Below are 56,338 nucleotides of genomic sequence, written 5' to 3'. Positions count from 1 at the left end.
CAGGTCGGCAAGATGCGCGTACCGCTGGGCGTGATCGGGATCATTTACGAGTCCCGGCCCAACGTGACCATCGACGCCGCCAGCCTTTGCCTGAAATCCGGCAACGCGACCATCCTGCGCGGCGGTTCCGAGGCGATTCATTCCAACCGGGCGATTGCCGCGTGCATTCAGCGCGGTCTGGCCGAGGCCGAGTTGCCAGCAGCCGTGGTGCAAGTTGTCGAAACCACCGACCGCGCCGCCGTTGGCGCGATGATCACCATGCCCGAGTACGTCGATGTGATCGTGCCGCGCGGTGGCCGTGGCCTGATCGAACGTATCAGCCGTGATGCCCGCGTGCCGGTGATCAAGCATCTGGACGGCATCTGCCACGTTTATGTCAGTGAGCACGCCGACCTCCCGAAGGCCCAGCGTATCGCCTTCAATGCCAAGACTTACCGTTATGGCATCTGCGGTGCGATGGAGACCTTGCTGGTCGATCAAACGGTTGCGAAGGATTTCCTGCCGTCGATGGCAGCCCAGTTCCGCGAAAAAGGCGTCGAGCTGCGTGGTTGCGAGCGCACCCGGGCAATCATCGAAGCCGTCGCGGCCAGCGAAGACGACTGGAACACCGAGTATCTGGCGCCGATCCTGTCGATCCGCGTGGTCGACGGTCTGGATCAGGCTATTGAGCACATCAACCATTACGGCTCCCACCACACCGACTCGATCGTCAGCGAAAACCTCGCCGACACCCGCCGGTTCGTAGCGGAAGTCGACTCGGCGTCGGTGATGATCAACACCCCGACCTGCTTCGCCGATGGATTTGAATACGGATTGGGTGCCGAGATCGGCATTTCTACTGATAAGCTGCACGCCCGCGGCCCGGTGGGCCTCGAAGGACTGACCTGCGAGAAGTACATCGTGGTCGGTGATGGCCAGTTGCGCGGCCAGGCGACGGTCTGACTTGACCGACCTCGACCTGACAGCGCCGCAGCCCGGCAGCGAGTCCCGCCCACGACGCATTGGCATCCTGGGCGGAACGTTCGACCCGGTGCACATCGGCCATTTGCGCGGAGGCCTGGAAGTGGCCGAAGCGCTGGCACTGGATGAACTGCGCCTGACGCCCAGCGCGCGACCGCCACACCGCGATACGCCGCAGGTGTCGGCGCAGGATCGGTTGGCGATGGTTGAGTGCGCGGTGGCCGGAGTGCCGCCGCTGGTGGTAGACGCCCGCGAATTGCAGCGGGACAAACCGTCTTACACTATTGATACCCTGGAGTTGATGCGTGCCGAAATGGCCGCCGAGACCCAGGTTTTTCTGCTTTTGGGCTGGGACGCATTTTGCGGCCTGCCCACTTGGCACCGCTGGGAAGAGTTGCTCCAGCATTGCCACATCCTGGTGCTACAGCGCCCGGACGCCGACAGCGAACCGCCGGATGCCTTGCGCAACCTGCTGGCAGCGCGTTCGGTGAGCGACCCGCTGGCCCTGAAAGGGCCGAGCGGACAGATTGCATTCGTCTGGCAGACACCGCTCGCGGTCTCCGCCACCCAGATCCGTCAACTGCTGGCCAGCGGTAAGTCGGTACGTTTCCTGGTGCCCGACGCGGTCCTGGCCTACATCGATGCGCACGGTCTGTACCGTGCGTCGAATTGAACAAGGCGTGCTCAAGTAACACGATCTACGTGTGACGAGGCGCCGAATACATGAGCAAAACGAGTTTTATATGACTGACAACGTAAAGAAAGTTAAGCGCAAAGGCACATTCAAAAGCGCTCCGCTGCCAGAAGTGGCCAGCTCCAACGAGCCGCTGAAGGGCGACGAGCTGGTCAAGGTTGCCGTTGCAGCCCTGGAAGACGTCAAGGCGCAAGACATCCAGATCATCGATGTGCGCGAGAAGCAGAGCATCACCGACTACATGATCATCGCCACTGGTACGTCCAACCGTCAGATCGGCGCGATGCTCGACAAGGTTCGCGAAGCCGTCAAAGCCCAAGGCGTCAAGCCACTGGGTGAAGAAGGCAAGGGCGACAGCGACTGGGTGCTGCTGGATATGGACGATGTCATCGTGCACATGATGACCGCCTCGGCTCGCCAGTTCTATGACCTGGAACGCCTGTGGGCCGGTGCCGAGCAAAGCCGTTCGGCCAGCGCTGCCCACCACAGCCCGGAAAACACCCACGAGCATTTCACCAAGCTCAACAAAGACCAGCTGTAAGGGATTGCTGTGCGACTGCGACTGATCGCCGTCGGTTCACGCATGCCCAAATGGGTGGAAGAAGGCTGGCATGAATATGCCAAGCGTCTTCCGTCCGAGCTGGCGCTGGAACTGGTGGAAATACCGCTCAATACCCGTGGCAAGAATGCCGACGTGGCCCGTTTCATCCGCCAGGAAGGCGAAGCCATGCTGGCCAAGGTCGGGCCGAACGAGCGGATCGTCACGCTGGAAGTCCACGGCAAACCCTGGAGCACCGAGCAACTGGCGGTCGAACTCGACCGCTGGCGCCTGGATTCACGCACGGTCAATTTCATGGTCGGTGGCCCGGAAGGGCTGGCGCCGGAAGTCTGTGCCCGCGCTGATCAGCGTTGGTCGTTGTCACCGTTGACGCTGCCGCACCCGCTGGTGCGGATTCTGATCGGCGAACAGTTGTACCGTGCCTGGACCGTGCTGTCCGGTCACCCTTACCACAAGTAAGCCTGCCCACATGTCTCAGCCGATCCGCATCAAGGACCACGAAAAGGACGCACGCCTGGTGCGTAGCCGCGTCGTGTTCGGGGCCATTGTGATCGTGATGCTGATTGGCGTGCTGATCGCGCGGCTGTATTTCCTGCAGGTGATCCAGTACGAGTATCACTCGACCCTGTCGGAAAACAACCGCGTACATGTGCAGCCGATTCCGCCGACGCGCGGGCTGATTTTCGACCGCAACGGCGTAGTGGTGGCGGACAACCGTCCCAGCTTCAGCCTGAGCATGACCCGTGAGCGCTCCGGCGACTGGCAGCAAGTGCTCGACGTCATCGTCGAAGTGCTGGAGCTGACGCCCGAAGACCGGGTGATCTTCGAGAAGCGCATGCGTCAGGGGCGCCGGCCGTTCGAGCCAGTGCCGATCCTGTTCGAGCTGACCGAAGAGCAGATCGCTCGTATCGCGGTGAACCAGTTCCGTCTACCGGGTGTTGAAGTGGTCGCGCAACTGGTTCGCCACTACCCGCAGGGCGCGCACTTTGCGCACTCGGTGGGTTATATGGGACGGATCAACGAGAAAGAGCTGAAAACCCTCGATCCGGTCAACTACAGCGGCACCCACCACATCGGCAAAACCGGTATTGAACGTTTCTACGAACCGGAACTGCACGGGCAGGTGGGTTACGAAGAAGTCGAGACCAATGCCCGTGGCCGCGTCTTGCGCGTGCTCAAGCGAACCGATCCGATTCCCGGCAAGGACATCGTCCTGAGCCTGGACATCAAGTTGCAGGAAGCTGCCGAAGCCGCGCTTGGCGGGCGCCGTGGCGCGGTGGTTGCGCTCGATCCAAAGACCGGCGAAGTGCTGGCGATGGTCAGTCAGCCGAGCTTCGATCCGAACCTTTTTGTCACCGGGATCAGCTTCAAGGCCTACGCCGAGTTGCGTGACTCCATTGACCGGCCACTGTTTAACCGCGTGTTGCGCGGTCTGTACCCACCGGGTTCGACGATCAAACCGGCGGTGGCGATTGCCGGTCTCGATTCGGGCGTGGTGACGGCGTCCAGCCGGGTGTTCGACCCGGGCTACTACATGCTGCCCAACTACGACCACAAATACCGCAACTGGAACCGCACCGGTGACGGCTTCGTCGACCTCGACACGGCGATCATGCGTTCCAACGACACCTACTTCTATGATCTGGCGCACAAGCTCGGCATTGATCGGTTGTCGGCTTACATGAACAAGTTCGGCATCGGCCAGAAGGTCTCGCTGGACATGTTCGAAGAATCCCCGGGCCTGATGCCGTCCCGTGAATGGAAACGAGCGACCCGCAAGCAGGCCTGGTTCCCGGGCGAAACCCTCATCCTCGGGATCGGCCAGGGCTACATGCAGTCGACCCCGCTGCAGCTGGCTCAGGCCACGGCGCTGGTGGCGAACAAAGGCGTGTGGAACCGACCGCACCTGGCCAAATCGCTGGAAGGGGTGAAGCCGGTGGACGAAAACCCGATGCCGAACATCATTCTGCGTGATCCGTCGGACTGGACCAAGGTCAACCACGGCATGCAACAGGTCATGCATGGCGCCCGGGGTACCGCGCGAAAAGCGGCCATCGGCGCGCAATACCGGATCGCCGGCAAGTCGGGTACTGCCCAGGTGGTGGCGATCAAACAGGGCGAGAAGTACGACCGTTCCAAGGTTCAGGAGCGCCATCGCGACCACGCCTTGTTCGTCGGTTTCGCCCCGGCCGATGATCCGCGCATTGTCGTGTCTGTCATGGTCGAGAACGGTGAGTCTGGTTCCGGCGTCGCCGCCCCGGTAGTTCGTCAGGTGATGGACGCCTGGCTGCTCGATCAGGACGGACGTTTGAAGGCCGAATACGCCAGCCCAATCAGTGCGGAGGCTACGGCCCGTGATGAATAATTTTGATCGCATGCTCTCCAGCGAGGATGTGATGCGTCGCCGCGCGACGCTGCTACAAAGACTGCATATCGATGGCCCGTTGCTGATCCTGCTGCTGATCCTCGCCGCCGGCAGCCTGTTCGTGTTGTATTCGGCCAGCGGCAAGAGCTGGGATTTGTTGGCCAAACAGGCCACTTCGTTCGGCATCGGTCTGGTGTCGATGATCGTCATCGCCCAGTTCGAACCGCGCTTCATGGCCCGTTGGGTGCCGCTTGGCTACGTGATCGGCGTGGTGTTGCTGTTGGTGGTGGACATCATGGGCCACAACGCGATGGGCGCCACACGCTGGATCAACATTCCCGGGGTGATCCGCTTCCAGCCTTCCGAATTCATGAAGATCCTGATGCCGGCGACCATCGCCTGGTATCTGTCCAAACGCACCTTGCCGCCACAGCTCAAGCACGTTGGCATCAGCCTGATGCTGATCGGTGTGCCGTTTGTTCTGATCGTGCGCCAGCCGGACCTCGGCACCTCGCTGCTGATTCTGGCCGGCGGAGCGTTCGTACTGTTCATGGGCGGGCTGCGCTGGCGCTGGATCCTCAGCGTGCTGGCCGCTGCAATCCCGGTGTCGGTGGCGATGTGGTTTTTCATCATGCACGACTACCAGAAGCAACGGATCCTGACGTTCCTCGACCCGGAAAGCGATCCGCTCGGTACAGGCTGGAACATCATTCAGTCGAAAGCTGCGATCGGTTCCGGGGGCGTCTTCGGCAAGGGCTGGCTGCTCGGCACCCAGTCGCATCTGGACTTCCTGCCGGAAAGCCACACCGACTTCATCATTGCGGTATTGGGTGAAGAGTTCGGGCTGGTCGGCATCTGCGCGCTGCTTTTGATCTATCTGCTGTTGATTGGCCGGGGGCTGGTGATTACCGCTCAGGCGCAAACGCTGTTCGGCAAATTGCTCGCCGGGGCGTTGACCATGACGTTTTTTGTTTACGTTTTCGTCAACATCGGTATGGTCAGTGGCCTGTTGCCGGTCGTAGGGGTGCCGTTGCCGTTCATTAGCTACGGAGGAACTTCGCTGGTGACGCTGCTGTCAGCGTTTGGGGTTTTGATGTCGATCCATACCCATCGCAAGTGGATCGCACAGGTTTGAATAAGGTGAAGAGTTCAATGCAAGTAATGCGTGGCTGGGCGACTCGATGCGCGCCATGGGTTGGCCTGGTAGGCCTCCTGGGCAGCGTGCAGGAAGCGCTGGCCGGCGAATACGAAGGCTCGCCTCAGGTGGCCGAATTCGTCGGTGAAATGACCCGCGACTACGGTTTCGCCGGTGAGCAACTGATGGGTGTGTTCCGCGAGGCAGCGCGCAAACAGGCGATTCTCGACGCCATTTCCAGACCCGCCGAACGGGTCAAGCAGTGGAAAGAGTACCGCCCGATGTTCATCACCGACGCGCGTATCGCCCGCGGTGTGGACTTCTGGCGCCAGCACGAGGCGACGCTGGCCCGTGCCGAGCAGGAATACGGCGTGCCGGCACAAGTTATCGTGTCGATCATCGGCGTTGAGACCTTTTTCGGGCGTAATACCGGTAATTACCGGGTGATCGATGCCTTGTCCACCCTCGGTTTCGACTATCCTCCCCGTGCCGAATTTTTCCGCAAGGAACTGCGTGAGTTCCTGCTGCTGGCGCGCGAAGAGCAGGTCGATCCGTTGACCCTCAAAGGTTCCTACGCGGGGGCCATGGGCCTGCCGCAATTCATGCCGAGCAGCTTTCGCGCCTATGCGGTGGATTTCGACGGTGACGGCCACATCAATATCTGGAACAACCCGGATGATGCGATCGGCAGCGTCGCGAGTTATTTCAAGCGCCACGGCTGGGTTGCCGGCGAGCCTGTGGTCAGCCGCGCCGATGTGCGCGGCGAGCAGGTCGATGAAGGCCTGACCACCGGCATCGAACCGACAAAGACCGTCGGGGAGTTGCGAGTGCTGGGCTGGTCGAGTCATGATGCGCTGCGCGATGACATGCCGGTCACTGCATTTCGCCTCGAAGGCGACAACGGCCCTGAATACTGGATGGGCCTGAAGAATTTCTACGCGATCACGCGTTATAACCGCAGCGTGATGTACGCCATGGCCGTACATCAACTGTCTGAACAGCTGGTACAAGCACGGGGCGTCAAGTAATGCGGGCATTGCCTATCAATAAACCCCTGAAGCTGGTGGCATTCACTGCGTTGGCGGTGCTGGTCGCCAGTTGTTCGACCAGCCGTACCCCGACTCAAAAAGCACCGTCTACCGCTGTGCGCGCACAGCCGGGGCTGGACATCAACCGCGCCCACAAAGATGGCGCGCCGTGGTGGGACGTCGATGTCTCGCGCATTCCTGATGCCACGCCGACCCTGCATACCGGCGCGTACAAGGCCAACCCTTACACGGTGCTGGGCAAGACCTACTTCCCGTTGCAGGAATCCAAGACGTACGTCGCTTCCGGCACCGCGTCCTGGTACGGCACCAAGTTCCACGGTCAGAACACCGCCAACGGCGAGGTCTATGACCTGTACGGCATGAGTGCCGCCCACAAGACATTGCCACTGCCAAGTTACGTTCGGGTGACCAACCTGGACAATAACCGAACGGTGATCCTGCGCGTTAACGACCGTGGGCCGTTCTACTCTGATCGCATCATTGACTTGTCCTATGCCGCCGCGAAGAAACTCGGTTACGCCGAAACCGGTACTGCGCGGGTCAAGGTCGAAGGCATCGATCCACAGCAATGGTGGGCCGCCAAGGGCCGTCCGGCGCCTTTGATGCTCAACGAGCCGCAAGTCGCGCAGAATAGCGCCCCGGTGATCACGGCTTCGGCCGGCACCGTCGAGCAATGGACTCCGCCGCCGCAGCAACACGCCGCGGCTGTTGTGCCAGTTCAGCTCGACGCAAAAAAAAACGCTTCTGCAACAGCGTCTGGCCAGTATCTGCAGGTGGGCGCGTTCGCCAACCCGGACGCTGCAGAACTCCTGAGGTCGAAGCTCAGCGGGATGGTGAGCGCTCCGGTGTTCATCAGCTCGATCGTGCGCAATCAGCAGACCCTGCACCGGGTACGCCTGGGGCCGATCGGCTCGCCGGGTGAAATTGCCCAGGTCCAGAACAGCGTGCGCCTGGCCAACCTTGGTTCGCCAAGTGTGGTCACCGAGTAAGTAATACGTAGGACTTGATTGACGATTCACCAGCGATTGGGGGGTGAATCAGGTTGTTGGCTCGTCGAAGAACAAAAGCCCGGCAAGGGTGACTGGAGTGAGCAACTGAACACGCGATAACCCGTTAGAAGGTTATTTGATTAGTTTTTGCCCTTGGGCAAGTTTCCATTAGCGATTTCGAGAGACGGATGAACATCACCACCTTTGCCAAACGCCTGTGTCTGCTAGTCCCGCTGCTCCTCTCGCCAGCCGCCTTCGCGGCCGAGATGATGCCATCGCCACCACAACTGGCCGCCAAGGCTTACGTGCTCATGGACGCCAGCAGCGGCAACGTGCTGGTCGAGAACAACGGTGACCAGCGTCTGCCGCCGGCCAGCCTGACCAAACTGATGACCGCGTACATCGCTACGCTGGAAATCCGTCGTGGCCAGATCGGTGAAAACGATCCGGTGACTGTCAGCGAAAACGCCTGGCGTACCGGCGGTTCGCGGATGTTCATCAAAGTCGGCTCGCAGGTGACTGTCAGCGACCTGCTGCACGGCATCATCATCCAGTCCGGCAACGACGCCAGCGTGGCGCTGTCCGAGCACATCGCCGGCAGCGAAGACGCGTTCGCCGACCTGATGAACAAGACTGTCACCGATCTGGGCATGACCAACTCCCACTTCATGAACCCGACCGGTCTGCCGAACCCGGAGCACTATTCGTCGGCGCACGACATGGCGATCCTGGCTCGCGCGATCATCCACGAAGACCCGGCTCACTACGCGATCTACTCGCAGAAAGAGTTCTTCTGGAACGGCATCAAACAGCCTAACCGCAACCTGTTGCTGTGGCGCGACAAGACCGTCGACGGTCTGAAAACCGGTCACACCGACGAAGCCGGCTACTGCATGGTGTCCTCGGCTGTACGTGATGGCCAGCGTCTGATCGCCGTCGTGTTCGGTACCAACAGCGAAGTGGCTCGTGCCGCTGAAACCCAGAAGCTGCTGACCTACGGTTTCCGCTTCTTCGAAACCCAGACCTTCTATCAGAAGGGCACCGAACTGGCTCAGGCCCCGGTGTGGAAAGGCACCACCAATCAAGTCAAGGCCGGCCTGGCTCAAGACTTGACCATGACTCTGCCGAAAGGCCAGCTGAAGAAGCTCGCTGCCAGCATGACCATGAACCCGCAACTGACCGCGCCAATCGCCAAGGGCGACGTGATCGGTAAAGTCGAAGTCAAACTGGAAGACAAGGTGGTGCACAGCGCCGACCTGATCGCTCTGGATGGCGTCGAGGAGGGTGGTATCTTCCGCCGCATGTGGGATAGCATCCGTCTATTCTTCTACGGCTTGTTCAACTGATTTGTGTTGACCTGCATGGCCTCGCCCCGATCCGGTGCGGGGCCATGCGCGTTACCACGGCTTAAGAGGCCGTTACGCCATGACCGATACCGAAGTAAAGGCGCCAAAGATCGAATTCCCTGCCACTGACTACCCGGTTAAGGTGATCAGCGACACGGGTGTTGGCAACAAAGACAAGATTATCGACATCGTCAAAAAGCACGCGACCATAAATGATGAGCGCATCGACGAGCGTCAAAGCACCAACGGCAAGTACACCACCATCCAGCTGCACATCATCGCCACCGGTCAAGACCAGCTGTACGACATCAACAGCGAGCTGCGGGCTACCGGTTTCGTGCACATGGTGTTGTGATGCCGGGCACGCTGGGCTTTCGTGAGCTCGGCCAGATGGCTTACGAGCCGGTCTGGCATGCCATGCAGCGTTTTACCAACGAACGCGGCAGCGATGCCGCCGACGAAATCTGGCTCGTCGAACACCCGCCGGTGTTCACTCAGGGCCAGGCCGGCAAGGCCGAACACTTGTTGCTGCCGGGAGATATCCCGGTGGTGCAGGTCGATCGCGGCGGCCAGGTGACCTACCATGGCCCCGGGCAACTGGTGGCTTATCTGTTGCTGGATGTACGCAAGCTGGGTTTCGGCGTGCGTGATCTGGTCAGCCGCATGGAGCTTTGCCTGATCGAACTGCTGGTCAGCTACGGCGTGACCGCCGCGGCCAAGCCAGATGCTCCCGGCGTGTACGTCGATGGAGCGAAAATCGCTTCTCTGGGTTTGCGGATTCGCCACGGTTGTTCCTTTCATGGCCTGGCCCTGAACGTGGATATGAACCTGGAACCGTTTCGACGGATTAATCCCTGCGGCTACGCCGGGCTGGCGATGACCCAGCTGAGCGACCATGCAGGATCGATTGAATTTGCCGAGGTAAGTGCCCGGCTGCGCGCGCAGCTCGTCAAACACCTCGACTATGCTGAGCAGACGACCCTGACGGGCGGAATCGACTGATATGACTACTGATGCAGTGCAAACCATGATCCCGACGCTCGACGTGACCGAGCGCCCGGCCCCGCGTCCCAAGGTTGAAGCCGGCGTCAAGCTGCGCGGCGCCGAGAAGGTTGCACGCATCCCGGTAAAGATCATTCCGACCACCGAGCTGCCGAAGAAGCCTGACTGGATTCGTGTACGCATCCCGGTTTCGCCGGAAGTTGACCGTATCAAGAGCCTGCTGCGCAAACACAAACTGCACAGCGTCTGCGAAGAAGCCTCCTGCCCGAACCTGGGCGAGTGCTTCTCCGGTGGCACCGCGACCTTCATGATCATGGGTGACATCTGCACCCGTCGCTGCCCGTTCTGTGACGTTGGCCACGGTCGTCCGAAACCACTGGACGTCAACGAACCGGAAAGCCTGGCCATCGCCATCGCCGACCTCAAGCTCAAGTACGTGGTGATCACCTCGGTTGACCGCGACGACCTGCGTGACGGCGGTGCCCAGCACTTTGCCGACTGCATCCGCGAAATCCGCAAATTGTCGCCGAATGTGCAATTGGAAACCCTGGTCCCGGACTACCGTGGCCGCATGGACGTCGCCCTGGAAATCACCGCGGCCGAGCCGCCGGATGTGTTCAACCACAACCTCGAAACAGTGCCGCGCCTGTATAAGGCTGCGCGTCCGGGTTCGGACTACCAGTGGTCGCTGACCCTGCTGCAACGCTTCAAGCAGATGATGCCGCACATTCCGACCAAGTCCGGCCTGATGCTGGGTCTGGGCGAGACCGACGAAGAAGTCATCGAAGTCATGAAGCGCATGCGCGAACACGACATCGACATGCTGACGCTGGGCCAGTACCTGCAACCATCGCGCAGCCACTTGCCTGTGCAGCGTTTCGTGCACCCGGACACCTTCGCCTGGTTCGCCGAGGAAGGTTACAAGATGGGCTTCAAGAACGTTGCGTCCGGTCCTTTGGTGCGTTCTTCGTACCACGCCGACGAGCAGGCGAAGCTGGTCAAGGCTGAGCTGCTGGGTTCCTGATTTCTGCGCTGAACTGAAAAATGCCCGCCGAGGCTTCAACGCCCGGCGGGCATTTTTTTGCCTGTCCTACAACACGCAGCCACTTTTCCTGCGAGCCGTGGAGGAGCAAAGCCTCTTCTGTTTATCGCGGTTCCTGACTACTGTGTGCCCATGACTTTATACGCGGAGACTCATGGATGACTGTTCGACCGACCCACACACTTTGTCCTTATCGTGCCGTGCCAGCGCTGCCGTCCGAGGGACTGATCGGCGTTATCGCACCCGCCGGCCCCGGCGTCCTCGACACCGACAAGGCTGTGCAGTGGATGCGCGCCCGGGGTTATGGACTGCGTGTGTTTCCCGGAGTCTATGAAAAAGACGGCTATCTGGCCGGCAGTGATGACGTGCGGCTTAACGATCTGCATGCCGCGTTCGCCGATCCCGAGGTCGACGCGATCATCTGCTTGCGCGGTGGCTACGGTACACCGCGACTGCTGGATCGGATCGACTTCGATCTGTTGAGTCGCAATGCCAAGCCGTTTGTCGGCTACAGCGACATCACCGCGTTGCATCTGGCCATCAGTCGTTACGCGGGTTTCGTCACCTTTCACGGGCCGTTGCTCAATGCCGACCTGTTGGGTGACAAGGAGCCGCCGACCGTCACTTCATTCTTTGCCATGCTGCGCGGTCAACTGAAAGCGGGCAGTGTGCTCAGCCATCCCGTGGCCTATCCGTTGACCACGGTCGAGCCGGGTATTGCCCACGGGCGCTTGCTCGGCGGCAATCTGGCGATGATCGCAGCGACGTTGGGTACGCCTTACGAAATCGACGTCGAAGGGGTCATTCTGCTGATCGAGGACATCAACGAGCCGTTGTATCGCATTGACCGCTTGCTGACCCAGATGCGTCTGGCCGGCATGTTGGCCAAGTTGCGCGGGGTGTTGGTCGGGGATATCGCGGGAGTTGATGTCGAGGCGTTGAATCGCTTGCTCAAACAGACTTTCGCGCCGTTGCGGATTCCGGTGCTGTCAGGATGGCGCAGTGGGCATTGTGATCCGAACCTGACGTTACCATTGGGGGCGTTGGTTCGCCTGGATGCGGGGAAGAAGGAGTTGATGCTGGAGCAGGATGTGGTGGTTCGACGGTAGTCCGGGTGATGCAAAAAAGATCGCAGCCTGCGGTAGCTTCTACAGAAATCGGTGTAGGAGCTGCCGCAGGCTGCGATCTTTTGATTCTGCTTTACTGCGTACGCAGGCTCTCGAGCAGCTTGTGCGTCGGATATCCGTCCGCGGGCCAGCCAAACGACTGCTGAGCACTGCGGATCGCCTTGCGCGTATTCGCGCCGATAATCCCGTCCGCCGCGCCGGCATCGTAGTTGCGGGCACTCAGCAAGGTTTGCAATTCGATCCGCTCGGTGCGGCTCAGCGGCAAGTCATCTTTCGGCCAGGTGCCATTGATCAGACCACCGCCATCGAAGCGCTCGGACAACAAACTCACGGCCAAGGCGTACGACGAAGAGTTGTTGTACTTGAGGATCGCCCGGAAGTTGTCAAGGATCAGGAAGGCCGGGCCACGATAACCGGCCGGCAGCAACAGGGCGGCGGACAGCTGTTCGGAACCTGCGGGTACCTGACCGCCATTGGGCAGGGTCACACCCAACTGACGCCATTCGGCGACGCTTTTACGAATCGCACCGTCCGCCAGCGTGTAGTTGAAGCTGCTCGGCAGTTGCACCTCGAAACCCCAAGGCTGGCCGCGCTGCCAGCCAGAGCTTTGCAGGTAGTGCGCAGTCGAGGCCAGGGCGTCGGCCGGGCTGCCCCAGATGTCGCGGCGACCGTCACCGTCGAAATCCACAGCGTGGGTGTTGTAGGTGGTCGGAATGAACTGGGTCTGGCCCATCGCGCCGGCCCAGGAACCGAGCATCTTCTCGGGTGTGATATCGCCTTGTTGCAGAATTTGTAGCGCGGCGATCAATTGCGCGTGTGCAAAGCCCGGACGGCGGCCTTCGTAGGCGAGGGTGGCCAGCGAGTTGATCACCGATTTGCTGCCCTGGAATTGACCGAAGTTACTTTCCATACCCCACACCGACACCAGTGCCTGACGATCAACGCCATAACGCTGTTCGATGCTTTGCAGAATGTCGGCGTACTGGTTGATCAGCGCCTGGCCTTTGCGTACTCGCAGCGGCGATAGCGCGCCATCGAGGTATTCCCAGACCGGGCGGGAGAACTCTGGCTGGCTGCGATCGGCACGAATCACGCTGGCGTCGAAGCTGACGTTGGCAAACGCACGATCAAACAGATCGGCGCGGATCCCGGCGGCGAGCGCATCCTTGCGAAAACCCGCCTGCCATTCGGCAAAGGACTGGGTCGGTTGAAGGTCGAGAGGGTCGGCGGACGGCACTACCGGCGGAATGATCGCTGGGGCCGTGGCGACAGGGGCCGCTTGAAGAGGTTGCGCGTCGGCGGCGGTAGGTTTTTCCGCACAGGCAACAAGCAGGATGAAACTTGTGGCAGCAACCAATTGGCGAACAGGCCAACGATGGGAAAGACAAAAGGGCATGCACAGGTCCAGAGGATACTAATCAGGTGCAGACCTTAACATGCCTGCGGAATGAAGCGGTTATCGCTCAGGCATATGGACGAGGTCTATTCAGCCGGCTAATCACCATATGCCCTGAATTAGCGCGGCGCAACTGTCATTTCTATCAGCTATTCAGCAGTGTTTTTCCTCGATTCAATAGCGATGCCGGCAGGATTGTGGTGGTTTGAATTTCTCGATCGCTGCCTCTTGAAGCAAGTTTTCGAGGAATCTCATATGAAAGGCAAAGCGCTTTTAATGCTGTTTCTTTTGCTGGCAGGGTGCTCTGTAAAAGACCCTTCGCAGGAGCCTGTTCAAACTCAGTTGGGCATACAGACTGCTGCAGCGTTAGCCACCAGCGGCCCGGAAGTAGCCAGCGAATTGTCGGCGCGTTACAGGGATACCACCACTCTTCGATGTGATGGGTTGGACTCCAGACCCGCCTTTCTTTGCAGTGGAATTTTGCTGCGTGCAACGGCTACTGCGGCCGGCTTCGATGTCTGGGATCCGAGCCCCACCGCTGAAAGGGTGGGAGGCACCTCATTTTCGTTTGTCCGTTCAGACTACAAAATGAAAAGACTGGCCATGGGGTACACCAAAGGACTGATTTTCTATCCTGTTCTGAAAACACCGTCAGGGAAGCTCAAGATTGAAGTTCTGTGCTTCTTTCCAGTGGACGGGGATTCTGATCATCGTAGTGATCGTGGTTGTGGCGGGATTTCCGGCTATCCCTCAACCGTTGCCTGCGCTGCCCAAGGCATCAATACCCCTGAAAAATGGGCAGAGAATTACAACAAGCATGCTGCTTCTAATCACAACAGGGCAGGTGTATGCAGTTTTGATGTCAGAGATTCGGCTAATACGCTGGCGGCCCCCAATTTTGTAAAGGGAATGCAGGCAGGACGTCTGGTGACGCCAAGAGCTTTTGACATACCCAATGACGTGAAAATGACGACATGGGCAAAGGGGCAAGCGAAAGTCTTGCCAATTGAGGCGTTCTTTTATGTGATTGTCGGAAACACATCGGGCTTGGCGGAAGTCCAGAGGGATCAGCTCCGGTTCAAAGAGCTCACTGGTGAAACGCGGCCTATTATCAAAGTAACAATGCCGACAACGCTGGCCGATAAAGTGACGTTTGTGTTTCAGGCGCAGGATCAGGCGGTGAATTGATCATCCGTTTCAGGCAGCCAGAAAGTAAGAAGCCTCCCAGTTGTCAGACTGGAAGGCTTCGCGGCGGTAGCTGCCTTTACCCTTGGTTGGTCGTTCCTGGCGACTGCGGAACAGGGGTTGGGCGATGATGGATTTGGCCTTGTTCGGGCCATGTTTCGATGGCTTTTTGCTCATGAGGGTTCTCTTGGGTGAGTGGGTTTTGCGGGGGAAATAATCTGCCGATGTCGGGCGTCTGTCTATAGGGCAAATGCAGGTCGTTTTGTAGGAAAACAAGATCAAAAGATCGCAGCCTTCGGCGGCTCCTACAAGGATTGGTGTAGATACCGTCTTGCCCCTCATCGGGCAAGGGCAATTTTCGGGTCAAATGGTTGGCCCGATTTAAGAACGGCGTAGACAAAATGTAGGAGTTTGCGCATCGCTGCACAGATGATTTGCTTGGGGGCCTTGCCGTTGGCCTTCAAGCGGTCCTTCATGGCGATGATTGCCTTGTTGTGCTTCAGTGCAACCAACCCAGGCATGTATAGACCCGCCCGAACGCGAGCCGATCCGATCCTCGAAATCACTGTTCTGCCTTTGAATTTTCCCGAGTCCTGCAGCTTTGGGTTCAACCCGGCGGCAGCGACCAGCTTGCGAGGGTCGTCATATTTACGCAGGTCGCCCAACTCGGCCAGCAGCCGCTCAAGGGTTTTCTGGCCGATACCGTCGATGGTCACGATCAAGTCGCGCATTTGGCGCATGTCTGGATCATCGTCGATGTGTTTTTTGATTGCTTTGTGAGTTTCAACGATCTCTTTCTCGATGTGACGCAGCACAGAGTTGATCGAGTCTTTGACCTTTTCGTCGGACACATCCAGGCGATTGAGCTCCATTTGCTCCATTTCCTGAAGGTCATCCAAGCGACGTACCATCGCCTTTAGCTGACGATATTTCAGCGGCTCTGGAGCCCAAAGCTGAAGCTTTTCAGCCTTTTCCCGAGCAAAGTCAGCGATCAATTTGGCGTCGCTTTTGTCGGTTTTTATCCGGCGCAGCTCGCTGTCGGCGTAAGCGTGGGTCGTAGCCGGATTGACGACGCAGACCCGGTAACCCTTGTTGTAGACGAACTCGGCAAGTTCCAGGTGATAAACGCTGGTGGCTTCCATCACGATCAGGGCTGTAGGCTCGACCTGCTTGTTCAACCAGGCGTCAAACTCTTTGAAACCTTTTGAGTCGTTAGCCAGTTTGGCTTTGGTTTTGTGCTTGCCGTTTGGCAGGTGAGTAGCGATATCAAAGGTGTTTTTAGCGACATCGACGCCGACGAAATTGGACATGACCGTTTCTCCATTAATCCGTTTTCGATCATCACTGCACTCTGTCCAACCTTGCGAATGCGGGCTCTCGCCAGAGACGGGCCCAAGATACCGTTCGAACTATACGAGTGAGTGTGGAGGGCTGGAGCACGATCTACATCACAGGCAAAAAGCCTAAGGAGCTGCACGGCTTCCAAGTCCCTCCCTCGATGATCAGTCGAGAACTATCGCTCCTGACGGAGCGATAGTCGAGATACAAGGAGCTGCCCAAGGCTGCGATCTCTTGATCTTATTCGGCAGGCAATGACAAACGTTGGCCAGCCATCAACAGTGCCAACCGACTCAGACTCATCCACGGTGATCCGGCCGCCTGGCCCTTGATCTGTGCATCGATGCGCTGGGCCTCCAGCAACAACTGCGCCCAGCGTTGCGCCGAGTAGCGTTGCAGGGCTTTGCTCATCAACGGTTTGCGCTTGTCCCAGACTGGCGGTTTGGACTGGCTGAAGGCCTTGTCCAGCGGCGTGCCCTGGCTGTACTGCAGCGAGATATTGGCCAGCAGGCGCAACTCCCGCGCCAGCGCCCAGAGAATCACCGGCGGTTCGACACCTTCACCGCGCAGCCCTTCGAGCATGCGCAGGGCGTGAGCCGGTTCGCCGTTGAGCACGGCATCGGTCAGGCCAAACACATCGAAGCGCGCACTGTCCGCCACAGCGGCCTGCACGGTTTCGACGGTGATCTGGCCGCCTTCGGCCATCAGTTTGAGCTTTTCGATTTCCTGCGCGGCGGCGAGCAGGTTGCCCTCGACACGCGCGGCAATCAGTTCGACGGCGTCCTGGCTGGCCGACAACCCGGCCTGAGACAAGCGCTGACGAATCCAGCTTGGCAGTTGATTGGCATCCACCGGCCAGATCTGGATGAACTGGGTTTGCTGGCCTTCAACCAGTGCCTTGCCCCACTTGGTCTTCTGCGCGCTGCCGTCGAGCTTGGGCAGGCTGATCAGCAGGACGGTGTCTTCGGCAGGACGTGAGCAGTACTCGATGAAGGCGGCAGCACCCTTGTCACCGGGTTTTCCCGACGGAAGACGCAGTTCCAGCAGGCGCTTTTCAGCAAACAACGACATGCTCGCGCCGGCCTGCAACAACGTGCCCCAATCGAAACTGGCGTCGGCGGCGAAGACCTGGCGTTCGTCGAAACCTTGCTGGCGGGCAGCAAGGCGGATGGCATCGGCGGCTTCCTGACATAGCAGAGGGTCATCGCCGCTGATGATGTAGACCGGCGCAAGGGCGCCTTGCAGGTGTTTGCCGAGTTGAGCGGGAGCGAGCTTCATAAGAGCAATCGAACGGGGCGCCTGAGCGCCCCGAACGTCTTACTGCTGCGGAACTTCGAGCGGCGACTGACGCGGGGTTTCCGCTTCAGCCTTTTGCGCCGCTTCCAGCGCGTCGGCTTCTGCCTTGGCGCGGTTATTGGCAGCCTGTTGCAGTTGCTCCAGTTGACCCGGGGTCAGCTGTTGCAGACGCAGCATCATGCGCTGAACCAGCTCGCGACGAATATCGCGACGGGCGTCGTTGGCTTCCTGATCGGAGCCGACGAGGTTGTTGCCGTCGTGGATAAACACTTTCTGCACTTCAAGCTTGTCGCTCAGCAGCGAAAGGTTTTTGTCGCCACGGATGTCGTAGCTCAAGACGGTGTTGACCTGATACTCGCCCGTACGACCGGCACCGGCATAGCTGAGGATGCGCTGGCTTTCCTGTTCGTCAGCCAGGTATAGCTTGTAAGGCGCGCCGCTGTAAATCTTGACGCCGCTGGATTCCAGTACCTGACGCAGTTGGGTGACGGTCTCGCCGTAGGCGTTACGCGCACTCAGGTCGAGTTCCTTGATGGTCAGTTCGGTGGTGCCAGTGCCGCGCAGCTGGAAACCGCAGGCGCTCAACAGGACGGCGAGGCCCATCACCAGCAGATTGCGTTTGATCATTGTGTTGCTCCCCTTGAAACCATGTGGGCCGTTCATGCGGCCCGAAAGGTTTTACTGGGCGCCAGGCACACCTGACGCCCGATCCAATTAGCTGGCGACGATATTGACCAGTTTCCCGGGCACTACGATCACTTTACGAATAGTCAGGCCATCGACGAACCGCAGCACGTTTTCGTTGGCACGAGCAGCGGCTTCGACTTCTTCGCGAGTCGCGCTGGCCGGCATTTCGATCTGACCGCGCAGCTTGCCGTTGACCTGGATGACCAGGGTCAGGCTGTCCTGCACCAGCGCAGTCTCGTCCACTGCTGGCCAGCCAGCGTCGATCACCGGATCGGCGTGGCCCAGTCGGTTCCACAGCTCATGGCTGATGTGCGGTGTGATCGGCGCCAGCAGCAACGTCACGGCTTCCAGACCTTCCTGCACCAGTGCGCGATCCTGTTCGGTGCCTTGCGCGGCTTTTTCCAGCACGTTCATCAGCGTCATCACCTGAGCGATGGCGGTGTTGAATTTGTGGTTCTGGCCGACGTCGTGGCTGGCCTGCTTGATGGCCAGGTGGATCGCACGGCGAACGGCTTTCTGCTCGTCGTTCAGGCCCGCAACATCCAGTTTGCCCGGCAGGCCCTGAGATACGTGGGCCTGCGCCAGACGCCAGACACGCTTGAGGAAACGGTGCGAACCCTCGACGCCGGAGTCGGACCATTCCGCGCTCATATCAGGTGGCGAGGCGAACATCATGAACAGGCGGCAGGTGTCGGCACCGAACTGGTCGATCATCGACTGTGGGTCAACGCCGTTGTTCTTCGACTTGGCCATCTTCTCGGTGCCGCCGATTTCCACCGGCAGACCGTCGGCAATCAGCTTGGCGCTGATGACTTTGGCCTTGCTGTCACGTTCCAGTTCGACGTCCGCCGGGTTGAACCAGGTGTAGGCACCGTTGGCTTCGCGACGATAGTAAGTCTCGGCGATTACCATGCCCTGGGTCAGCAGATTCTTGAACGGCTCGTTGGAGCTCACCAGACCTTCGTCGCGCATCAGCTTGTGGAAGAAGCGCGCGTAGAGCAGGTGCAGGATCGCGTGTTCGATACCGCCAATGTACTGATCAACCGGCAGCCAGTGGTCGGCCGCGGATTTTTCCACCAGGCCACCTTCAAAGTGCGGCGAGGCGTAGCGGGCGTAGTACCACGAGGACTCGACGAAGGTGTCCATGGTGTCGGTTTCACGCTTGGCAGGCTGGCCGCATTTCGGGCAGTTGCACTCGTAAAACTCGGGCATGCGTGCCAGCGGCGAACCGGCGCCGTCCGGCACCACGTCTTCCGGCAATACGACTGGCAATTGGTCTTCCGGCACCGGCACGTCACCGCACGCATCGCAGTGGATGATCGGGATCGGGCAGCCCCAGTAGCGCTGACGGCTGATGCCCCAGTCGCGCAGGCGGAACTGAGTGCGCGAAGCGCCCAGTTCTTTCTTGATCAGTGCGACTTCGATGGCGTCGAACGCGCCGGCGAAGTCCAGACCGTCGAACTCAGCGGAGTTGATCAGCGTGCCGTGCTCGCCGTAGGCGTCTTGCCACGGGGCCGGGTTGGTGTCGCCGGAGCTGGTACGCACCACCGATTTCACCGGCAGGTTGTACTTGTGGGCGAATTCGAAGTCGCGCTCGTCGTGAGCCGGCACAGCCATTACTGCGCCATCGCCGTAATGCATCAATACATAGTTGGCGACCCATACCGGGAGTTTTTCACCGGTCAGCGGGTGCTCGACGAACAGGCCGGTCGGCAGGCCTTTTTTCTCTTGAGTGGCGACGTCGGCTTCGGCAACGCTGCCGCCCTTGCATTCAGCGATGAACGCTTGCAGCTCAGGGTTGTTCTGCGCAGCCTGGGTGGCCAGCGGGTGTTCGGCGGCCACGGCGACGTAGGTCGCGCCCATCAGCGTGTCCGGACGGGTAGTGAAGACTTTCAGGGTGCCGGCTTCGCCGATGGAATCGACGTTGTACGGGAACTGCACTTCCATGCCGCGGGATTTGCCGATCCAGTTGCGCTGCATGGTCTTGACCTGTTCAGGCCAGCCAGTCAGTTCGTCGAGGCTCTCCAGCAGCTCATCCGCGTAAGCGGTGATCTTGAAGTAGTACATCGGGATTTCGCGCTTTTCGATCAGCGCGCCGGAACGCCAGCCGCGACCGTCGATTACCTGTTCGTTGGCCAGAACGGTCTGATCGATCGGGTCCCAGTTCACGGTGCCGTTTTTACGGTAGATCACGCCTTTTTCGAACAGGCGAGTGAACAGCCATTGTTCCCAGCGGTAGTAATCCGGCTTGCAGGTGGTGACTTCGCGCGACCAGTCCACCGCCAGGCCCAGGCTGCGCAGCTGGGTTTTCATGTAGGCGATGTTTTCGTAGGTCCACTTGGCCGGCGCGACGTTGTTTTTCATCGCGGCGTTTTCTGCCGGCATGCCGAAGGCGTCCCAACCCATCGGTTGCAGAACGTTCTTGCCTTGCATGCGCTGATAGCGGGAGATCACGTCGCCGATGGTGTAGTTGCGCACGTGCCCCATGTGTAGTTTGCCGCTGGGGTAAGGGAACATCGACAGGCAGTAGAAAGTCTCCTTGCCTGGCTGTTCACTGACTTCAAAGGACTTTTGCTCGTCCCAGAACGACTGGGCGGCGGCTTCGATTTCACGGGGCTGATATTGTTCGTGCATGGCTACTTTTGTACTGGATATGGGTGGCCTAATCCTCTTCAACGCGGCATCGGGATGGCCCGGACGAGCTGGAAGTGGAATGACAGGAAGCGCCGTAGCATACATGACCGCGCTTGGCCTAGGGAAACCCTGATTACAGCTGTTTGGCCCGGTAAATACGTGGCGAGGGCCGTTGGTCGCGGCGTGTAGCCGGTTTGTGCAGCGAAGCTAAGCTCTAACTGGGGAGTGAGTCTTATCTTCAATGAGGTGAGGGATGGTGGAGCAACAGCAAAGAAACGTCACGAAACCTGAGTTGTACGAACGGTTGATGGATCGTCTGGGGATGGCCCTGGATGCTGCAAAAACCGCTGATCGGCTGCGCGATGAGCGCCCCTTGGAACTGGAATTGCGTGGCTTGAGCCCCGCCGAGTTCAAACTGGTCAAGGCCTATCTGGATCGCAGTGAACGTGAAACGCACGGATGCTTGTCGCAGGCAGTGAAGCAGCTCGATGCAGCACATTCGGCCAAGGTCATCTGGCTCAAGGACAAGGCGCCCCGCAAAGACACCGTCAAGGTGCGTGCTTTGCAGGCCAAGTAAGCGCATGGCAGGTCAAGAAACGGATCTTTTTCAACAGGATCCCACCCTATCGGTTGTCGCGTTGGTTTAACCCACTTAGGCTTCGGGCATCTTTGGAGATGCCCGATGCCTTTTCGTTACTTCATCAAACAACTTTTGCTGCCGCCCGGCATTCTTTTACTACTGTTGCTGGCTGCCTGGTGGCTGCGACGCTCACGGCCGCGCCTCGCTGGATTGTGTTTTGCCATTGGTTTTGGAGGGCTCTGGCTGATGAGTCTGCCGGTGGTCGTGCAGTGGGGCGCCAAGGCCCTTGAGCGCGAGCCGCCGCTGGCTCGCGAAGAGTGGGCGACGCTCGCGCAACGGGCCGATGCGATTGTAGTGCTGGGTTCCGGGCGTGAGCGCGGTGATCTGGCTTGGGGCGAGGATCAGCCGACCGGCGTGGGGCTGGAGCGTCAGCGCTATGCGGCACGGCTGGCCAAGGCGTCGGGATTGCCGATTCTGACCAGTGGCGGCTTGCATTACGGCACGCCGCCGACCGAGGCGAAATTGATGGCTGACTCGTTACTGGATGACTTCGGCGTGACTGTGCGCTGGCAAGAGGGTGAGAGCCGTACCACATGGGAAAACGCCAAATTCAGTGCTGATATGTTGTTGCCGCAGGGGATCAAGCGCGTGGTCGTGGTGACACAGGCCTGGCATATGCCGCGCTCGGTCTGGAGTTTCGAGAAGGCGGGATTTGAAGTGGTGCCGGCGCCAGTCGGGTTTCTCGGCACCGATAACGCCAGGCCATTTGGTGGCTGGCTGCCGGAGTTCAAGTCGATCTGGCAGAGCGGGCAGTTGCTCAATGAAGCGGTGGGGCAGGTGGGGTATTCATTGTTTTACCGCTGATCCCCCAGCCCACTGGATATTGGGTTTTTGTGGCGAGGGGATTTATCCCCGATCGATGGCGAAGCCATCGCAAAACCTGTGTGCGCGATGTATCAGACACACCGCTGTTGCAGGTCGGGGCGGCTTCGCCACCCATCGGGGATAAATCCCCTCGCCACAATGGGGCGAATCTCACAATTGGGTTGGATCTGAAAATTGTGTGATCAGACCGTTTTTGACATCCGCCCCGCCATCAATGCCCAGCCAAACAGCAGCAAGCAGACAATGATCAACGGCCACGAACGCCATTGCAGATACGGCGTCAGGTTATGCATTGGCACCACTTCGCCGTACAAAATGCCTTGCTCGAACTGCGGAATCTGCTCGGTGATCTGCCCAAACGGGTTGATCAAACCGGTCACGCCATTGTTGGTCGCGCGGATCATCCAGCGACCCGCCTCAAGGGCGCGCATTTGCGCCATCTGCAAGTGTTGCAGTGGGCCGATCGAGGTGCCGAACCAAGTGTCGTTACTGATCGTCAGTAGCAGATCACTACGCGCCGACAGACTGGCGGCGAACTCCGGATAGACCACTTCGTAGCAAATGAACGGTGCGATCTGATACCCCTTGGCTTGCAACAGAGGTTGGTCCGCCGGGCCACGGGCAAAGTCGGACATCGGCAGGTCGAAGAACGCGATCAGTCCACGCAGGATGTCCTGCAATGGCACGTATTCACCGAACGGCACGAGTTTTTGCTTCAAGTAAGTGCCATCACCTTCGCCAACCACGGTAATACCGTTGTAGAAGCGTCTCTCGTGATGCACCGTTTGGCGAATGGGTACACCGGTAATCAAGGCCGATTTACGCTCGGCGGCGAAGGTCCCCATCATGCTCAGGTAACCCTCGGCGGATTCCTTGAGCACCGGGACGGCGGTTTCCGGCCAGATCAGCAGATCCACTGGTTTGGAGCGCAAACTCAGATCGCGGTACAACGCCAACTGTGCGTTAAGTTCTGCCGGATCCCATTTCATGCTTTGTGCGACGTTGCCTTGAATCGCCGCAACGGTCAGCGGCGCGCCGGACGGACTGGTCCAGGCGTGACCCTTGAGCGCAATGCCCGCCACCCACGGCCCGACCAGCAACAGCAGGCCAACGGCAACAAAAGCCTTGCGACCGGTTTGCAGCAGGCGCGGCGCGTTGTAGATCAGCGCGCCAGTCAGCGCCAGAACGAACGACACCAGCCACATGCCACCGACCGGCGCCAGACCGGACAGCGGCCCATCGAGCTGACTGTATCCGGAATACAGCCACGGAAAACCGGTAAGGAACCAGCCGCGAAACGCCTCCTGACCCACCCACAACGCAGCGAATGCCAGCGCATCGGCCAGCGGCGCTTCGTTGCGACGCAACCAGCGCGCCCAAATCCAGGCGGGCAGGGCGAAGAAGAACGCAATCGCTGCGGTAAACAGCAGCATCAGGAAACCGGCCAGCAACACCGAAGCGCCGCCGAAGTGGTGGATGCTGTAGTAGATCCAACTGGTGCCAGCGCCGAACAGGCCGAAACCGAAGCACCAGCCACGGCCCAGCGCCTGACGCGGGCTCAGCTCGCGCAACCCGGCATAGAACAGGCCGACCGCCAGCAAGGCCAGCGGCCAGATATCGAACGGTGCCAGAGCGAGGGTGGTGATTGCACCGGCCGCCACGGCCAGCAGGTTACCGGGCCAGCCGGGGCGGGTTGTCCAGCGCATTTCTATCCTTAATGATTACCGAGCGATTGGCGAAAGTCGCAGCAAGTGAATCCGACGGCTGTCGGCGTTCAGAATGCGGAAACGATAGGCGCCGATTTCAGTGATTTCGTTACGTTTTGGCAAGTGCCCGAACGCGCTCATCACCAGGCCGCCGACGGTGTCGAATTCATCATCGGAGAACTCGCTGTCGAAGAACTCGTTGAAGTTCTCGATCGGCGTCAGGGCCTTGATCAGGAAGTCACCGCTGGGCAGCGGCTTGATGTAGCTGTCTTCTTCGACGTCGTGCTCGTCTTCGATGTCGCCGACGATTTGTTCCAGCACGTCTTCGATGGTCACCAGACCCGCCACGCCGCCGTATTCGTCAATGACGATGGCCATGTGGTTGTGGTTGGCGCGGAATTCACGCAGCAACACGTTCAGACGCTTGGACTCCGGCACGAACGTGGCCGGGCGCAGCAGGTCCTTGATGTTGAAGCTGTCGCCGTTCTCCTTGAGGATCAGCGGCAGCAGATCCTTGGCCAGCAGCACGCCCATCACGTCGTCATGGCTTTCGCCGATGACCGGGTAGCGCGAGTGGGCCGAGTCGACCACGGCGGGGAGGAATTCACGGGGTGTCTGGGTCGCCTTGATGCTGATCATCTGCGAGCGCGGCACCATGATGTCGCGTACTTGCAGGTCAGCTACCTGAATGGCGCCTTCGACGATGGCCAGCGCTTCGCTGTCCAGCAGCTTGTTTTGATGTGCATCGCGCAGCAGCTCAAGCAGCTCCTGACGGTTCTTCGGCTCGTGGGCAAAAGCCTGGGTCAGTTTACCCAGCCAAGACTTCTGCCCGTTGCTCGATCGATCTTCGCTCATAGCGATTACTCTGAATCCTTTGTTGTAACGATAGGGGATGGTTCGGTTTCGTCGTCCGCGTACGGATCGGGATAGCCCAGTTCAGCAAGCAACTCGCGTTCCAGTGCTTCCATTTCTTCGGCTTCTTCGTCATCTATATGGTCGTAACCGAGCAGATGCAAGCAGCCGTGAATGACCAGATGTGCCCAGTGGGCCTTTAGTTCCTTGCCTTGTTCGGCAGCTTCGCGCTCGACCACGGCCACGCAGATCACCAGATCGCCCAGCAGCGGGATATCAAGAAACTCGTCGGGCACTTCGGCGGGGAACGACAGGACGTTGGTCGCGTAGTCCTTGTGGCGCCAGGTGTGATTGAGTTCGCGGCCTTCTTCCTCGTCGACCAGACGAATGGTCATTTCCGAGTCAGCGGTGCGCTGGCGCAGGGCCAGTTCGCACCACAGGCGGAAATCGGCCTCACTCGGCGCGCTCGCTTCAGTCGCGATTTGCAGGTCTAGCTCAAGCATTTCGCGAGGTTTCCTTGGGTGCTTCGTCACGGTTTTCGAAGCGCTCGTAGGCTTCGACGATCCGCTGTACCAAAGGATGGCGCACGACGTCTTTAGGCTGGAAGTGAGTGAAGCTGATGCCCGGTACGTCTTTCAGCACCTCGATAACGTGGTGCAGACCGGACTTGGTGCCTTTCGGCAAGTCGACCTGAGTAATGTCGCCGGTGATGACCGCAGTTGAGCCGAAGCCGATCCGGGTCAGGAACATCTTCATCTGTTCGACGGTGGTGTTCTGGCTTTCGTCGAGGATGATGAAGCTGTTGTTCAGTGTACGGCCACGCATGTAAGCCAGCGGTGCAACTTCGATCACCTGACGCTCGATCAGCTTGGCCACGTATTCGAAGCCGAGCATCTCGTAGAGCGCGTCGTAGAGCGGGCGCAGGTACGGGTCGATCTTCTGCGACAGGTCGCCGGGCAGGAAGCCGAGTTTTTCGCCCGCCTCAACTGCCGGACGCACCAGCAGGATGCGGCGGATTTGCTCGCGCTCCAGTGCATCAACCGCGCAGGCCACGGCCAAGTAGGTCTTGCCGGTACCGGCCGGGCCGATGCCAAAGTTGATGTCGTTGCCGAGGATTTCCTTCACATAGCGCAGTTGATTCAAGCCGCGTGGGCGAATCATGCCTTTCTTGGTGCGCAGGGCGACGGAGGCTTCGGCGGGGGCGTGGTTGTCCAGTTCTACGACGGCCGATTCCTGGAGGAACAGGTGCACCATGTCAGGCGACAGCTCGGTACCCTTGGTTTCCCGGTACAGGCGGCGCAGCAGGTTTTCCGCAGAAGTGGTGTGCTTGGGGTCGCCGATCAGTTCGAACTGGTTTCCGCGGTTGCGGATCTCGATCGTCAGGCGCTGTTCGATCAAGCGCAAATGCTCGTCGAATTGCCCGCACAGATTGGCGAAGCGGCGAGCCTCAAAGGGCTCGAGGATAAAACGATGTGGTTCTATGGGTGCGTTCAAGGTCGTATTTAGCCGCCCTGGGGCAATTAAGATGAAATCAAGGATAACGCCAGAGGCGTGGGTGCGAAAGCTCTTAAATATCGCAACGCGATTCCCGGGTCTGGCGCTGTCCCTGTGGGCGCGAGCAGGCTCGCTCCTACAGGGGCAATGCAGTGTTACTGAATCAGCGAACCACGCAGCGAATGCGGTTGCGCCGCGTCGATATGCACGTCGGCGAACTGGCCGATCAAGGTTGGATTGTCGCAGCGGAAGTTGACGATACGATTATTCTCGGTGCGCCCTTGCAGCTCGCCCGGGTCCTTCTTCGAATAATCGGTCACCAGAATCCGCTGGATCGAACCGACCATTTGTCGGCTGATCTCGAAACCTTGCTGATTCAAGCGGTGTTGCAGCGCGTTCAGCCGTTCCTTTTTCAGCTCTTCCGGGGTGTCATCCGCCAGATCAGCGGCCGGTGTGCCCGGGCGCTGGCTGTAGACGAACGAGTAGGAAAAGTCGAAACCAACGTCGGCAATCAGCTTCATGGTCTGTTCGAAATCTTTCTCGGTTTCGCCGGGGAAACCGACGATGAAATCCGAGCTGATGCAGATCCCCGGTACCGCCGCGCGCAGTTTGCGCAGCTTGGATTTGTACTCCAGCGCCGTGTGGTTACGCTTCATCGCCGCCAGAATCCGGTCCGAACCCGATTGCACCGGCAAATGCAGGTGTTTGACCAGTTCCGGCACGTCGGCGTGGGCCTGGATCAGGCTGTCGGAGAACTCCAGCGGGTGCGAGGTGGTGTAGCGAATGCGGTCGATGCCATCGACGGCGGCGACCACGCGGATCAGCTCGGCGAGATCCGCCAGGCGACCATCATGGGTGGTGCCGCGATAGCCGTTGACGTTCTGCCCCAGCAAGGTCACTTCACGCACGCCGTTTTCGGCAAGGTGGATGATCTCGGCGATCACGTCGTCGAACGGCCGGCTGACTTCTTCGCCACGGGTGTAGGGCACCACGCAGAACGTGCAGTACTTGCTGCAGCCTTCCATCACCGACACGTAAGCGCTCGGGCCGTCGATACGCGGCTCGGGCAAGTGGTCGAATTTTTCGATTTCCGGGAACGAGACGTCGACTTGCGGCAGCTTGGTGCTGCGTGCGGCGTCGATCATCTCCGGCAGGCGGTGCAGCGTTTGCGGGCCGAAAACGACGTCGACATACGGGGCGCGATCGCGGATCGCCGCGCCTTCCTGGCTGGCTACGCAACCGCCGACGGCGATCACCATCTCCGGGTTGGCCAGCTTCAGTTCGCGCCAACGGCCGAGCTGCGAGTACACCCGATCCTGGGCGCGCTCGCGGATCGAGCAGGTGTTGAGCAGAATCACGTCGGCGTCTTCCGCGCGAGCGGTGACTTCCAGGGCCTGATGTTCGCCCAGCAGATCGACCATGCGCGAGCTGTCGTACTCGTTCATCTGGCAACCGTGGGTTTCGATGTAAAGCTTCTTGGCCATGGATTTTGGTCGTCACGTGATTCAAAGAACCGCGCATTATAGGGAACATGCCCTCAGGTTCCTACCGCTGTGCGTCCAGTGGCTATGCTATAGTTCGCGCCCTCATTTTTATCCCCGATGTTGTCCGCCCGCCATGACCAAACGCGAAGCTCCAATCTACAAGGTGATTTTTCTCAACCAGGGCCAGGTGTTCGAAATGTACGCCAAGCAGATCTATCAAAGTGATCTGTGGGGCTTTCTGGAAGTGGAAGAGTTCGTCTTTGGCGAGCGCACGCAAGTGGTCGTCGATCCGAGCGAAGAAAAGCTCAAGGCGCAGTTTGAAGGCGTGGTGCGCAGCTTTGTGCCGATGCATTCGATCGTGCGTATCGACGAAGTCGAGCGTCTGGGCACGCCGAAAATCAGCGAAGCCCGCGGCGCGGTCGGCAATGTGATGCCGTTTCCGATGCCGATGCCTGAGAAGTAAGGCTCAACACCGCGTCGCCTCATTCGCGAGCTTGCTCGCGAATAGAGAAGTCAGAACAAAGCAGCAATCAGGGCAGTGGTGAGAAAGGCGTGCGCCCATCGGCGCTCTGCAGTTCCATCAGGTATTTACGGAAAATTTGCCCGAGCACCTGCGTAGCGGTTTCGAGATCTTCGCGGGACATTTTTTCGGAGACTTCGTCGGCCGTGTCCAGTGCCTCTTCGGCGCCGTTGACCGCCGCCATCTTCAGCACGATGTACGCCTGAATATTGTTGGCCTGTACGCCTTCACCGTGGAAGAACATGGTGCCGAGCTTGAATTGCGCCTGAGCGTGGCCTTGCAACGAGGCTTTTTCGAAATAGCTCAGGGCTTGATTGAGGTCGCGCGGCGCATTCTTGCCGTCGTAGTAGAACTCACCCAACTCGTATTGCGCTTGCGCATCCCCTTCGTCCGCCGCTTTCTGGCAGGCGGCCAGTGCCTGCGTGACGTCTTGCGGCTGAGTATTGAGGGTGCAACGACCCATCGCCGGGATCAACAACGAGTTGCCGCCTGCTTGTGCATGCGCGAGCAGGGGCTGAAGGAGCAACAGGCAGCCCAAGGCAAGGGTGCGGCCGGTGCGGTTCATGGGAATCGACTTACCTCTGAAGGGCACGCGGACCCATCGAGGGATCCAATAAGCGCGCATTATGAAATAAGCAGGGCCAACCTTACAAAGTCTTTACTCGTTTTTCTGCTGCGCGGGGAATATATCGCCCACTTTACGGGTGAATTCTGGCAGGTGCGTCGGAAAAACCGGGTGGATGTAGGTGAAAGCTGACGTCGGCGATAGCCAACGTCAGCGGTGCGGCTATTACTTCAATGCAGCGAAGGCGCGTTCGGCAGCGTCCAGGGTCAGTTTCAACTCGGCTTCGCCATGTGCGATCGAGGTGAAACCGGCTTCGAATGCGCTCGGCGCCAGGTACACGCCACCTTCCAGCATCAGGTGGAAGAAGCGACCGAAAAGCGCTGCGTCGCTGGCCATCACGTCTTCAAAAGTGACGATGTCGTCAGCGCCGCTGAAGTACAGGCCGAACATGCCGCCTGCCTGCGTGGTCACGAATGGAATCCCCGCGGCATCGGCGCGCTGTTGCAGACCGTCGAGCAGGCGTGTGGTGTAGTCGGTTAGTTCGTCGTGGAAACCCGGACGGCTGATCAGGCGCAGAGTGGTCAGGCCGGCGGCCATGGCCAACGGGTTACCCGACAAGGTGCCCGCCTGATACACCGGGCCCAGCGGCGCGATGCGCTCCATGATTTCACGCTTGCCACCGAAGCAGCCGACCGGCATGCCGCCGCCAATGATCTTGCCGAACGTGGTCAGGTCCGGGGTCACGCCGTAGTAGGCCTGGGCGCCGCCGAGGGCGACGCGGAAACCGGTCATCACTTCGTCGAAAATCAGCACCACGCCGTGCTTGTCGCAGAGTGTGCGCAGGCCTTCAAGGAAACCCGGTGCCGGCGGTACGCAGTTCATGTTGCCGGCCACTGGCTCGACGATGATGCAGGCGACGTCCCGGCCGACTTCGGCGAGCATTGTTTCCACCGCGTCGATGTTGTTGAACGGCAGGGTCAGGGTGTGTTTGGCAAACGCCGCTGGCACGCCAGCCGAACTCGGTACGCCTTGGGTCAGTGCGCCGGAACCGGCCTTGACCAGCAGGCTGTCGGAGTGGCCGTGGTAGCAGCCTTCGAACTTGATGATGCTGTCACGACCGGTGTAACCGCGGGCCAGACGGATCGCGCTCATGGTCGCTTCGGTGCCGGAGCTGACCATGCGCACCATGTCCATCGATGGCACCAGCGAGCAGACCAGATCGGCCATCTCGGTTTCCATCGCGGTCGGCGCGCCGTAAGACAAGCCGTGTTGCAGTTGATTGCGCACTGCGTCCAGAACGTCCGGGTGGCTGTGGCCAAGGATCATCGGGCCCCACGAACCCACGTAATCGACATAACGCTTGTCGTCTTCGTCGGTGACGTAGGCGCCTTCAGCGTGTTTGAAAAACAGCGGCGTGCCGCCAACGCTCTTGAACGCGCGAACCGGCGAGTTCACGCCACCGGGGATGTGTTTCTGGGCATTGGCAAACAGGGTTTCGGAACGAGACATGATCGGGCTCTCAAATCAGACTTTCAGTAATTCGTTGAAGGCGCGGGCGCGGCGGGTCACTTCGGCGGTGCTTTCAGCGCCGAACAGGCCGTGGACGACGGCCAGCAGGTCGACACCATGGGCCACCAACGGCGCGGCGTTGTCGAGGGTGATGCCGCCGATCGCGCAGATCGGCAAATGCAGCTTGCGGCGGGCTTCGTCGAGCAGGTCGAGGCTGCAGGTCGGCGCGCCGGGTTTGGTGTTGGAGTTGAAGAAGCGACCGAAGGCGACGTAGCTCGCACCTTCTTTGGCAGCTTGTTCGGCCAGTTCGATCTGCGCGTGGCAGGTCGAGCCTATGATCGCTTTCGAGCCGAGCAGGGCGCGGGTCGGCGACAGCGGGCCGTCGGTCTGGCCCAGATGCACGCCGACGTTGAGGCGTGCAGCCAGTTCGGCGTCATCGTTGATGATCAACTGCGTCTTGTAGCGCGCACACAAATCGCGCAGCGCTTCGGCCTCGCGCAGACGCCGGGCCTCGTCGCTGCTCTTGTCGCGGTATTGCAGCAGGGTGACGCCGCCTTCCAGCGCCGCCTCCACGTACGAGAGGAATTTGCCTGCCAGCAACTGGCTGTCGGTGATGGCGTACAGGCCACGTAGTTTCATCAGGCAGACCTCACGACGTTACGAGCAGAAATCCAGCGGCAGGCGACGCGGCACAAACTGGCCTTTGCCCAGTTGTTCGGCATCGCGCAGGGTGCGCCAGGTGTAATCCAATGCACTGCGTACCGCGCTGGCGAGATTCTCGCCCTGGGCCAGTCGGCCAGCCAAAGCGCTGGCCAAGGTGCAACCGGAGCCGTGATAACTGCCCGGCAAACGCTGGCAATAGAAGGTTTCACGCAGGCCGTCGCGGCTGTACAGGCGGTTGTGGATTTCAGTTTCGTCGCCATGACCGCCGGTGATCAGCAGGTTTTTGACGAACGGCAAAAGTTTTTCAGCGCACTCGTCCGCTGTGCCTTCGGGCAGTTCGGCGAGGATGCGGGCTTCGGGAAGGTTGGGGGTGGCAATGATTGATAGCGGTAGCAGACGCTCACGCATCGCATAGCCGACTTCGTCCTTGCCCAGGCGTCCGCCGCCGCCGGCGCGCAGCACCGGGTCGCAGACCACTGGCAAATGCGGGTGCGCCGAAAGCAGTTCGACAACGGTGTCGACCATTTCCAGCGAACCGAGCATGCCCAGTTTGACCGCCGCGACTTCGGAGTCGTTGAGCACGGCATTGGCCTGAGCCAATACCCACTCACGGTCGAGGACGCGGAAATCAGTGACGTTGACGGTGTCTTGCACGGTCAGGGCGGTGACGGCCGGAGCCGCATGGCAACCCTGCGCGAGCAAGGCTTCTATATCTGCCTGCAAGCCGGCGCCACCACTGGGGTCGTGGCCGGAGAGACAGAGGACAACGGGGCGGGAGCTGTAGATATTCATGGTGCGCGAGCTTACCACCAAACCTGATTTTTCGGTTCAGTGCCGTTGTGCCTGGCGGATAACCCGGTCAGAGAATGCTGACCGGTTTGTCACAACCTGACCAACTCAACAGCTCTAGCTCGGTACTTTGCTCTGAAACGCCCGTTCTAGAGCCTTTGTAGGAAAAATTTCGATGGTGCTCAATGGCCATCAACGGCTATGCTAGTCTGGATCCAAACCAATAACAGGTAATACCGGTTTTACGTCTACTCAAAGGGAATGGGGGGGCTTCCTGACACAACCGGACGAGCCACGCTGGGGCTTCAATGCGCTATTTGCTGATGTTGTTGTTCTGCTTGCCCCTCATGGCGAGCGCCGTCGAATTCGACGAATTCACCCAGAGCCTCCCTCTGGGCCGGTCGCTGCAAGTGTTCGAAGACCCGAGCGGTCAGGCGAATATTGCCGACGTCCGCGCGCAGGCCGCCGCCGGCAATTTCAAAGCCCACGATAAAGCCACGCTCAATGCCGGTTACTCGCGTTCGGCGTTCTGGCTGAAGATCGATCTGCATTACCGTCCGAGCAATCCCGCTGCACAGCGCTCCTGGCTGCTGGAACTGGCTTATCCACCGCTCGATCATCTCGACCTTTATATGGCCGATGCCAATGGCGACTATCGCCTGATCCGGCAAACCGGCGACGCCTTGCCGTTCGCCAGTCGCGAGATCCGCCAGAACAATTACCTGTTCAACCTGGCCGTCAAACCGGATCAACAACAAACCCTTTACTTGCGACTGGCCAGCGAAGGCTCGATCCAGGCGCCGGTGACGTTGTGGTCGAGCACTGCGTATCTCGAAGATCAGCCAGTGCGCCTTTATGTGCTGGGCATCATTTATGGCGTGCTGCTGGGGATGCTGGTTTACAACCTGTTCATCTTCCTTAGCGTGCGCGACACCAGCTACCTCTATTACATCTTCTACATTGGCTCGTTCGGCCTCTATCAACTGTCGGTGAACGGCGCGGCGGTCGAGTATTTCTGGCCGGACAATCCGTGGTGGGCCAACGCGGCAACGCCGTTCTTCATCGGTTGCGCGGGCCTGTTCGGTAGCCAGTTCGCCCGCAGCTTCTTGCAGACCAAGACCCACAGCCGCTGGCTCGACCGTTTGCTGATCGCCCTGATTGCATTCGGTGCGTTGGTAGTCGGTTTGTCGCTGATGACCAGTTACGCCCTGGCCCTGCGCCTGGCGACGACGCTGGCGCTGACCTTCACTGTGGTGATTTTTGCGGCGGGGATTCTCGCCTGGTGGCGCGGCCTGCGCGTGGCGCGCTATTTCATCATTGCATGGTCGGCGTTCCTGCTCGGCGGCGTCATCAATACGCTGATGGTGTTGGGCCTGCTGCCAAACGTGTTCCTGACGATGTACGCCAGCCAGATCGGTTCGGCGATCGAAGTGGCTTTGTTGTCGCTGGCCTTGGCTGACCGCATCAACGCGATGCGCGAGCAGCAGGCGCAGACGCTGTTTGATGCCGGGCAGAAACTTGAAGTGCTCAACCAGCAACTGGCCCACAGCAACAAGCTCAAGGACGAATTCCTCGCGACCCTGACCCACGAACTGCGCACGCCGATGAACGGTGTGATCGGTTCGCTGGAACTGATGCAGACCGTCGATCTGGATCCCGAGCTTGAGCAATATCACCAGACCGCCGCCGGTTCCGCCCGGGACATGATGCGCATGGTCAACGGCATCCTCACCCTCACCGAATTGCAGGCCGGCAAACTGAAAGCGAAGCCGGGCAGTTTCAGTCTGCGGGGTGTGGTTGAAGCGTTGCGCGCTCAGTTCGAAGGCAACGCGGCAAGCAAGTCGCTGGACTTCAAGGTCGACGTGCTGCCGACTCTGCCGGACCGCTTGCACGGCGACAGCGCGAAACTGGCGCAATGCCTGGAATGCCTGCTGGATAACGCGATCAAGTTCACCCGTGTCGGTGGGCTGGCGCTGCGGGTCACCGGCAAGCCGTCGACGGACAATCGATTGGCGCTGTCGTTTGCAGTGATCGACACCGGCATCGGTTTTACCGATCTGGGTGAGGCGACGATGTACCAGCGCTTCTTCCAGCTCGACGGTTCGATGACCCGTGAGTACGGTGGATTGGGAGTAGGGCTGGCGATCTGCCGACAACTGGTCGAACTGCTTGGCGGCAAGCTCACCCATCGCTCTGAACCCGGAAGTGGCAGTCGCTTTCAGCTGGACGTGGAGTTCGAATTGCCGGTGGTCGAGCCGGCGCCGCCCCCTGCGAATGTGCGCGATTGCGTCCGTGCCCCGCAGGACTGCACGGTGCTATTGGTCGACAACAACACCGTCAATCAACTGGTTATGCGCGGCATGCTGCTCAAACTCGGCTTCCGCGTGCGTACCGCTGAAAACGGCGCAGCAGCGCTCGATTGCCTGCAGCGCGAAATTGTTGATGCGGTCTTGATCGATTGCCAGTTGCCCGCCCATGACGGCGCGTCGCTGTGCTGTCAGATCCACGCCTTGCCGGGTTGCGCACACTTGCCGGTGTTCATGCTGGCGTTGAGCGCGGATCGCGAGGTTTGCGCCACGGATGCAGTGATCGACTACCTGAACAAACCGGTGAAATTCGAAGATTTGCAGTCTGCGCTGGAGCGACGGGTGCTCTGCTGTTAATAGGGTAAAAGCGCCGCAAATTCGGCGGATATGACACTTTGTTCGGCGTTTGGGCGGTGCTTAACTGACCTTCTCGCTGAAAAAGGAACCCGTCATGAACCTGCATCAGTTTGCCGAAACCCACGAGGTCACCAACCAGCCGCCGTCGCTGGACGGCACCAACCTTTATCGCATCGACCTGCCGTTGCAGGAGTGGTCGCGCAGGTTCGGCGCCGGTTGGGCCGAGTCGCGGATTGATGCCTACGGCGCACTGGCTGGCGGGCCGTTGATGGAGGCCGGGTTCCTCGCCAATCAGAACAAACCGGTGTTTGCCAGCCATGACCGCTACGGTCATCGCATCGATCTGGTGGAATTTCATCCTGCTTATCACCAACTGATGCGCACGGCAGTCGAGCATGGCCTGACCTCGCTGCCTTGGGCGCAACCGCAGGACGGCGCGCATGTCGCCCGTGCTTCCATGACCTATCTGCACAGCCAGGCCGAGGCCGGCAGCGGTTGCCCGCTGACCATGACCTTCGCCAGCGTCCCGGCGCTGCGCCTGCAACCTGATCTGGCCGAGCAATGGTTGCCTAAAGTCCTCGCCACCGAATACGACCCGCGCAATGTCGGCATGGCGCACAAGGCTGGCGTCACCATCGGCATGGCCATGACCGAGAAACAGGGCGGCACCGACGTGCGCGCCAACACCACCAAGGCCTATCCGGTCGGCGCCAGCGGTCCGGGCCAGGCTTATGAACTGGTCGGGCACAAGTGGTTCTGTTCGGCGCCGATGTGCGATGCGTTTCTCACGCTGGCGCAGACCGACAAGGGCCTGACCTGTTTCCTGCTGCCTCGCCATCGCCCGGACGACACGCGCAATCAGTTCTACATCCAACGCCTGAAAAACAAACTCGGCAACCAGTCCAACGCCTCCAGCGAAGTGGAATTTCGCGGGGCGCTGGCGTGGATGGTCGGCGAAGAGGGGCGTGGCGTGCCGACCATCATCGAGATGGTGGCGATGACCCGTTTCGATTGCATGGTCGGCTCCAGTTCGCTGATGCGTCAGGCGCTGACCCAGGCCAGCCACCACTGCGCGCACCGCAAGGTCGGCGGCAAGTTGCTCAGCGAACAACCGTTGATGCAGAACGTGCTGGCCGATCTGGCGCTGGAAAGCGAAGCCGCGCTGGCCCTGAGCCTGCGCATGGGCAAGGCGCTGGATCATTTGGACGATCGCCACGAAGCGCAGTTCGCCCGGTTGGTGACGGCGGTGGGCAAATACTGGATCTGCAAACGCGCGCCGGCAATGATCAATGAAGCGGCGGAATGCATGGGCGGCGCCGGGTATGTCGAGGACAGCATCCTGCCGCGTCTGTACCGCGAGGCGCCGGTCAACTCGACGTGGGAAGGCTCGGGCAACGTGCAGTGCCTTGACGTGTTGCGCGCGTTGTCGAAAGAGCCGGGTGTACTGGACGTGCTGTTCAGTGAACTGGGTGACGGCCATGGCGATAAACGCTTGGCCGCGCATATCCAGCAGTTGCAGGCGCAGTTCAAAGACACCGGCGATATTCAGTATCGGGCACGGCAATTGACCGAGGACATTGCCCTTGGCTTGCAGGCCAAGCTGTTGCTGGAGTCGGGGAATTCAGCGGTGAGCGATGCGTTTATTGCCAGTCGGTTGAGTGGTAGCGGTCGTGTGTATGGTGCGTTGCCGCGTGGGCTTGATGTCGAAGCCATCGTTGCCCGCTCGACCCCGCAAAGCTTCTGACCCCATACAAGTCCTACAGTGGGCGTGGGTGGGTCATATATTGTGCGGCAGCCACAACGCCACTGTTCCCGTCGCGCCACGATGCAGGCAAGATGAAGCTCTGCAAGTCAGAACACAGGAAGCTGATCGTGACCGAAGCGTTTATTGTCGTTCAAACCGCCGAACAAGCCGTGGATCGTCTGGCCGAGCTGCATGAGCAGGCCACCACCGCACTGAATTCCGCGCTCAAGCGGTACCTCAAGGATCGCGTCGAGCCCGACGCCGGGCAGCGTGCCCTGTTTCGTTATCCCGAACTGCGTCTGACCTACAGCTGCCAGGGCGAAGTCCCGCAGACCACTCGCGCCTACGCCAAGGTGCAACTGCCGGGTACTTACAGCGTCACCGTCACCCATCCGAAAGCATTCCGCAAATACCTGCTGGAACAGCTGGTGCCGTTGATGCACGACTTCACCGTGACTGTTGAAGTCGGCGTCAGTCAGCAAAATATTCCGTACCCGTACGTGGTCGAGCAGGGCGATGAACTGGCCGGTTCCGGCGTCACTGCCGCCGTGCTGGCACGCGTCTTCCCGAGTACCGACCTGTCCGCCGCCACCGATGGCATTGCCGACGGCCTCTACGATTGGGAAAACACCGATCCGCTGCCACTGGCGCTGTTCGATGCCGCGCGGGTCGACTTCTCGCTGCGTCGTCTGGTGCACTACACCGGCAGCGACTGGCGCCATGTGCAGCCGTGGATTCTGCTGACCAACTATCACCGTTACGTCGACCAGTTCATCGTTCATGGTCTGGAGCAATTGCGCAGCGATCCCCGTTTCGTGCGCATGGTGCTGCCGGGCAACGTTATCATCGAGAAGGGCATGGATCACGGCGAAGCGTCGGCGATTGCCGCCGGTGTGGTCTGGCACCGTTATCAGATGCCGGCCTATCACCTGATCGCCAGCGATGGCCATGGTGTGACGCTGGTGAACATTGGCGTCGGCCCGTCCAACGCCAAGAACATCACCGACCACTTGGCGGTGCTGCGTCCGCATTGCTGGCTGATGATCGGTCACTGCGGCGGCCTGCGTCAGTCGCAAACCATCGGCGACTACGTGCTGGCCCACGCCTATATGCGTCGCGACGGGATTCTCGACCGCGTGGTGCCGCCGAACATTCCTATCCCGGCACTGGCCGAAGTGCAGATGGCGCTGCAACAAGCGGCCGCCAACATTACCGGCGAGAAGGGCGACGACCTCAAAAAACGCCTGCGCACCGGCACCGTGCTGACTTACGACGACCGTAACTGGGAGCTGCGCTGGGCGCAGGAACGTCCGTTGATCAACCTGTCCCGCGCCGTGGCGGTGGACATGGAAAGTGGCACCATTGCCGCGCAAGGTTATCGCCTGCGGGTGCCATACGGCACGTTGCTGTGCGTTTCGGACAAGCCGCTGCACAGCGAAATCAAGCTGCCGGGTTCGGCCAACGCGTTCTACGAGCGTGCGGTCAGCCAGCATTTGAAGATCGGCATCGAAGCGGTGGATCTGCTGCGCACCGAGCTCAACTCGCTGCACTCGCGCAAACTGCGCAGCTTCGACGAACCGCCGTTCCGCTGATTTGTTGATGGTCATTTAACGGTCAGGCTACTAGCATTGGCAGCCCTGACCGTTAGATGTTCTTTTCGCCATGTCCCGTCCCCCGCGTCCACCTTCCCGCCGCCCCGGCGCGAAGCCTCAGTCTTCTGCCCCGCGCCGTGTTGCCAAGGCGCCGCCGGCTGAGCCGAAACTGATCCTGTTCAACAAACCGTTCGATGTGCTGACGCAATTCAGCGACGGCGAAGGGCGGGCGACGCTCAAGGATTACATCGACGTGCCCGGTATTTATCCGGCCGGACGCCTTGATCGCGACAGTGAAGGTTTGTTGCTGCTGACCAACGACGGGCAGTTGCAGGCGCGGATTGCCGACCCCAAGCACAAATTGGCCAAGACCTATTGGGTGCAAGTCGAAGGCGAGCCGACGGCCGAGCAGTTGCAGTGTTTGCGTGACGGCGTCGAACTGAATGATGGCATGACCTTGCCCGCCGAAGCTCGGCAACTGGAGGAGCCTGAACTGTGGCCACGCAATCCACCGGTACGCTTTCGCATGACGGTGCCGACGAGTTGGCTTGAATTGGTGATTCGCGAGGGGCGTAACCGTCAGGTGCGCCGGATGACCGCAGCCGTCGGACTGCCGACGTTGCGACTGGTGCGGGTCAGGATTGGTGACTGGACGATCGAAGGTCTAGATCAGGGCCAGTGGAAAGAAGTGCCGGCGCGCTTATAAAGCGCCGGACTCGATCAGGCCGATCACCACACTCTTGATGATGAACGCGGCCACACCCAGGCCCAGCACGAAGAACAGAATGAGCGAGCCAAAGCGCCCGGCCTTGGATTTTTTCGCCAGATCCCAGACGATGAAACCCATGAAAATGATCAGGATGCTGACCAGGCCAGTCATCATCCATTCTTCAAGTAGTGCAGGATCCATCGGGGTTCTCCGGCGCGCATGGGGCTAAAAGGGCGCGGCGAGTATACGCCAAGGTCGAACGGCGGGGCATTGATCTGCGTCGGTGTGCCGCAGTCAATCGTCTGGAACCCTGTGGCGAGGGGATTTATCCCCGACGGGTTGCGAAGCGACCCCAAAAATATCCGCCTCGCTGCAAAATCTTGCCAGTGCTGCGCACTGGATCGGGGATAAATCCCCTCGCCACGAAAGCAATCAGCTACGCAAATGGGTCAGCGGCAATTCGGTGCTGTTGAGCACCTGATTCAGCACAAAACTCGAGCGCACACTGGTCACCCCATCAATCCGGGTCAGATGCCCCAGCAGCAATTTCTGATAGTGATCCATGTCCGGCACCACCACCTTCAACTGATAATCAGCGTCCACGCCGGTTACCAGACTGCACTCCAACACCTGCGGCAACGTACGAATCGCTGCTTCGAAATTTTCAAAACGCTCCGGCGTGTGCCGGTCCATGCCAATCAGCACGTACGCGGTCAGGCTCAGCCCGAGCATCTTGCGATCCAGCAACGCCACCTGACGCGAGATGTAGCCGTCGTCTTCCAGTTGCTTGACCCGGCGCGAGCACGGCGAGGGTGACAGACCGATGCGCTCGGCCAGTTCCTGGTTGGAGATGCGGGCGTCGCGCTGCAATTCCGCCAAAATGCTCAGGTCGTAACGGTCGAGTTTGCTCATCAATCAGTCCTTGGTTGTAACTATTGCGGCGGATTATCTATCCAGGGTTAAAAATTGCGCAAGTGGTGTTTATTTAAGCAATCTTCGCAATCCTCTGTCGCGGCCTCAGGCCTATTCTTATTACCAGAATCACTGCTCGGTAACACAGTCCACAGCGGCCCGCCTATCAGGCCCGCCGCGGTCGCCACCCCCACCGGGGATGTGCCGGCCCCCGAGCTGCACACTGTCCAGAAGACGGCGTGAGGTGAGCCGACGTCAAAAGCGTCGAGCCAGGACGAAGTTCTCTAGAAGGGAGGCCGACGGGTCTCCCTTTTTCTTGCCTGCGATTTTTGTGCAGCCCTCAATAAATAAGTCTCGTGACTGATAACCTGTTGCAGAACCCGGTGTGTACATTCCCGGTCTTAGTGACAAGTCCCCTCTTAATTTCAGGCCCTGAGCCGCAGCGAGGAAAAGCATGAAGTCGCGCATCTGGCGTCTGGCCGGTGTTGGTTTGCTGTGCATGAGTGTCACGGCGCAAGCGCTTGCCGATGATCAGGAGAGCCGCAGCCCAAACGGCGGTGGCCACGGTCAGGACCATCAGGGTAACAATCAGGGCCGTGGCGGCGATCATCAGCAACGCGGTCAGGGCAATGAGCTGCAGAACCAACCGCGCCCGCAGAGCAATGAAATCATTCGTGGCGACAACAGCCGCCAGTTCGAGCACAACGGCCAGCAGCGCAACGATAATGGCCAGTGGCAGAACCGCGACCAGAACCGTCCAGCCTACAATCCCAACCCGGTTCGCCAGCCGCCGCCACCGCCACAGTTACCGGCCAACAGTCTGCCGATCCAGCCGCGTCCCGACGCCGTGCGCCAGACCCAGGAACCGCGTCAGGGCTACTACCGCGACGAGCGTCCACAGAACGGCTACAACAACCAGCATTGGCAGACCGGCAACCGGCCTGACGACAATCGCTGGCCAGGTCGTCCGGGCGGGCATGGCAACGGTTGGGGGCCGGGGCCGCAATATCGGCCGGGGCATGTGATCGACCGTTTCCCGGATCGTGACTATCGCGTGCCGTATCGCGGGCAGGATTACTTCTTCTCTGGCGGCTATTGGTATCGCCCACAAGGCCCGCGCTACATCGTCGTGCAGCCACCGCGCGGGATTCGTACCCAGTACTTGCCGGATTACGCCCGTGAAGTGTGGGTAGGTGGCGCGTTGCTGTTCCTTGCCGCCGGTTCCTATTACGCCTATCAGGAAGCGACTCAGGACTACGTGGTGGTCGAGCCGCCGGTGCAACAACAGCCGCAGCCGCAATCACAGGGCTACGATGTCGAGGCTTATCCGGCCAACGGTCAGTCGCCGGAGCAGGTGCAAAAGGACGGTTACCAGTGCTATCAGTACGCGGTGCAACAAAGCGGTTTCGATCCGCGCACCGCGACTTACCAGCCGGCGCCCGAAGTGGTCCAGGCCTACCGTCAGGCCCAGGGCAATTGCCTGAGCAGTCGCGGTTATCAGGTAAGTTACTGAATCCGGGTTTGCGCCCGTTCAGCCTTGACCACTTCCTGCGGGTCGGCGTGCACCAGCACTTCGGCCCGTGGGTAGGCTTTGTGAATGGCATCCGCCGCCTGATCGCTGATGCCGTGCGCTACTGACAGGGTCAATTCCCCCGGCAATTCCAGATGCAGCTGCACGAACCAGTGGTTGCCGGAAATCCGCGTGCGCAAGTCATGTGCGCCCAGCACACCCGGTACGCTGCACGCCAGTTCGAGCATGTGCTGACTGACGTCCGGTGGCAGCTCCTCATCCATCAGCACCGAAAAGCTTTCCCGGGCGATCTGGATCGCGCTCCACAAAATGTAGGCGGCAATCCCCAGGCCAAACCACGCGTCCAATTGTTGCCAGCCGAATCCGGCCAGCACCAGCGCCACCAGAATGCTGCCGTTAAGCAGCAGATCAGAGCGGTAATGCAGCGAGTCGGCGCGTACGGCGTTGGAGCCGGTCTGCTTGACTACCCGGTGCTGCAAGATCAGCAAGGCCACCGTCAGCAACAGGGAGAAAATGATCACGCCAATGCTGATCCACGGCGCACCGAGCGGTTCAGGTTGCTTGATCCGCTCATAGGCCTGAAACGCGATCAACACCGCACTCCCGCCGATGAACAAGGCCTGCGCCATGCCGGCCAGGGATTCCGCTTTGCCGTGGCCATAACGATGATCGTCATCCGCCGGGCGCAGCGCGTAATGCACCGCCAGCAGATTAAGTAACGAAGCAATGCCATCAAGCGCCGAGTCGGTAAGGCCGGCGAGCATGCTCACCGAACCGCTCAGCCACCAGGCGATGGCTTTGGCGATGATCAGCGTACAGGCCACCGCCACCGAGGCGCGGGTCGCCAACCGCAGCAGGCGGGCGTGTTCGGGGCTGGAGGTCATGAAGTTTTTGATTCCTTATGCGGCAGGTTGCAGGCCGAACATTGCCAGTTGTTGAGTGCTGCCCTTGTGCTGGATCAGGCGTGGATCATCCAGCGGCAGATTGCGGCCCAGCTCAGATTCGAGAATAGCCTGCAACTTCAGGTTATCGACCTGACCGTCCGGGCCGATGGCTTGCTTGAGCTTGGCCGGATCGACTTGCGCGGTGTGCCCCGGTTCGAAATAGATCGCGCCGGTGGCGAAGTCGACTGCAAATGCGATCAGACCGGGAATGACATAGAACAGCAGACCCACGGCATCGAGCACGGCAATCGCCGGGTCGATCTTGCCGTCGATCTGGCCGCGACGATCCGGGTAGAAAATCGAGCCGCACGCGGTGATTTGGGTGAGCAGGGTGGCGACCAGTACACCGCCGATCAGGCGAAAGGGTAAACGCATGGGAAATATCTCCTGAGTCATCTGATAACGAAGCTTCGTCTTGTGAAGTTAAGACCCTGACGAACGCTTGGCAGTTCGCCGTTATACTCGCCGCTCTGTTTGGGAGCCAGCATGATTTCTTTGCCGATCGACGAAGTTTTACCCGCCTTGCGTGAAGCGTTGGCGACACGCCACGAAGCCGTGCTTGAAGCACCGCCCGGCGCCGGTAAAACTACCCGCGTGCCTTTGGCCTTGCTCAACGAAGCGTGGCTGAACGGGCAAACCATTCTGATGCTGGAGCCGCGCCGCCTCGCCGCGCGTGCGGCGGCTGAGCGACTGGCCAGCGAACTGGGCGAAAAGGTCGGTGAAACCGTTGGCTATCGCATTCGTCTCGACAGCAAGGTCGGCCCCAACACCCGTATCGAAGTGGTCACCGAAGGCATTCTCACCCGCCGTTTGCAGGACGACCCGGCGCTGGAAGGCGTGGGCCTGCTGATCTTCGATGAGTTTCACGAACGCAGCCTCGACGCCGATCTGGCGCTGGCCCTGAGTTTGAACGGTCGCGAGCTGTTTCGAGCTGAACAGCCGCTGAAGATTTTGCTGATGTCGGCCACCCTTGAGGGCGAACGCCTGGCCGGGTTGCTCGATGACGCGCCGATCCTGCGCAGCGAGGGGCGTATGTATCCAGTGACCATGCGCTGGGGCCGGCCGTTTCAGCCCGGCGAGTACATCGATCAGCGCGTGACCGCCACCATCCTTGAAGCCCTGCACGATGAAACCGGCAGCCTGTTGGTGTTCCTGCCGGGGCAGGCGGAAATCCGTCGCGTCCATCAACAATTGGCCGACGCCATCGGCGAGCGCAGCGACGTGCTGCTCTGCCCGTTGCACGGTGAACTCGATCTCAACGCCCAACGCGCCGCTATCGACCCGGCACCGGCCGGGCAGCGCAAAGTGGTGCTGGCCACCAATATCGCCGAGACCAGTTTGACCATCAACGGCGTGCGCGTGGTGATCGATGCCGGGCTCGCGCGGGTGCCGCGTTTCGATCCGGGCAGCGGCATGACCCGTCTCGACACTCAACGCATTTCCAAGGCCAGCGCCACGCAGCGCGCGGGGCGGGCAGGGCGACTGGAGCCGGGTGTGTGTTATCGGTTGTGGTCGCAGGATCAGCACGAGCAACTGGCCGCTTATGGCAGTGCGGAAATTCTGTCGGCAGATCTGGCCAGCCTGGCGCTGCAATTGGGGCGCTGGGGGGTGACGCCGGGCGAGCTGGTCTGGCTCGATGTTCCGCCAACGGCAGCTTATGCACAGGCGCAGGAATTGTTGCAGCGACTCGGCGCACTGGAAGGTGAAGCGCTGACCTCCCATGGCCAGGCCATGGCCGAATTGCCAGCGCATCCGCGTATCGGCCATTTGTTGCTGCGCGGGCAGGCGTTGGGCCTGGCCAACATGGCCTGCGATGTCGCCGCGTTGCTTGGCGAGCGCGACATCTTGCGCGGCGCCGGGGCGGATTTGCACAGTCGTCTGGTGCTGTTGTCTGGCGAAGAACGCGCGGCACGCGGCGCTCAGGGCGGCGTGCAACGTGCCCGACAACTGGCGCGGCAGTATCGCGTTTACTTACGCGGCAAGGCGAGCGAGCCGGTCAGCGATCCGGATCACCCGCGCTGGCTCGGCGCATTACTGGCGCTGGCCTACCCGGATCGCGTCGCCCAACAACGTCGTGCCGGAGGCGCCGAATACCGACTGGCCAACGGTCGCGCCGCGCTGTTCGCCGAGGCCGACAGCCTGATGAAAGAACCGTGGATCGTCATCGCCGACCTCGGCAGCCGACAGGGTCAGCGCGAAGAACGAATTTATCTGGCGGCGGATTTCGATCCGGCGCTGTTCGATTCGGTGCTCGCCGAGCAGGTACGCAACGTCGATCAACTGGATTGGGACGAGCGCGAAGGCGTGTTGCGCGCTGAACGTCAGCGAAAGGTAGGCGAACTGATCCTGAGTCGTGAACCGTTGACTGGCCTCGATGAAGCCGCGCGCAGTCAGGCGCTGGTCAATCTGGTGCGGCGCAAAGGCCTGGAGCTGCTGCCGTGGACGCCGGAACTGCGTCAGTGGCAGGCGCGTGTCGCGTTGTTGCGGCAGTTGGAGCTCAATACTCAGGACGAAAGCCAGTGGCCGGATGTCAGCGACGCGACACTGCTGAACACCCTCGAAGACTGGCTGATGCCATATCTGGGCAAGGTCTCGCGGCTCAGTCACTTCGCCAATCTGGATCTGTCGAGCATCGTGCGCAATCTACTGCCATGGCCACTGCCGCAACGTCTCGATGAGCTGGCGCCGCATCATCTGAGCGTGCCGTCGGGGTCGTCGATTCGTCTGGATTACAGCGAGTTTCCGCCGATTCTCGCGGTGCGTTTGCAGGAGCTGTTCGGCCTGGCAGAGACTCCGCGTATTGCTGGCGGCCGGCAAGTGGTCAAACTGCATCTTTTATCCCCGGCGCGCCGGCCGGTGCAGGTGACGCAGGATCTGGCCAACTTCTGGCGCAGCACCTATGCCGAAGTGAAGAAGGATTTGAAGGGGCGATATCCAAAGCATTACTGGCCGGATGATCCGTTGGTGGCCGAGGCCACCGCACGGATCAAACCGCGAAAACCCTGAGCGCGCAGCGTTTTATTGAAGCGAAAACACCGTCCTGGTCCAACCCTGCAACGTGTACTTTTCATAGATCTGCACAGGGACGTCCACATACGGGCTCGTGATGAAATGCTCCGGAATCAGCGGGTTGGCCTCATCAATGACCAGGATGTTAGCCGGGTTGTAGAAGTCATAATCGACAACGCTTTTGTTGGTGGTGATCACTTTTTTTCGCGATGCCATGGCTTCAAAGAATCGGAAGCTCAAACCGGCCTGGCCGGGCTTGGAAATGTCCAGAATGATCCTGGAGCGTTTGACTAACTCACCTACGGATTCCAGCGACATTCTCTGCTCGAAAAAAGTGATACCGGGATGAGCACCCGGAATCGGTTTGCACTGCACCAGAAACTTGTAATCGGTAACGCCGAGCCGATCAAATTCCCGCGCCAGGCCTTCGAGCGCCGGCACGCGGTCCTTGCCGGCCATCACTACGAAAGCCGAGTATTCGCCCGGTTCACCGTCTGCAACGTAGTCTTCATAGATAAAGTTGTAGAGCTTTTTCAGGCCGTAACTCTCGGCATTCTGCGGGTCGAATGAAAACACCTCGTCATAATCAGCCAGTTCTTCCCGGGTCATCGGCCAGCGACTGAAACTGTCGTAAAGGTAGGCGATCTTGCGATCGGAAGCCTTGAGTCCAGCCGCCAATTGCTGTGGGTCGATTTGCGCCGGATTAATGATAAGGGCAGCGTCAAACCGCCCTGCCGCCCGAAGGGTCTTTTTCACATGCCGCCATTGGGCCCAGCGTTTCAGCGGACGTCGAATGATCTTCGGGGCTCGATCAAACCTGTCCGACATCGACGAGGTATCGATGAAGCACACGTCGTTATCGATCATCAAATGCTCAGCCAGTTTGCGTGCGTAGCCGCCGATGTCCTTGCATACAATTAAAATTTTCATGGGTCTTCCGTGCGTTTGATTCGAATGCCCGAGCATCGTTCGTGGCGTAGAGTTGTTGCTACGGCGCAACCGGCAGCAGGAACCGCGCAATGACCGGCAAGTGATCGGAAATCCGAAGCGTATCGTCCTGGCGCACCATCGCTTCGACCCGTTTGATCTTCGGGCTGTAGAACAGATAGTCGACCGTGCGATCCGGACCATTGAGGCCGGGGTCATTGGGGTAGTGGGTCAGCCACTGCGCGCGGTCGATGCCGCTGGCCTCGTTGTTGGTCGGGATCATCGGGTACTTGTCCCACAACAGATGCAATTCGCTGTCGGCGGAGTAGGCCGTGCGCTGCTCGGCTGGCAAACGGCGATATTGACCGAGCGGCAGCAGATTGAAATCGCCGCCGATCAACCACGGCAGACCTTGGCTTTCATACTTGTCGAGCACCTTGGCCACCGCCGTGACTTGCGCCTGCAAAGTCTCATCCGGTTGGCTGGCGCGCTCCAGATGCGTGTTGAACACGGTCAGTTGCCCGCCATCGCTCAGCGGCAGCTTGGTCGCGAGCAGGGCGTCTTTGGGCTGGAACTGGCGGCTGATGAAGTTGCTCGAAGCGACCGGTAATTGCAGGCGCTCGGCGTGTTCGATGCGATAACGGCTCAGCGTCGCCAGTTGCCGGCCAACGCTGCCGAAGATGTGCGGTTCAGGGACGAAATCGGCTTTCCAGTCAAAGGCGCTGGCGCTACACGGGTACAGATCGGCGACTCGCTCCTGCAGCAATTTGAGTTGATCCTGATAATCGCTGGCCTTGGCGCCGTCATCCAGCTCCTGCAACAGCACCACGTCGGGCTGTTCATCGCGAATTACCCGCGCCACTTCATCGAGACTGAAGGCCATGTCTTCCAGCGTCGGCGCTTCATCGTCGCCCCCGGCCAGGTCATTCCAGAACACATAACGCTTGCCGGCCAGGTACTGCACGTTCCAGGTCATGACTTTCAGTGCCTGCCCGGGCACCAGCGTCGGCGCGGTTGCGGTGCAACTGACCGGCAGGGTTTCACGGGGTTCGGGACGCCAGGTCAAGCTGAACATCAGCCCGCCAATCACGGCGATGGCGAGCACAACGAGCAACAGGGTGTAGCGCAGTAGACGGGTCATGGCTCGGCTTTTAGCGTTACAGAAAGTGGCCCCGAGCATACCTGAGGGCGAGTCTTAAACCTAAGGCCAGAGCAGTCAGACCGCTCTGTCTCTTTTGTCAGGCAATTCGCTGATCAGCATGAACAGACGGAACAGCACCACGCTGGTGAACAGTTGCAGGAAGCCGTGAGCGCTGTCGATCAACACAGTGATGGCCGTGTTCTGCGGTTCTGGATAGACCGCCAGCGTTGCGCCTTTGAGCAACCACAACGGCGTCATCACGCAAAGAATGCACAGCAGAATCCGCCAGAAATGCCCGCGTGTCAGACGCAGGCTTTCTTTCATCGCATGCAGCGGATTGAGGCCGCGCAGCACCAGCAGATATTCGCCGAACGCCAGCATCACCATCAGCATCAGGCCCGGCAGAAAATACAGCGACAGTCCCAGCAGGATCAGCAACGTGTTGAGCGCCGTGAGCAGGGCGAAACGCGGCCACAACCGTGCGGCCATCGCCAGCAGGTCAAGATTGCGCGGGGCTTCGCCACGGGTACGGGCGTCGAGAAACAGAATCAGTGCGGCGGTGTACAGCGGATAGATCAGCAGGCCGACAATGATGCTGGACGCCGAAAAACTGTCCGGGTCGCTGGCGTGATCTACCACTTGTTGCAACAGCGCTTCGACGATCACCAGCGGCAGGCACAACTGCACGATGCTGACCAAATGGCGTTTGAAAAAATACAGAGAGTCGCGCAGCACTTCGAAGGCATTCATCAGTCGGTATCGCAGGTCGAAAACAGTGGCTCACTTTAACCGATGATGTGCGGGCGGACGCAAACGTAAACATTCGGTAAAGGTCGTTGAAACATCCTGTCACTGTCTCCATTACGGGAGAGCACCTTGTCCAAAGTGGGCGAGGGCAATGTTATCCCCGGCAATCTACGAGGTCGCCATGAACAGCGAAGAGCAAACCCTGATCGATGGACTGTTTTCCCGGCTGCAACAGGCCGAAACGGAGGCAGCCCCGCGCGATGCCCAGGCCGAGACGCGGATCAAGGAACACCTGACACGCCAGCCGTCGGCAGGCTATTTCATGACCCAGGCGATTCTGGTGCAAGAGGCGGCGCTCAAAAGCCTCGACGAGCAGAACAAACAACTGACCCAGCAAGTCCAGCGTTTGCAGGCCGAGCTGCAATCGGCCAAGGCGCAGAGTGCTGCGCCGGCACCCAGCGGTGGCGGTGGGTTTCTGTCGAGCATCTTTGGCGGCGGCAGCTCGCGTCCTGCGCAAACACAGAATGCCCCGGCATCGACGGGCGGCTGGCGCGAACCGGCACCGCAGCAGAACTTCAACGCTCCCGCGCCACAACAGAACTTCGGCGCACCGCCGCCCAACTACGCGCAACAGGCTGCTCCGGCGGCGGGCAGCAGCTTCCTCGGTGGCGCGCTGAAAACTGCCGCTGGTGTGGCGGGTGGCGTGATGCTGGCGCAGGGTATCAGCAGCCTGTTCCATCACAATCAGCAACCGGAAGAGATTGTTGAAGTGATCAAGGAAGAACCGGCGCAGGTTGCAGACCAAAGCAACAACGGCTGGGGCGATGACCAGCGCATGGCCGGCAACGACCAGAGCGGCTTTACTGATACCGACTACAGCGATGACAACTCATCGTTCTTCAATGACGACGATTCCTTCGTCTGACCCAAACCTTCCAGGTTGACATCGAACTGTGGTGAGGGGATTTATCCCCGATGGACTGCGCAGCAGGCCCAAAAAACCGGGGCCGCTACGCTGCCCAGCGGGGATAAATCCCCTCGCCACATTCACCACTCGTCAGTAGCACCCTTGCGCCTGCGGGCGATTATTCGCGGAACCTTCCTTCGGGCTGGCATACTGAGCGCCTTTTTCGGGCCTGGCGCCTGATCCCGCTTCGTGCGCTCGCGCGCTCACAGGAACTCCGGTGAAAAAAATCGCAGTGTTCGCCGACGTGCAGAACCTCTACTACACCGTGCGTCAGGCCTATGGTTGCCACTTCAACTACGCCGCGCTGTGGGCCGACATCAGCAAGGACGGGCAGATCGTCGAGGCCTACGCCTACGCCATCGACCGTGGCGACAGCAAGCAACAGCAATTCCAGCAGATCCTGCGCAACCTCGGCTTCATCGTGAAGCTCAAGCCATACATCCAGCGCAGCGACGGCTCGGCCAAGGGCGACTGGGACGTGGGCATCACCCTCGACATCATGGACGCCGCCGACCACGTTGACGAAATCGTCCTGGCCTCCGGTGATGGCGATTTCGACATGCTGCTCGAACGCATCATCAACAAGCACGGCGTGCAAGCGGTGGCCTATGGCGTCCCGGGCCTGACCGCCAACTCGCTGATCCGCGCTGCCAGCCGCTACGTGCCGATCGAAGGCGCGCTGCTTCTGAAGAATTGAGCGGCTACTGAAGAATTGATTTGAACGGAGTTGAACCCGGTTTGGAACGCATTGCAGTCATCGACTTTGAAACCACCGGCCTCTCGCCGAACAGCAGCTGCCGCGCCACGGAAATCGCCGTGGTCATGCTGGAAAACGGCCGCATCGTCGAGCGTTACCAGAGTCTCATGAACGCCGGCGTGCGCGTCCCCGCGTTCATCGAACAACTGACCGGCATCAGCAACGCCATGCTGCGCACCGCGCCCTCGGCGGAACAGGTGATGAACGAGGTCAACGAGTTTGTCGGCTGCACGCCACTGGTCGCACACAACGCTTCGTTCGACCAGAAGTTCTGGGATTTTGAACTGGGGCGGATCAAACGCACCCGTCTCCAGAATTTTGCCTGCTCACTACTGCTGGCCCGCCGGTTGATGCCGGCCGCGCCGAATCACAAACTCGGCACCCTCACCACGTTCGCTCGCCTGCCGCACAGCGGTCAGGCTCACCGCGCGATGGCGGATGCGGAAATGGCGGCAAACTTGATGGCGTATCTGGCTGATGAGTTGCGCCACAAGCATGGCGTGCGCGAGTTGAACCATGACCTGCTGTGCAAATTGCAGAAAGTGCCGGCTGCGAAAGTTGGCGAGCATCTGCAGCGCTATCGCTGATCCCGAAATCAACAAGAACCCTTGTAGGACTGAGCCTGCTCGCGATGGCGGCGCATCAGTCGCCAGCAATGTTGACTGACACATCGCCATCGCGAGCAGGCTCGCTCCTACAGTGGATTTGTGTTGGCCTGGACTATTTGCCGTTGCTTTCAAAAACTCGCGAACCGGGTTGTTTAGTGGTGTGTAGAGTTCGACGAAGCATCCTACTGAAGTTTAGGGATTATCTGTCTTGAGCTCTGATAGCCCCACCGCTAACCTCTTTTCGTCGCTGAAAATTCAGCGATCGGGACTGCAAGCCCGCCGATAATTTGTTAGGCACTGACCGGTGCACCTATAATCGCGTCGCTCTTATGGCGACCAACGATTTTATGGTGGCTGTGTGCGGGAGACCTTCGGGTCTGCCGAGGTTGCCTAACGACTCGGTCTTGCAGACCCGCGCACAGCCGCCACCCATCATCTGCAAGTGATGCTAGCGGCTCCAACATTCGTTAGGTGATTTGCCATGATCAAAGTAGCTACCAACGCTCCAAAAAACGCCGGCTCGTCATTCAGCCGTGAGTCACTCGTAAAACCCCAAACCTTCATCCGCCATCACATCCAGTTGCAAGCCGCTCTGGTACATGGCGAAGCCTGGTTCTGTGCCCGTGATTTTGGTCGTCTCATGGGGTTGGAAATCAATGGGCGACAAGTTCTGAAGCTTGATGAAGATCAGCGGCGGATAATGTATCTGTCGGGAAGCGATGGTGTTCAAGAGACCTTGATGTTGAGTGAGTCCGGCGTTTACGCAATGCTGGTTTACCACTACTCCCCGGAGAACCGTCATTTGCGTCGTTGGCTGACCCATGAGGTCGTGCCGATGCTTCGTCAGGGCTCGGAGTCAGTTTCAGATCCGCATCTGCGTTTGATGATGTGCGCAGGGGAAACGTTGAGACTTCTGCATTGGCGCAATGAGCCATGGATGCGCATGCGAGATATGCCGCACTTGCTGACTCAGGAAAGTCGTAGCCAGGGTTGAAGGCCTCTCGCTAGCGGACTTACTCGCGAATGCGGTGTGTCATTCAGAAAGGTGTTGTCTGACACTCCCTCTTCGCGGGCAAGCCCGCTCCCGCAGTGGACATCATTGCCTCAAGACTTGCCGTTGCCTTCGATATGCCCCAGCGGCACGCGCTTCTCGATGGCGCTCGACAACACAATCGATGTCTTGCTGAACCCGAACTTCGCCACCCGGTTGATCAACTCCTCCAACTCCGGCATCGATCCCACTGCGGCCTTCATGATCACGCACGGATCGCCCGTCACGCGAAAGCACTCGGTCAGTTGCGGAATTTTGACCAATTCGTCGTACACCTTCTGGCTGCCGTTTTGATGCAGGCGCAGTTCGATCACACACTGGATCGGCAGACCGATTTTCGACAGGTCGATTTTCGCTTCGTAGCCGGTGATCACGCCCGATGCCTCAAGCTTGGCCACGCGCTCGGCCACGGCGGGGGCGGAGAGGTTTACTTTGCGCGCCAGGTCGGCGTAGGACGCCCGGCCGTTTTCGAGCAGGGCGCTGAGCAGCATGCGGTCGTATTTATCCAAGGCTTAACTCCTGAAAGTGTCAGTCTTTCGAAATCGTGGTTTATTCCGCAGATCTCCGTGATTTCAAAAGTGTACTGGCCTGATAAACAGGTTTTGTAACTTATTTTTGCCCGCTGGCCTTTCTAGAATAACCAAACTCCTGACACAGACTGTCGAGCTGCCCATGCCTGCCTTGCGCCGTTTTTCCTTGCCGCTGATCGCCGCGTTTTTTGCGTTGTATGTGATTTGGGGTTCGACCTATCTGGTGATTCGCATCGGCGTTGAATATTGGCCACCGCTGATGCTTGGCGGAGTGCGCTTCATCATTGCTGGCACGTTGATGTACGCGTTCCTGCGCTGGCGCGGGGCACCGGCGCCGACGTGGGCGCAGTGGAAAGCGGCGGGGATCATCGGGATTTTGCTGCTGAGTTTTGGTAACGGTGCGGTGAGTGTGGCGGAGCACACGGGGGTGGCTTCTGGTGTGGCGGCATTGGCGGTGGCGACGGTGCCGCTGTTTACGTTGCTCTGCGGTTATTTCTGGGGCGCGCGTAATACTCGTCTCGAATGGGCCGGGGTGGCGCTGGGGATTGTCGGCATTGCCATGCTCAACATGGGTTCCAACCTGCAATCGAGTCCCTTGGGCGCTGCTTTGCTGATTTTCGCGGCGGCCACCTGGGCGTTCGGTTCGGTGTGGAGCAGGCACCTGCCGTTACCGCAGGGCGCGATGGCCAGTGCTGTGGAAATGCTCGTTGGCGGTGTTGTCCTGCTGATCGGCAGTGCGGTGAGTGGTGAACGCTTGCAAGCCGTGCCGCCGATGGAAGGCTGGTTGGCGCTGGCGTATCTGATCTTCTTTGGCTCGATCATCGCCTTCAATTCCTACATGTACCTGCTCAAGCATGTGCGTCCGGCGGCGGCCACCAGTTATGCCTACGTCAATCCGGCGGTGGCGGTGTTGCTGGGGATCGTGTTTGTCGGCGAGACCATCGGCATTGAAGAAGCGCTGGCGATGCTGGTGATCATCAGTGCCGTGGTGCTGATCGGTCTGCCGCAGTGGCGTCGTCCGGCACAGCCGCCGGTAGACGTGCCGACGGCCGTTCCGACGGAACAGCGCGCGAATTAGGGTAAACTGCGCGCCATTGCACACTCGTGTCGCACAACTGCGCTGAATTTTCCTACGGTACTCCCATGACTTTCGCCTCCCTTGGCCTGATCGAACCCTTGCTGCGCTCCCTCGAGACGCTCGGCTACCAGACCCCGACGCCGGTGCAGGCGCAAGCCATCCCGGCCGTTCTGGCCGGTCGCGACCTGATGGCAGCGGCCCAGACCGGTACCGGCAAAACCGCCGGTTTCGCTTTGCCGCTGTTGCAGTTGCTGGCCATGGAAGGGCCGAAAGTCGCTGCCAATTCGGCGCGTGCGCTGATTCTGGTGCCGACCCGCGAGCTGGCCGAGCAGGTTCATGAGTCCGTGCGCCAGTACGCCGAAAACCTGCCGCTGCGCACTTATGCGGTTTACGGCGGCGTCAGCATCAACCCACAAATGATGAAGCTGCGCGGCGGCGTCGATGTGCTTGTCGCCACGCCTGGTCGCCTGATCGACCTGTTCCGCCAGAACGCGCTGAAACTCGATCAGTTGCAAACCCTGGTGCTGGATGAAGCCGATCGTATGCTCGACCTGGGCTTCTCCGAAGAACTGGCGAACATTTACCGTATGCTGCCGAAAAAGCGCCAGACCCTGCTGTTCTCCGCGACTTTCTCCGATGACATTCGCCTGCTGGCCGGGCAAATGCTCAACGACCCGCTGAGCATCGAAGTCAGCCCGCGCAACGTTGCCGCCAACACCGTCAAGCAGTGGATCGTGACGGTGGACAAGAAGCGCAAGGCCGAACTGTTCGTGCACCTGATGCGCAAAGGCAAGTGGAAGCAGGTGCTGGTATTCGCCAAGACCCGCAACGGCGTGGATGCGCTGGTGGAAAAACTCCAGGGTCTGGGCATCAACGCCGATGGCATCCATGGCGACAAGCCGCAAGCGACACGCCAGCGTGCGCTGGATCGTTTCAAACTCAGCGAAGTGCAGATTCTGGTGGCCACCGACGTGGCGGCCCGTGGTCTGGACATCGAAGATTTGCCGCTGGTGGTCAACTTCGACCTGCCGATCGTGGCCGAAGATTACATTCACCGGATCGGCCGCACTGGCCGTGCGGGTGCGACGGGCGAGGCGATCTCGCTGGTGTGTGCCGATGAGGTGAACATGCTCTCGGCGATCGAGATGCTCACGCGTCAGACGTTGAAGCGTCAGAACGAACCGGACTTCGAGCCTGAGCACCGCGTGCCGGATACCGATGCCAGCGGTCAGGTGATCAAGAAGCCGAAGAAACCTAAAAAGCCGAAAACGTCCGGCGGTGGCGGCAAGCGCAATCTGGGCAAGTGGGTGGACAGCGGTGAGACGCAGGCGCCGGAGCCATCGATCAAGCCTGTGCGTAAAGTGCCGGTGTTCAACACCGGGCCGCGTAAGCGTAAGCCATAACCCTCTGCTGAAGGCGCGCTATCCAGGTAGGAGCTGCGGCACGCTGCGATCTTTTGATCTTGTTTTTAAAGGTCAAAAGATCGCAGCCTCGTTTCACTCGACAGCTCCTACAGGGTTTTGTGCCGAAGCCACTCCAGCATCCCGAACCCCGCCGCCCGGCCACTGGCAAAACACCCCGTCAGCAAATAGCCCCCCGTCGGCGCCTCCCAATCGAGCATCTCACCTGCGCAGAACACCCCCGGCAACGCCTTGAGCATCAGCCGCTCGTCCATCGCTTCGAACGTCACGCCCCCGGCACTGCTGATCGCTTCGTCCAGTGGCCGAGTTTTCACCAGCGTCAGCGGTAGCGCTTTTATCGCTCGGGCCAGCAGTGCCGGGTCGGCAAAGGTCGCAGCGTCCGTCAATTCACGTAATAGCGCGGCTTTTACCCCATCAATCCCCACCTGACTGTGCAAGTGCTTGGCCATCGAGCGCGAGCCGCGCGGTTTGCTCAATGCTGCCTGCAATTTATCCACAGGTCGGCCCGGCAGCAGGTCGATATGAATGGTGGCTGAGCCGTGCTGGTTGATTGCCTCGCGGATCGGTGCCGACAACGCGTAGATCAAACTGCCCTCAATCCCGGTCGCCGTGATCACGCATTCGCCCAAGCGCGGCGCATCCTCGTTCAGGCCGATGGCGATATTTTTCAGCGGCGCGCCGGCGAATTTGCTGACGAGTAATTCGCTCCAGGCCTGCACTTCAAAGCCGCAATTACTTGGCTGCAACGGCGCCAGTCCTACACCGCGCTGCTCCAGCGGCAACATCCACGCGCCGTCCGAACCCAGCCGCGACCAACTGCCGCCGCCGAGGGCGAGCAGGGTGGCGTCGGGGTTGATGGATTTCTCGCCTTCCGGGCTGTCGATGCGCAACGCACCTTGTTCATCCCAGCCGAGCCAGCGATGGCGGGTGTGGATAACTACGCCACTGTCGCGCAGACGCTTGAGCCAGGCGCGCAGCAAAGGGGCGGCTTTCATGTCGGTGGGGAACACGCGGCCAGAGCTGCCGATAAAGGTTTCGATGCCCAGCTCATGAATCCAGCGGCACAGCGCATCGGCATCAAAACCGCGCAGCAGCGGAGCGATGTGCGGCGCGCGTTCGGCGTAGCGCGAGAGGAACGCCGGGTAGGCTTCGGAGTGGGTGATGTTCATGCCGCCGACCCCGGCCAGCAGGAACTTGCGGCCTACCGAAGGCATGCCGTCGTAGAGATCGACGCGGACTCCGGCCTGGCTCAGCACTTCGGCGGCCATCAGGCCGGCGGGGCCACCGCCGATGATGGCGACGTGAGCGGAGGAGGGGGCGGAGTTCTGGGTCATGGCGTGCGCTGCGGTATGGCGGGATAAGGCGCGCATTCTAACAGTCGGGATCTTTGTAGCGGTTGGTTAAAAATTAACCGCCGCGCTGCGCGCCATGTTCGGTATGGGCTGCAGCCCCTTTCACTCAGGTTATCCACAGGCCGTTCCACAGCCATTGTGGGTAACGCAGCACAGCTCAATGACAGCCGTGTGACTGCCAGACGCGCTGCGCGCTGTGGTGAAGAATGCCGTGGCGGCGGGCGAGGGCGTGGCGGTCCTTGCTGTAACCACCGCCGATCACGCCCATCACCGGGATGTCGCGGCCCAGGCAATGGCGCATCACGCTTTCGTCCCGGGCAGCGACGCCTTCATCGGTCAGTTGCAGATAACCGAGGGCGTCGTCCTTGTGCACATCGACGCCGGCGTCGTACAGCACCAGATCCGGTTGATACAGGGGCAGCAGATAATTGAGTGTGTCGTCCACGACCTTCAAATAATCGGCATCGCCCATGCCTTTGGGCAATGGAATGTCCCAGTCACTTTCCGCTTTGCGTGCAGGAAAATTCTTCTCGCAGTGCAGGGAAACGGTAATCGCCTCCGGGGTGTTGTGCAGAATCCGCGCCGTGCCGTCGCCCTGATGCACGTCGCAATCGAAGATCAACACACGGCTCACCCGGCCGCTCTGCAGCAGATATTGGCTGATGATCGCCAGGTCATTGAAGATGCAGAACCCCGCCGGGTAGTCGTAGTGGGCGTGATGGGTGCCGCCGGCCAAGTGGCAAGCCAACCCATGCTCCAGGGCTTTTTCCGCCGCCAGTATCGAACCACCCACCGCGCGCACCG

The 56,338-nt window shown here is 60.0% G+C and carries 54 protein-coding genes (2 of these 54 cut by a window edge); 29 read left to right on the top strand and 25 right to left on the bottom strand.

Annotated elements, in window-relative coordinates:
• The 13 genes from ACA043_RS25885 to ACA043_RS25825 form a co-directional block, all read left to right on the top strand.
• On the top strand, positions 1 to 942 hold the 3' portion of the coding sequence (locus ACA043_RS25885; protein ID WP_401269028.1) for a glutamate-5-semialdehyde dehydrogenase. 330 nt of this gene lie to the left of the window's left edge; 942 of the gene's 1,272 nt are visible here — the last part of the coding sequence; its start codon lies off the left edge, out of view; the stop codon is at positions 940 to 942.
• Positions 911 to 1,633: a nicotinate-nucleotide adenylyltransferase gene (gene nadD, locus ACA043_RS25880; protein WP_262410337.1), complete on the top strand. Its 723-nt coding sequence runs from the start codon at positions 911 to 913 to the stop codon at positions 1,631 to 1,633. Before ACA043_RS25885 ends, nadD begins: the two co-directional genes overlap by 32 nt.
• Before the next feature lie 70 nt (positions 1,634 to 1,703).
• Positions 1,704 to 2,195, top strand: coding sequence for a ribosome silencing factor (gene rsfS, locus ACA043_RS25875; protein WP_401269023.1), 492 nt, complete (start codon positions 1,704 to 1,706; stop codon positions 2,193 to 2,195).
• 9 nt (positions 2,196 to 2,204) lie between these two features.
• A complete protein-coding gene (rlmH, locus tag ACA043_RS25870) occupies positions 2,205 to 2,672 on the top strand; it encodes a 23S rRNA (pseudouridine(1915)-N(3))-methyltransferase RlmH (protein WP_003185785.1) in 468 nt (155 codons plus the stop codon).
• Positions 2,673 to 2,682: 10 nt separating this feature from the next.
• Positions 2,683 to 4,578 carry a penicillin-binding protein 2 gene (gene mrdA / locus ACA043_RS25865; protein WP_187678820.1) on the top strand — a complete coding sequence of 632 codons (1,896 nt, stop codon included), beginning with the start codon at positions 2,683 to 2,685 and terminating at the stop codon, positions 4,576 to 4,578.
• 31 nt (positions 4,579 to 4,609) lie between these two features.
• Positions 4,610 to 5,713, top strand: coding sequence for a rod shape-determining protein RodA (rodA, locus tag ACA043_RS25860; protein ID WP_187678843.1), 1,104 nt, complete (start codon positions 4,610 to 4,612; stop codon positions 5,711 to 5,713).
• A 17-nt stretch (positions 5,714 to 5,730) separates the two neighbouring features.
• Positions 5,731 to 6,741 (top strand): lytic murein transglycosylase B, encoded by a 1,011-nt coding sequence (gene mltB / locus ACA043_RS25855; protein WP_401269021.1) that lies wholly within the window; start codon positions 5,731 to 5,733, stop codon positions 6,739 to 6,741.
• Positions 6,741 to 7,751, top strand: coding sequence for a septal ring lytic transglycosylase RlpA family protein (locus tag ACA043_RS25850; protein ID WP_401269019.1), 1,011 nt, complete (start codon positions 6,741 to 6,743; stop codon positions 7,749 to 7,751). Before mltB ends, ACA043_RS25850 begins: the two co-directional genes overlap by 1 nt.
• A 188-nt stretch (positions 7,752 to 7,939) precedes the next feature.
• Positions 7,940 to 9,097, top strand: a complete 1,158-nt coding sequence (locus ACA043_RS25845; protein WP_187678823.1) for a D-alanyl-D-alanine carboxypeptidase family protein — start codon at positions 7,940 to 7,942, stop codon at positions 9,095 to 9,097.
• A gap of 79 nt (positions 9,098 to 9,176) precedes the next feature.
• Positions 9,177 to 9,452, top strand: a complete 276-nt coding sequence (locus tag ACA043_RS25840) for a DUF493 domain-containing protein (protein ID WP_401269017.1) — start codon at positions 9,177 to 9,179, stop codon at positions 9,450 to 9,452.
• Complete coding sequence (gene lipB / locus ACA043_RS25835) at positions 9,452 to 10,099, top strand: lipoyl(octanoyl) transferase LipB (protein WP_497658159.1); 648 nt, start codon at positions 9,452 to 9,454, stop codon at positions 10,097 to 10,099. The genes ACA043_RS25840 and lipB overlap by 1 nt, the downstream gene beginning before the upstream one ends.
• Before the next feature lie 25 nt (positions 10,100 to 10,124).
• The gene (lipA, locus tag ACA043_RS25830; protein WP_161986515.1) at positions 10,125 to 11,123 is read left to right on the top strand and encodes a lipoyl synthase; all 999 of its coding nucleotides are present in this window, start codon (positions 10,125 to 10,127) and stop codon (positions 11,121 to 11,123) included.
• Positions 11,124 to 11,299: 176 nt separating this feature from the next.
• On the top strand, positions 11,300 to 12,250 hold the full coding sequence (locus ACA043_RS25825; protein ID WP_497658158.1) for a S66 peptidase family protein: 951 nt from the start codon (positions 11,300 to 11,302) through the stop codon (positions 12,248 to 12,250).
• A gap of 91 nt (positions 12,251 to 12,341) precedes the next feature.
• On the opposite strand, the gene ACA043_RS25820 is transcribed toward ACA043_RS25825, so the two are convergent.
• Complete coding sequence (locus tag ACA043_RS25820; protein ID WP_401269010.1) at positions 12,342 to 13,664, bottom strand: lytic murein transglycosylase; 1,323 nt, start codon at positions 13,662 to 13,664, stop codon at positions 12,342 to 12,344.
• Positions 13,665 to 13,919: 255 nt separating this feature from the next.
• On the opposite strand from ACA043_RS25820, the gene ACA043_RS25815 reads away from it, so the two are divergent.
• Positions 13,920 to 14,852 (top strand): hypothetical protein, encoded by a 933-nt coding sequence (locus ACA043_RS25815; RefSeq protein WP_497658157.1) that lies wholly within the window; start codon positions 13,920 to 13,922, stop codon positions 14,850 to 14,852.
• 9 nt (positions 14,853 to 14,861) lie between these two features.
• Here the strand turns inward: ACA043_RS25815 and arfA are convergent, their stop codons facing one another.
• From arfA to leuS, 5 genes are all read right to left on the bottom strand, one after another.
• Positions 14,862 to 15,026: an alternative ribosome rescue factor ArfA gene (gene arfA / locus ACA043_RS25810; protein ID WP_047602548.1), complete on the bottom strand. Its 165-nt coding sequence runs from the start codon at positions 15,024 to 15,026 to the stop codon at positions 14,862 to 14,864.
• A gap of 161 nt (positions 15,027 to 15,187) precedes the next feature.
• Positions 15,188 to 16,159 carry an IS110 family RNA-guided transposase gene (locus ACA043_RS25805; protein ID WP_497657519.1) on the bottom strand — a complete coding sequence of 324 codons (972 nt, stop codon included), beginning with the start codon at positions 16,157 to 16,159 and terminating at the stop codon, positions 15,188 to 15,190.
• Between the two features lie 268 nt (positions 16,160 to 16,427).
• On the bottom strand, positions 16,428 to 17,465 hold the full coding sequence (gene holA / locus ACA043_RS25800; RefSeq protein ID WP_401269007.1) for a DNA polymerase III subunit delta: 1,038 nt from the start codon (positions 17,463 to 17,465) through the stop codon (positions 16,428 to 16,430).
• A 39-nt stretch (positions 17,466 to 17,504) separates the two neighbouring features.
• Entirely contained in the window at positions 17,505 to 18,110 is a 606-nt protein-coding gene (locus tag ACA043_RS25795; RefSeq protein WP_401269004.1) for an LPS-assembly lipoprotein LptE, read from the bottom strand.
• 87 nt (positions 18,111 to 18,197) lie between these two features.
• Positions 18,198 to 20,804: a leucine--tRNA ligase gene (leuS, locus tag ACA043_RS25790; protein WP_497658156.1), complete on the bottom strand. Its 2,607-nt coding sequence runs from the start codon at positions 20,802 to 20,804 to the stop codon at positions 18,198 to 18,200.
• Between the two features lie 253 nt (positions 20,805 to 21,057).
• Between leuS and ACA043_RS25785 the strand changes: the two genes are divergently transcribed.
• Together ACA043_RS25785 and ACA043_RS25780 are read left to right on the top strand one after the other, a co-directional pair.
• Positions 21,058 to 21,381, top strand: a complete 324-nt coding sequence (locus ACA043_RS25785; RefSeq protein ID WP_401272233.1) for a hypothetical protein — start codon at positions 21,058 to 21,060, stop codon at positions 21,379 to 21,381.
• Positions 21,382 to 21,486: 105 nt separating this feature from the next.
• The gene (locus ACA043_RS25780; protein WP_401272234.1) at positions 21,487 to 22,248 is read left to right on the top strand and encodes a YdcF family protein; all 762 of its coding nucleotides are present in this window, start codon (positions 21,487 to 21,489) and stop codon (positions 22,246 to 22,248) included.
• 203 nt (positions 22,249 to 22,451) lie between these two features.
• Here the strand turns inward: ACA043_RS25780 and lnt are convergent, their stop codons facing one another.
• The 5 genes from lnt to miaB form a co-directional block, all read right to left on the bottom strand.
• Positions 22,452 to 23,975 carry an apolipoprotein N-acyltransferase gene (lnt, locus tag ACA043_RS25775; RefSeq protein ID WP_497658155.1) on the bottom strand — a complete coding sequence of 508 codons (1,524 nt, stop codon included), beginning with the start codon at positions 23,973 to 23,975 and terminating at the stop codon, positions 22,452 to 22,454.
• Positions 23,976 to 23,990: 15 nt separating this feature from the next.
• A complete protein-coding gene (locus ACA043_RS25770) occupies positions 23,991 to 24,830 on the bottom strand; it encodes a CorC family transporter (protein WP_187678832.1) in 840 nt (279 codons plus the stop codon).
• A gap of 5 nt (positions 24,831 to 24,835) precedes the next feature.
• The gene (gene ybeY / locus ACA043_RS25765) at positions 24,836 to 25,330 is read right to left on the bottom strand and encodes an rRNA maturation RNase YbeY (RefSeq protein WP_497658154.1); all 495 of its coding nucleotides are present in this window, start codon (positions 25,328 to 25,330) and stop codon (positions 24,836 to 24,838) included.
• On the bottom strand, positions 25,323 to 26,321 hold the full coding sequence (locus ACA043_RS25760; RefSeq protein ID WP_221730176.1) for a PhoH family protein: 999 nt from the start codon (positions 26,319 to 26,321) through the stop codon (positions 25,323 to 25,325). Before ACA043_RS25760 ends, ybeY begins: the two co-directional genes overlap by 8 nt.
• Before the next feature lie 155 nt (positions 26,322 to 26,476).
• Entirely contained in the window at positions 26,477 to 27,805 is a 1,329-nt protein-coding gene (gene miaB / locus ACA043_RS25755) for a tRNA (N6-isopentenyl adenosine(37)-C2)-methylthiotransferase MiaB (protein ID WP_095190302.1), read from the bottom strand.
• Positions 27,806 to 27,938: 133 nt separating this feature from the next.
• Between miaB and ACA043_RS25750 the strand changes: the two genes are divergently transcribed.
• Positions 27,939 to 28,268 carry a DUF1820 family protein gene (locus tag ACA043_RS25750; protein WP_003185742.1) on the top strand — a complete coding sequence of 110 codons (330 nt, stop codon included), beginning with the start codon at positions 27,939 to 27,941 and terminating at the stop codon, positions 28,266 to 28,268.
• Between the two features lie 67 nt (positions 28,269 to 28,335).
• On the opposite strand, the gene ACA043_RS25745 is transcribed toward ACA043_RS25750, so the two are convergent.
• From ACA043_RS25745 to ACA043_RS25730, 4 genes are all read right to left on the bottom strand, one after another.
• The gene (locus tag ACA043_RS25745; RefSeq protein WP_042561233.1) at positions 28,336 to 28,890 is read right to left on the bottom strand and encodes a tetratricopeptide repeat protein; all 555 of its coding nucleotides are present in this window, start codon (positions 28,888 to 28,890) and stop codon (positions 28,336 to 28,338) included.
• 225 nt (positions 28,891 to 29,115) lie between these two features.
• Complete coding sequence (gene hemL / locus ACA043_RS25740; RefSeq protein ID WP_497658153.1) at positions 29,116 to 30,399, bottom strand: glutamate-1-semialdehyde 2,1-aminomutase; 1,284 nt, start codon at positions 30,397 to 30,399, stop codon at positions 29,116 to 29,118.
• Positions 30,400 to 30,414: 15 nt separating this feature from the next.
• Positions 30,415 to 31,038 (bottom strand): thiamine phosphate synthase, encoded by a 624-nt coding sequence (gene thiE, locus ACA043_RS25735; protein ID WP_305439957.1) that lies wholly within the window; start codon positions 31,036 to 31,038, stop codon positions 30,415 to 30,417.
• A gap of 18 nt (positions 31,039 to 31,056) precedes the next feature.
• The gene (locus ACA043_RS25730; protein WP_047303578.1) at positions 31,057 to 31,854 is read right to left on the bottom strand and encodes a hydroxymethylpyrimidine/phosphomethylpyrimidine kinase; all 798 of its coding nucleotides are present in this window, start codon (positions 31,852 to 31,854) and stop codon (positions 31,057 to 31,059) included.
• Positions 31,855 to 32,159: 305 nt separating this feature from the next.
• Here ACA043_RS25730 and ACA043_RS25725 point away from each other — a divergent pair, with 305 nt between their 5' ends.
• The 4 genes from ACA043_RS25725 (at position 32,160) to ACA043_RS25710 (ending at position 38,556) form a co-directional block, all read left to right on the top strand.
• On the top strand, positions 32,160 to 34,514 hold the full coding sequence (locus ACA043_RS25725; protein WP_489879933.1) for a 7TM diverse intracellular signaling domain-containing protein: 2,355 nt from the start codon (positions 32,160 to 32,162) through the stop codon (positions 34,512 to 34,514).
• Between the two features lie 94 nt (positions 34,515 to 34,608).
• Entirely contained in the window at positions 34,609 to 36,258 is a 1,650-nt protein-coding gene (locus ACA043_RS25720; RefSeq protein WP_497658152.1) for an acyl-CoA dehydrogenase family protein, read from the top strand.
• Positions 36,259 to 36,350: 92 nt separating this feature from the next.
• Positions 36,351 to 37,850 (top strand): AMP nucleosidase, encoded by a 1,500-nt coding sequence (amn, locus tag ACA043_RS25715; protein WP_497658151.1) that lies wholly within the window; start codon positions 36,351 to 36,353, stop codon positions 37,848 to 37,850.
• Positions 37,851 to 37,920: 70 nt separating this feature from the next.
• The gene (locus ACA043_RS25710) at positions 37,921 to 38,556 is read left to right on the top strand and encodes a pseudouridine synthase (protein WP_497658150.1); all 636 of its coding nucleotides are present in this window, start codon (positions 37,921 to 37,923) and stop codon (positions 38,554 to 38,556) included.
• Here the strand turns inward: ACA043_RS25710 and ACA043_RS25705 are convergent.
• Positions 38,551 to 38,760: a DUF2788 domain-containing protein gene (locus ACA043_RS25705; protein WP_042561226.1), complete on the bottom strand. Its 210-nt coding sequence runs from the start codon at positions 38,758 to 38,760 to the stop codon at positions 38,551 to 38,553. The two genes, ACA043_RS25710 and ACA043_RS25705, sit on opposite strands and share 6 nt — an antisense overlap.
• Before the next feature lie 231 nt (positions 38,761 to 38,991).
• Complete coding sequence (locus ACA043_RS25700; protein ID WP_042561225.1) at positions 38,992 to 39,471, bottom strand: Lrp/AsnC family transcriptional regulator; 480 nt, start codon at positions 39,469 to 39,471, stop codon at positions 38,992 to 38,994.
• Positions 39,472 to 39,925: 454 nt separating this feature from the next.
• Here ACA043_RS25700 and ACA043_RS25695 point away from each other — a divergent pair, with 454 nt between their 5' ends.
• Entirely contained in the window at positions 39,926 to 40,984 is a 1,059-nt protein-coding gene (locus ACA043_RS25695) for a DUF6515 family protein (RefSeq protein ID WP_497658149.1), read from the top strand.
• Here the strand turns inward: ACA043_RS25695 and ACA043_RS25690 are convergent.
• Together ACA043_RS25690 and pmcY are read right to left on the bottom strand one after the other, a co-directional pair.
• Complete coding sequence (locus ACA043_RS25690; protein ID WP_187680959.1) at positions 40,978 to 41,886, bottom strand: cation diffusion facilitator family transporter; 909 nt, start codon at positions 41,884 to 41,886, stop codon at positions 40,978 to 40,980. The two genes, ACA043_RS25695 and ACA043_RS25690, sit on opposite strands and share 7 nt — an antisense overlap.
• Positions 41,887 to 41,901: 15 nt before the next feature.
• A complete protein-coding gene (gene pmcY, locus ACA043_RS25685) occupies positions 41,902 to 42,321 on the bottom strand; it encodes a periplasmic Zn2+ metallochaperone PmcY (RefSeq protein WP_401267333.1) in 420 nt (139 codons plus the stop codon).
• A 111-nt stretch (positions 42,322 to 42,432) separates the two neighbouring features.
• Here pmcY and hrpB point away from each other — a divergent pair, with 111 nt between their 5' ends.
• A complete protein-coding gene (hrpB, locus tag ACA043_RS25680) occupies positions 42,433 to 44,952 on the top strand; it encodes an ATP-dependent helicase HrpB (RefSeq protein WP_497658148.1) in 2,520 nt (839 codons plus the stop codon).
• Positions 44,953 to 44,964: 12 nt separating this feature from the next.
• Here hrpB and ACA043_RS25675 read toward each other — a convergent pair whose 3' ends face one another.
• The 3 genes from ACA043_RS25675 to ACA043_RS25665 all read right to left on the bottom strand — a co-directional run bounded on the left by ACA043_RS25675 (position 44,965) and on the right by ACA043_RS25665 (position 47,773).
• Positions 44,965 to 45,885 (bottom strand): WaaS/CpsH family glycosyltransferase, encoded by a 921-nt coding sequence (locus ACA043_RS25675; RefSeq protein WP_497659680.1) that lies wholly within the window; start codon positions 45,883 to 45,885, stop codon positions 44,965 to 44,967.
• A 58-nt stretch (positions 45,886 to 45,943) separates the two neighbouring features.
• Positions 45,944 to 47,023 carry an endonuclease/exonuclease/phosphatase family protein gene (locus ACA043_RS25670; protein WP_489879939.1) on the bottom strand — a complete coding sequence of 360 codons (1,080 nt, stop codon included), beginning with the start codon at positions 47,021 to 47,023 and terminating at the stop codon, positions 45,944 to 45,946.
• A gap of 75 nt (positions 47,024 to 47,098) precedes the next feature.
• Positions 47,099 to 47,773 (bottom strand): YciC family protein, encoded by a 675-nt coding sequence (locus tag ACA043_RS25665; protein ID WP_187680945.1) that lies wholly within the window; start codon positions 47,771 to 47,773, stop codon positions 47,099 to 47,101.
• Between the two features lie 178 nt (positions 47,774 to 47,951).
• Between ACA043_RS25665 and ACA043_RS25660 the strand changes: the two genes are divergently transcribed.
• From ACA043_RS25660 to ACA043_RS25645, 4 genes are all read left to right on the top strand, one after another.
• The gene (locus ACA043_RS25660) at positions 47,952 to 48,695 is read left to right on the top strand and encodes a DUF2076 domain-containing protein (protein ID WP_497658147.1); all 744 of its coding nucleotides are present in this window, start codon (positions 47,952 to 47,954) and stop codon (positions 48,693 to 48,695) included.
• Between the two features lie 259 nt (positions 48,696 to 48,954).
• Positions 48,955 to 49,434, top strand: coding sequence for a LabA-like NYN domain-containing protein (locus ACA043_RS25655; RefSeq protein ID WP_221730158.1), 480 nt, complete (start codon positions 48,955 to 48,957; stop codon positions 49,432 to 49,434).
• A 41-nt stretch (positions 49,435 to 49,475) separates the two neighbouring features.
• Positions 49,476 to 50,081, top strand: a complete 606-nt coding sequence (locus ACA043_RS25650; protein ID WP_497658146.1) for a 3'-5' exonuclease — start codon at positions 49,476 to 49,478, stop codon at positions 50,079 to 50,081.
• 502 nt (positions 50,082 to 50,583) lie between these two features.
• Complete coding sequence (locus tag ACA043_RS25645; protein WP_497658145.1) at positions 50,584 to 51,096, top strand: BRO-N domain-containing protein; 513 nt, start codon at positions 50,584 to 50,586, stop codon at positions 51,094 to 51,096.
• A gap of 110 nt (positions 51,097 to 51,206) precedes the next feature.
• On the opposite strand, the gene ACA043_RS25640 is transcribed toward ACA043_RS25645, so the two are convergent.
• Positions 51,207 to 51,662, bottom strand: coding sequence for an Lrp/AsnC family transcriptional regulator (locus tag ACA043_RS25640; RefSeq protein ID WP_187680942.1), 456 nt, complete (start codon positions 51,660 to 51,662; stop codon positions 51,207 to 51,209).
• A 163-nt stretch (positions 51,663 to 51,825) separates the two neighbouring features.
• Here ACA043_RS25640 and yedA point away from each other — a divergent pair, with 163 nt between their 5' ends.
• Both yedA and rhlE1 read left to right on the top strand, forming a co-directional pair.
• The gene (gene yedA, locus ACA043_RS25635; protein ID WP_305439938.1) at positions 51,826 to 52,761 is read left to right on the top strand and encodes a drug/metabolite exporter YedA; all 936 of its coding nucleotides are present in this window, start codon (positions 51,826 to 51,828) and stop codon (positions 52,759 to 52,761) included.
• A gap of 65 nt (positions 52,762 to 52,826) precedes the next feature.
• Positions 52,827 to 54,164: an RNA helicase RhlE1 gene (gene rhlE1, locus ACA043_RS25630; protein WP_497658144.1), complete on the top strand. Its 1,338-nt coding sequence runs from the start codon at positions 52,827 to 52,829 to the stop codon at positions 54,162 to 54,164.
• Between the two features lie 107 nt (positions 54,165 to 54,271).
• Here the strand turns inward: rhlE1 and ACA043_RS25625 are convergent, their stop codons facing one another.
• A complete protein-coding gene (locus ACA043_RS25625; RefSeq protein ID WP_497658143.1) occupies positions 54,272 to 55,516 on the bottom strand; it encodes a TIGR03862 family flavoprotein in 1,245 nt (414 codons plus the stop codon).
• Between the two features lie 175 nt (positions 55,517 to 55,691).
• Positions 55,692 to 56,338: the 3' portion of a histone deacetylase family protein gene (locus ACA043_RS25620; protein ID WP_497658142.1), read on the bottom strand. The gene runs 274 nt beyond the window's last position; the window shows 647 of its 921 coding nt (coding positions 275-921); its start codon lies beyond the right edge, outside the window; its stop codon occupies positions 55,692 to 55,694.

Source organism: Pseudomonas sp. LBUM1648 (assembly GCF_059716145.1).
This window is presented reverse-complemented; position numbering and strand designations above follow the sequence as displayed.

Bases quoted from the DNA above. Each gene is read 5' to 3' on its own strand.
- nadD (WP_262410337.1), top strand. From the start codon at position 911: ATGGCCAGTTGCGCGGCCAGGCGACGGTCTGACTTGACCGACCTCGAC.
- rsfS (WP_401269023.1), top strand. From the start codon at position 1,704: ATGACTGACAACGTAAAGAAAGTTAAGCGCAAAGGCACATTCAAAAGC.
- mrdA (WP_187678820.1), top strand. From the start codon at position 2,683: ATGTCTCAGCCGATCCGCATCAAGGACCACGAAAAGGACGCACGCCTG.
- rodA (WP_187678843.1), top strand. From the start codon at position 4,610: ATGCGTCGCCGCGCGACGCTGCTACAAAGACTGCATATCGATGGCCCG.
- mltB (WP_401269021.1), top strand. From the start codon at position 5,731: ATGCAAGTAATGCGTGGCTGGGCGACTCGATGCGCGCCATGGGTTGGC.
- ACA043_RS25850 (WP_401269019.1), top strand. From the start codon at position 6,741: ATGCGGGCATTGCCTATCAATAAACCCCTGAAGCTGGTGGCATTCACT.
- ACA043_RS25845 (WP_187678823.1), top strand. From the start codon at position 7,940: ATGAACATCACCACCTTTGCCAAACGCCTGTGTCTGCTAGTCCCGCTG.
- ACA043_RS25840 (WP_401269017.1), top strand. From the start codon at position 9,177: ATGACCGATACCGAAGTAAAGGCGCCAAAGATCGAATTCCCTGCCACT.
- lipB (WP_497658159.1), top strand. From the start codon at position 9,452: ATGCCGGGCACGCTGGGCTTTCGTGAGCTCGGCCAGATGGCTTACGAG.
- lipA (WP_161986515.1), top strand. From the start codon at position 10,125: ATGATCCCGACGCTCGACGTGACCGAGCGCCCGGCCCCGCGTCCCAAG.
- ACA043_RS25825 (WP_497658158.1), top strand. From the start codon at position 11,300: ATGACTGTTCGACCGACCCACACACTTTGTCCTTATCGTGCCGTGCCA.
- ACA043_RS25820 (WP_401269010.1), bottom strand. From the start codon at position 13,664: ATGCCCTTTTGTCTTTCCCATCGTTGGCCTGTTCGCCAATTGGTTGCT.
- ACA043_RS25815 (WP_497658157.1), top strand. From the start codon at position 13,920: ATGAAAGGCAAAGCGCTTTTAATGCTGTTTCTTTTGCTGGCAGGGTGC.
- arfA (WP_047602548.1), bottom strand. From the start codon at position 15,026: ATGAGCAAAAAGCCATCGAAACATGGCCCGAACAAGGCCAAATCCATC.
- ACA043_RS25805 (WP_497657519.1), bottom strand. From the start codon at position 16,159: ATGTCCAATTTCGTCGGCGTCGATGTCGCTAAAAACACCTTTGATATC.
- holA (WP_401269007.1), bottom strand. From the start codon at position 17,465: ATGAAGCTCGCTCCCGCTCAACTCGGCAAACACCTGCAAGGCGCCCTT.
- ACA043_RS25795 (WP_401269004.1), bottom strand. From the start codon at position 18,110: ATGATCAAACGCAATCTGCTGGTGATGGGCCTCGCCGTCCTGTTGAGC.
- leuS (WP_497658156.1), bottom strand. From the start codon at position 20,804: ATGCACGAACAATATCAGCCCCGTGAAATCGAAGCCGCCGCCCAGTCG.
- ACA043_RS25785 (WP_401272233.1), top strand. From the start codon at position 21,058: ATGGTGGAGCAACAGCAAAGAAACGTCACGAAACCTGAGTTGTACGAA.
- ACA043_RS25780 (WP_401272234.1), top strand. From the start codon at position 21,487: ATGCCTTTTCGTTACTTCATCAAACAACTTTTGCTGCCGCCCGGCATT.
- lnt (WP_497658155.1), bottom strand. From the start codon at position 23,975: ATGCGCTGGACAACCCGCCCCGGCTGGCCCGGTAACCTGCTGGCCGTG.
- ACA043_RS25770 (WP_187678832.1), bottom strand. From the start codon at position 24,830: ATGAGCGAAGATCGATCGAGCAACGGGCAGAAGTCTTGGCTGGGTAAA.
- ybeY (WP_497658154.1), bottom strand. From the start codon at position 25,330: ATGCTTGAGCTAGACCTGCAAATCGCGACTGAAGCGAGCGCGCCGAGT.
- miaB (WP_095190302.1), bottom strand. From the start codon at position 27,805: ATGGCCAAGAAGCTTTACATCGAAACCCACGGTTGCCAGATGAACGAG.
- ACA043_RS25750 (WP_003185742.1), top strand. From the start codon at position 27,939: ATGACCAAACGCGAAGCTCCAATCTACAAGGTGATTTTTCTCAACCAG.
- ACA043_RS25745 (WP_042561233.1), bottom strand. From the start codon at position 28,890: ATGAACCGCACCGGCCGCACCCTTGCCTTGGGCTGCCTGTTGCTCCTT.
- hemL (WP_497658153.1), bottom strand. From the start codon at position 30,399: ATGTCTCGTTCCGAAACCCTGTTTGCCAATGCCCAGAAACACATCCCC.
- thiE (WP_305439957.1), bottom strand. From the start codon at position 31,038: ATGAAACTACGTGGCCTGTACGCCATCACCGACAGCCAGTTGCTGGCA.
- ACA043_RS25730 (WP_047303578.1), bottom strand. From the start codon at position 31,854: ATGAATATCTACAGCTCCCGCCCCGTTGTCCTCTGTCTCTCCGGCCAC.
- ACA043_RS25725 (WP_489879933.1), top strand. From the start codon at position 32,160: ATGCGCTATTTGCTGATGTTGTTGTTCTGCTTGCCCCTCATGGCGAGC.
- ACA043_RS25720 (WP_497658152.1), top strand. From the start codon at position 34,609: ATGAACCTGCATCAGTTTGCCGAAACCCACGAGGTCACCAACCAGCCG.
- amn (WP_497658151.1), top strand. From the start codon at position 36,351: ATGAAGCTCTGCAAGTCAGAACACAGGAAGCTGATCGTGACCGAAGCG.
- ACA043_RS25710 (WP_497658150.1), top strand. From the start codon at position 37,921: ATGTCCCGTCCCCCGCGTCCACCTTCCCGCCGCCCCGGCGCGAAGCCT.
- ACA043_RS25705 (WP_042561226.1), bottom strand. From the start codon at position 38,760: ATGGATCCTGCACTACTTGAAGAATGGATGATGACTGGCCTGGTCAGC.
- ACA043_RS25700 (WP_042561225.1), bottom strand. From the start codon at position 39,471: ATGAGCAAACTCGACCGTTACGACCTGAGCATTTTGGCGGAATTGCAG.
- ACA043_RS25695 (WP_497658149.1), top strand. From the start codon at position 39,926: ATGAAGTCGCGCATCTGGCGTCTGGCCGGTGTTGGTTTGCTGTGCATG.
- ACA043_RS25690 (WP_187680959.1), bottom strand. From the start codon at position 41,886: ATGACCTCCAGCCCCGAACACGCCCGCCTGCTGCGGTTGGCGACCCGC.
- pmcY (WP_401267333.1), bottom strand. From the start codon at position 42,321: ATGCGTTTACCCTTTCGCCTGATCGGCGGTGTACTGGTCGCCACCCTG.
- hrpB (WP_497658148.1), top strand. From the start codon at position 42,433: ATGATTTCTTTGCCGATCGACGAAGTTTTACCCGCCTTGCGTGAAGCG.
- ACA043_RS25675 (WP_497659680.1), bottom strand. From the start codon at position 45,885: ATGAAAATTTTAATTGTATGCAAGGACATCGGCGGCTACGCACGCAAA.
- ACA043_RS25670 (WP_489879939.1), bottom strand. From the start codon at position 47,023: ATGACCCGTCTACTGCGCTACACCCTGTTGCTCGTTGTGCTCGCCATC.
- ACA043_RS25665 (WP_187680945.1), bottom strand. From the start codon at position 47,773: ATGAATGCCTTCGAAGTGCTGCGCGACTCTCTGTATTTTTTCAAACGC.
- ACA043_RS25660 (WP_497658147.1), top strand. From the start codon at position 47,952: ATGAACAGCGAAGAGCAAACCCTGATCGATGGACTGTTTTCCCGGCTG.
- ACA043_RS25645 (WP_497658145.1), top strand. From the start codon at position 50,584: ATGATCAAAGTAGCTACCAACGCTCCAAAAAACGCCGGCTCGTCATTC.
- yedA (WP_305439938.1), top strand. From the start codon at position 51,826: ATGCCTGCCTTGCGCCGTTTTTCCTTGCCGCTGATCGCCGCGTTTTTT.
- rhlE1 (WP_497658144.1), top strand. From the start codon at position 52,827: ATGACTTTCGCCTCCCTTGGCCTGATCGAACCCTTGCTGCGCTCCCTC.
- ACA043_RS25625 (WP_497658143.1), bottom strand. From the start codon at position 55,516: ATGACCCAGAACTCCGCCCCCTCCTCCGCTCACGTCGCCATCATCGGC.